The following is a 56976-nucleotide window of genomic DNA, read 5'->3' as shown; positions in this document are numbered from 1 at the left end:
CCGAAGCCCGCCGCGGGGCCGCGCTCGGGGACGGAGGTGGGGTCGGGCATGCCGGGGGCACTCTGGGCCACCTCGTGCCCGTCGCGGATCGCCACTACGGCGAAACGGCGCGGCTCCTCCTCGGAGGTCTTCAGGAGGTCGCGCATCATGGCGCGATAGCGCTCCTCGAAGATGTTCAGCGGCAGCACGAGTCCCGGGAACAGCACCGAGTTCAGGGGGAAGAGCGGAAGGCGGACGGTCACGGCGCCAAAGCCTAGTGGTCGCCGGAGTGAACACGTCCGGCGTGCCCACCCTGTGGATGTCCGGTGCGTGTGCTCCGTGCGTGGGCGGCGGTCGTCCGCAGCCGTACTTCGTGGCGCACCTCCAGGAAACGGCCCAGCGGGTCTTCCGAGAACCGGCTCCAGGGGTAGGACGTGGCGTACGGGCCGATCAGGCGCAGCTGCTCCAGGGCGTCCTCCCAGCGGCCCAGCCGTACCAGGACGTACGTCAGCTTGTTGCGGATCGCGGCCGGCCAGAGGTCGGCGGCCGGGAAGCGGGCGGAGAGCGCGATCGCGCGGTCGGCCGCCGCGACCAGCCGCTCGGGCGGCACGCCCGGACCGCAGCCGTCGTTCAGGTAGGCGAGGACGGCCCGGGCCGGAAGCGCCTGTACGAGGGAGTCGGCCGGGGCGTCCTGCGCGGCCCGGTCGGCGAAGTCGAGGCACTCACGGTGGGAGCCGTGCCAGGACGAGGCGAGGTAGCGCAGGGCCGCCACATGGCAGCCGTAGTGGAGCGGGGCCCGGCGTAGTGCGGCCTCCCACAGCTCGCCGAAGTAGGTGTGCCCGGCGCGTGAGCCGCGTGCGTGGTCCAGCGCGATCCGCCAGGGCACCGGGTCGCGGTCGTCGGCGCGTGCGGCGGCGGTGATCAGCGGGCTGACCCCGCGCAGCAGTTCGGCACGGGCCGGTGACCGCCAGGCGTGGTCCACCGCGAGCTGGGCCCGGACCAGGAGCATGTCCGGATCGTGCGGGGCTGCCGCGTGCCAGGTCTCCAGCCACTCCGGCCGCGAGCGGGCGAAGGCCGCCAGGCGCAGCGCGTACCCGTCGCGGCACTCCCACAGCGCCCTGTGGCGGGTGGTGGCGAGCAGCTCGGCGGCGGTCTCGTACGCGCCCCGCCCGGCCGCGACCAGCGCGGGTCCGAGGCGGTCGTCGGGCGCGTCGAGAAGCACCTCGTCGTCGGTGGTGAGTCCGACGGCGGGGTGTTCTACGGTCCTTGTCGTCCGGGACGCCCGGCCGAACGGGGGCAGCAGAGCCATGGTGCCGACCATTGAAAGTCGGCTGGTCACGCCCGCGCCATAGGGATCGGGCAACAGGTGGAAAGTTGTACGCCGGCAGGTCAAGAACAGGTAAAGGTCAACCTTTCAACAACTGTCCTGACCGCATCAGTTCGACTCAGCAGCCCCACTGGTCTCACGGGCCTCAGCAATGTCAGTTCCTCGCCAGTGTCAGTTCCCTGAGTTCCTTCAGTTCCTTCGATTCCTCAGTTCCGGCGCAGCATGCGCGTCGCACCCGTGGCCACCGTCGTCGCCAGGATCCAGCCCAGCAGGATCATCGCCGCCGCCAGCCACTGCCAGGCGCCGCTCAGCTGCCAGAACCCGACCTGGCCCAGGTCGATGACCGGCAGGAGCAGGTCGAGGGCGAAGAGGGGAGGGTTCCAGGTCGGGTGTTCGCCGCCCTTGATCGGCGGGTGGTCGGCGTAGGTGAAGGCCACCGAGCTCGCCGCCCACAGCACCGCCATCCACACGGCCGCGCGGCCCGGCCGATAGCCGTAGGCGACCATCCAGTCCTGCGCGTACCCCCACAGCTTGGCCGCGGGCGGCAGGGTCTCGCGGCGGCGGCGCTGCTTGGCGAGCAGCACCTCGCGCGCGTCCTCGTCCTCACCGCCGGCCCGCAGCACGGCGGCCAGCCGCTCGTACGGCTCCGGGTTGTACTCGGCCGTCGCGGCGGTCACCCACTCCAGCCGCCGTTCCAGCGGGAACGGGCCGCGCGGCACGAGGTTCTCGTACGTGAAGCCGCCCATGTGCAGCAGCCCCGGGCCCGGCCAGGCGTCCGCCCGGTCCATCAGGTTGACGACCCGCGCCCCCGACAGCACCACTCCGCCGCGCTCCGGGTGCTCGCCGAGGAAGCGCAGCTCGGGTGTCTGGATGCGGCGCAGTGACAGCTCCTGCTCGTCGGTGAAGGAGAAGCGGGCCCGCTCCAGGTCGACCGCGTCCCCGAACCGCCCGTCGTCCAGCCGCACCCCGCCCTGGCACTGGAACCGCTGGATACGCGTCCCGCGCGCGGGGGTACGGCCGCTCAGCAGCGGGCTGCCGATGCCCGCCGGAGTCAGATACAGCGTGCGCCCGACGGTCAGCTGGGGCGCGTTCAGCGCGAGCCGCGTGTACGGGTTGACGAGCCGGGCGCCCCGCAGGCTCAGCGACACGCCGATGCTGGCGCCGCGCAGACTCAGTTCGCCGTGCGACTCCAGCATCTCGGCCTGGAGGTCCTGGCCGACGTTGATGCCGTCCGCGGCGATGGAGCGGCCGCTGCGGTCGCGGTAGACGATGGCCTGGTTGAGCAGCAGGTCCGTGCCGATCTGGGCGTCGGTGAGCCGGATGCCGTTGTGGAAACGGCAGCGCGGCAGGTGCAGATCGCCCTCGGTGTGCACGCGGGCGGCCTCCAGGCGCGGCACCGCGCAGTCCACCAGCCGTACGGTCGTGAAGTGGGCCTCCGGCAGCCGGATCTCCCGGTCGAAGCGGCAGCCGCGCATCTCGACGTACGGCACCACCGTGCCGCCCGCGAGGTCCATCGTGTCGCTGATCCGTACGCCGACGAGCTTGAGCGACGACACGCGGCCCGCGAGGGCGGGCGGGCCGTCCAGCAGCAGCCAGCAGATGATCCGCGCGCGCACGGTGCGGTCGTCTCCCCAGGGATGGCCGCCGTGCGGATCGTCGACGACGGTGTCGCCGCTGCTCAGGTCGTACACGCTGCCGTTGCGGAAGGCCTGCCACATGCCGAGTTCGGCGGCGGTCAGGTCGTTCGGCAGGTCGTCCGGCAGGTCTCCGTCACGGAGGCCGGCACCTTCGGTCACGTTTCGCCCATCCCCCTCATCTACTCATGGGTTCGTACAACTGTTCATGCCCGCTGAGTGACACCACGAACGCAAGACGTGAAGGTGATCTTCCAGGCTCCCGTGAGATCCTCGGGGGGATCTGTATCAGCCATTGATACGCGCGAACGACGCCGGACGCGGGTCTGAGAGAATTGAGCCCGTGCTGCAACATTTCTCTATGGCCCGAATCGATCTGCGCGGCGACGCCCTCCCCGAGGGCCCTGCCCTGCGCGACCTGCTGCCCCGAGCCGACTTCGATGTTCAGGCCGCTCTGGAGAAGGTGCGTCCGATCTGCGAGGCCGTGCATCATCGGGGCGACGCGGCGCTGATCGACTTCGCCGAGAAGTTCGACGGGGTCAAGCTCGACCAGGTGCGGGTGCCCGCCGAGGCGCTCACGCGCGCGTTGGAGGAGCTCGACCCGGCCGTGCGCGCGGCCCTGGAGGAGTCCATCCGCCGCGCCCGTCTCGTCCACCGCGAGCAGCGCCGTACGACGCACACGACCCAGGTCGTGCCGGGCGGTTCCGTGACCGAGAAGTGGGTTCCGGTCGACCGTGTCGGGCTGTACGCGCCCGGTGGCCGGTCCGTCTACCCGTCCTCCGTGATCATGAACGTCGTCCCGGCCCAGGAGGCCGGCGTCGAGTCGATCGCACTGGCCTCTCCGGCCCAGTCCGAGTTCGGTGGCCTGCCGCACCCGACGATCCTCGCCGCGTGCGCGCTGCTGGGCGTCGACGAGGTGTACGCGGCCGGGGGCGCGACCGCCGTCGCGATGTTCGCGTACGGCACCGAGTCCTGCCCGCCCGCCAACATGGTCACCGGCCCCGGCAACATCTGGGTCGCCGCCGCCAAGCGCTACTTCACCGGCAAGATCGGCATCGACGCCGAAGCGGGCCCGACCGAGATCGCGGTCCTGGCCGACTCCACCGCCGACCCGGTGCACGTCGCCGCCGACCTGATCAGCCAGGCCGAGCACGACCCGCTGGCCGCCGCCGTCCTGGTCACCGACTCCGTGGAGCTCGCGGACGCGGTGGAGAAGGAGCTGGAGCCGCAGGTCGCGGCCACCAAGCACATCGACGACCGCATCGTGCCCGCCCTCAAGGGCAGGCAGTCCGCGATCGTCCTGGTCGACGGTGTCGAGGAGGGCCTCAGGGTGGTGGACGCGTACGGCGCCGAGCACCTGGAGATCCAGACGGCCGACGCGGCCGCCGTGGCCGACCGGGTGCGCAACGCCGGCGCCGTCTTCATCGGCCCTTGGGCGCCGGTCTCGCTCGGCGACTACGCCGCCGGCTCCAACCACGTGCTGCCCACCGGTGGCTGCGCCTGCCACTCCTCGGGCCTGTCCGTCCAGTCCTTCCTGCGCGGCATCCACATCGTCGACTACACGAAGGACGCGCTGGCCGAGGTCGCGCATCACGTGGTCACGCTGGCGGAGGCGGAGGATCTGCCGGCGCACGGCGCGGCGATCAAGGCGCGGTTCGACTGGAAGGTTCCGACGAGCAAGTGAACGACGTACGTATCGACGATCTCCCCGTACGGGACGAGCTGCGCGGCAAGTCCCCCTACGGCGCGCCCCAGTTGGACGTCCCCGTACGGCTGAACACCAACGAGAACCCCTACCCGCTGCCCGAGCCGCTGGTCGAACGCATCGCCGAGCGGGTTCGTGAGGCGGCCCGGAACCTCAACCGCTACCCGGACCGGGACGCGGTCGAGCTGCGCACCCAGCTCGCCAAGTACCTGACCGACACCTCCGGCTACGAGGTCGGCCTGGCCAACGTCTGGGCCGCCAACGGCTCCAACGAGGTCATCCAGCAGCTGCTCCAGACCTTCGGCGGACCCGGCCGTACGGCCATCGGCTTCGAGCCGTCGTACTCGATGCACGGGCTCATCTCGCGCGGCACCGGCACGGGCTGGATCTCCGGTCCGCGGTGCGAGGACTTCACGATCGACCTCGCCGCCGCCGAGGAGGCGATCGCCGAGCACCGGCCCGACGTCGTCTTCATCACCACGCCCAACAACCCCACGGGCACCGCGGTCCCGCCCGAGACGGTCCTCGCGCTGTACGAGGCCGCGCAGGCGGCCAAGCCGTCGATGGTCGTGGTCGACGAGGCGTACATCGAGTTCAGCCACGGCGACTCGCTGCTGCCGCTGCTCGAAGGCCGGCCGAATCTCGTCGTCTCCCGGACGATGTCGAAGGCCTTCGGCGCCGCCGGCCTGCGCCTCGGCTATCTCGCCGCGCACCCGGCGGTGGTGGACGCCGTCCAGCTCGTACGGCTGCCGTACCACCTGTCGGCCGTCACCCAGGCGACCGCGCTGGCCGCCCTGGAGCACACCGACACGCTTCTGAAGTACGTCGAGCAGCTGAAGGCGGAGCGGGACCGGCTGGTCACCGAGCTGCTGGCGATCGGCTACGAGGTCACCGCGTCGGACGCCAACTTCGTGCAGTTCGGGCGGTTCGACGACAGCCACGCCATCTGGCAGAAGATCCTCGACCGGGGCGTCCTGGTCCGGGACAACGGCGTGCCGGGCTGGCTGCGGGTGACCGCCGGAACCCCCGAAGAGAACGACGCGTTCCTCGACGCGGTACGTGAACTGATGAGTTTTGTGGGGGACACCCCCACACCCCCGGAGGAGCAGAGCGCATGAACCGCGTAGGACGCATAGAGCGGGTGACGAAGGAGACCTCGGTCCTCGTCGAGATCGACCTCGACGGATCCGGCAAAGTCGATGTGTCGACCGGCGTCGGCTTCTACGACCACATGCTCGACCAGCTCGGCCGCCACGGCCTGTTCGACCTCACGGTCAAGACCGAGGGCGACCTGCACATCGACTCGCACCACACCATCGAGGACACCGCCCTCGCGCTGGGCGCCGCCTTCAAGCAGGCCCTCGGCGACAAGGTGGGGATCTACCGCTTCGGCAACTGCACGGTCCCGCTGGACGAGTCCCTCGCCCAGGTCACCGTCGACCTGTCCGGCCGCCCCTACCTCGTGCACACCGAGCCCGAGAAGATGGCGCCGATGATCGGCGAGTACGACACCACGATGACCCGCCACATCCTGGAGTCCTTCGTCGCCCAGGCGCAGATCGCGCTGCACGTGCACGTGCCGTACGGGCGCAACGCCCACCACATCGTGGAGTGCCAGTTCAAGGCGCTGGCGCGGGCCCTGCGGTACGCCTCCGAGCGCGACCCGCGCGCGGCGGGCATCCTTCCCTCCACGAAGGGTGCGCTGTAACCCATGAACGGGCTGTCCACCGTCCTGATCGTCGTCGGTCTCTTCCTGATCGGCGGGATCATCTCCTTCGTCAAGCAGGGGATGCCGAAGAACCTCATCGTGCTGCTCTCCATAGGCGCCGCGATGTGTCTCGTGGCCGGTGTCCTGAGGCTGGAGGTGTGGAATTGAGCAGCGGTGTGAAGAAGGTCGTCGTCTTCGACTACGGCTTCGGCAACGTGCGCTCCGCCGAACGCGCCCTCGCGCGCGCGGGCGCCGACGTCGAGATCACCCGTGACTTCGACAAGGCCATGAACGCCGACGGCCTGCTGGTGCCCGGCGTCGGAGCCTTCGCCGCCTGCATGCAGGGCCTGAAGGAAGCCCGCGGCGACTGGATCGTCGAGCGGCGGCTGGCCGGCGGGCGCCCGGTGATGGGCATCTGCGTCGGCATGCAGATCCTGTTCGCGCGCGGCATCGAGCACGGCGTCGAGGCCGAGGGCATGGGCGAGTGGCCCGGCTCGGTCGAGCCGCTCCAGGCCGACATTGTGCCCCACATGGGCTGGAACACCGTCGACGCGCCGGCCGGCTCCGAGCTGTTCGCCGGCCTGGACGCGGACGCGCGCTTCTACTTCGTGCACTCCTACGCCGTCCACGACTGGACCCTGGAGACCGGGAACCCGCTGATGACCGCCCCGCTGGTCACCTGGTCGACGCACGGCAAGCCCTTCGTGGCCGCCGTGGAGAACGGCGCCCTGTGGGCCACCCAGTTCCACCCCGAGAAGTCCGGCGACGCCGGAGCGCAGCTGCTCACCAACTGGATCGGAACCCTGTAGAGACATGGCCAAGCTCGAACTCCTCCCCGCCGTCGACGTCCGCGACGGCCAGGCCGTCCGCCTCGTGCACGGCGAGTCCGGCACCGAGACGTCCTACGGCTCCCCGCTGGAGGCCGCCCTGGCCTGGCAGCGGTCGGGTGCCGAGTGGCTGCACCTGGTCGACCTGGACGCCGCCTTCGGTACCGGCGACAACCGCGAGCTGATCGCCGAGGTCGCGGGGGCGATGGACATCAAGGTCGAGTTGTCCGGCGGTATCCGCGACGACGCCTCCCTGGCAGCCGCGCTCGCCACCGGCTGCACGCGCGTGAACCTCGGCACGGCCGCCCTGGAGACCCCCGAGTGGGTCGCCAAGGTCATCGCCGAGCACGGCGACAAGATCGCGGTGGGCCTGGACGTACGGGGCACCACGCTCCGCGGCCGCGGCTGGACCCGCGACGGCGGTGACCTCTACGAGACGCTGGAGCGCCTCAACAACGAGGGCTGCGCCCGTTACGTCGTCACGGACATCGCCAAGGACGGCACGCTCCAGGGCCCGAACCTGGAGCTGCTGAAGAACGTCTGCGCGGCGACGGACCGCCCGGTCGTCGCCTCCGGCGGCGTCTCGTCCCTGGACGACCTGCGGGCCATCGCCGAGCTCGTCCCGCTCGGTGTCGAGGGCTCCATCGTCGGGAAGGCCCTGTACGCGAAGGCGTTCACCCTGGAAGAGGCCCTGGAGGTTGTCTCGTCATGACGTCCGATGCCGTACGGCGCGTGCAGAGCGGAAGTCCCTGGGAAGAGTCCTTCGGGTTCGCACGCGCCGTCGCGGCGGGTGATCGTGTGCTGGTGGCGGGCACTACGTCCTTCAAGGGGGACGTGCTGTACGGCGAGGGCGACCCGTACGAGCAGGCCAGCGTGGCCTTCACCAACGCGATCGAGGCGCTCGGCGAGTTCGGGCTCGGCGTCGAGTCCGTGATCCGGACCCGGATGTACCTCACCCACGCGCGCGACGTGGACGCCGTGGGCCGGGCCCACAAGGAGTTCTTCGACACGGTGCGCCCGGTCTCGACGTTGCTCGTCGTGGAGGGTTTCGTGGACTCGCGCATTCTGGTCGAAGTGGAAATAGAAGCATTCAGAAGGACGTTGGAGGAGCCGGTCTCATGACCCTGGCGGTCCGAGTCATCCCCTGCCTGGACGTGGACAACGGCCGGGTCGTCAAGGGCGTCAACTTCCAGAACCTGCGCGACGCGGGCGACCCCGTCGAGATGGCCAAGGTGTACGACGCCGAGGGCGCCGACGAGCTGACGTTCCTGGACATCACCGCGTCGTCCGGCAACCGCGAGACGACCTACGACGTCGTGCGCCGCACGGCCGAGCAGGTCTTCATCCCGCTGACGGTCGGCGGCGGCGTCCGCACGGCCGAGGACGTGGACAAGCTGCTGCGCGCGGGCGCCGACAAGGTGGGCGTCAACACCGCGGCCATCGCCCGCCCCGAGCTGATCCGCGAGATCGCCGAGCGCTTCGGGCGGCAGGTGCTCGTCCTCTCGGTCGACGCGCGGCGCACTCCCGAGGGCACCTTCGAGGTCACCACCCACGGCGGCCGCAAGGGCACGGGCATCGATGCCGTCGAGTGGGCCCACCGGGCCGCCGAGCTGGGCGCGGGCGAGATCCTGCTCAACTCGATGGACGCGGACGGCACCAAGGACGGCTACGACCTGGAGATGATCCAGGCCGTACGCAAGCACGTGACGGTCCCGGTGATCGCGTCCGGCGGCGCCGGGAAGCTCGCCGACTTCGCGCCGGCCATCGAGTCGGGAGCGGACGCGGTGCTCGCCGCGTCGGTGTTCCACTTCGGGGATCTGCGGATCGGCGAGGTGAAGGACGCGTTGCGCGGGGCGGGGCACCCCGTCCGCTGACGCTCCGCCGCGCACCGGGCTGACTCCCGGTCGAGCCCCGGCCTCCCTCGCGGTGGCCGGGGTTTTCTCATGACCAGATACGAAAGGGAAGTTGCGCAAAATATGTTGTGCAATTTTTCTTTCGCATCTACGGTGAGGGCATGACAGGCAAGGAAAGAGACCGCCGGATCACGGACCTGGGCACCCTCAAGGCGCTCGCCCATCCGCTGCGGATGAACCTTCTCCGCGGGCTGACGATCGCCCAGGTCGCCACCGCCTCACAGCTCGCCGAGCAGGTCGACGAGGCGGTCTCACTGGTCAGCTACCACCTGCGCAAGCTCGCCGAGCACGGCCTCATCGAGGAGGCCGAGCCGCAGAGCGCGGACGGTCGCGAGCGCTGGTGGCGGCCCGCCTCGGACGGCGTGAGCATCCGCGACGAGGACTTCCGTGACGCTCCCGAGAAGGCGGCCGCGCACACGGCGGCGAGCAGGCTCTTCGCCGAGCAGCGCGCGGACATGTACCGACGCTGGCTCGACGAGCGGGCCCACTGGAGCGCCGAGTGGAACCGGGTGGCCGAGTCCACGGAGTCCAACCTGCGGCTCACCGCGGACGAACTGGCCGAGTTGAACAAGGAGTTGCTCGCCCTGCTCCGCCGGTACGACGAGCAGGGCCGCGCCGCCGACGCCGCGGGAGACACCGACGGCCGCGAGAACGTCGCGGTGCACACGTACAACTTCCCCTTCCGGCCCTGAGAGGACCGACGTGCCTTCGCTGCTCACCGCCTTAGGGACCACACCGGTCTCGGCGCGCCCCGCCCACCGCGACCCCAACGTCCTGCGCTGGCTCGCCGCCTACACCTCCTCGATGATCGGCGACAGCGTCTACTACATCGCCCTGTCCTGGGCGGCCGTACAGGCCGGTTCGCCGTCCCAGGCCGGAGTGGTCATGGCGGTGAGCGCCGTGCCGCGGGCCCTGCTGATGCTGGGCGGGGGAGTGATCGCCGACCGGCTCGGGCCGCGCAAGGTCGTCATCGGCAGCGACGCCGTGCGGTGCGCGGCCGTCCTCGCGGTGGCCGGACTGCTCTTCTTCACCACCCCGGGCCTATGGCCGCTGGCCGCGCTCGCCCTGGTCTTCGGCACCGTCGACGCCGTGTTCATGCCGGCCGTGGGTGCGCTCCCCGCGCGCGTGACGACACGCGACCAGCTCGCGCGCGTGCAGGGCATGCGGGGCCTCGGGATCCGCTTCGCGAGCGTCGTCGGCGGTCCGCTCGGCGGTCTCGGGGTCGCGGTCGGGGGCGCGTCGGCCGCGTTCGGCCTCGCCGGGCTGCTCATCGCGGTGTCGCTGCCGCTGCTGGTCTCCGTGCGCATACGGGAGCTGCCCGCCGACGACAAGGCGGCCGCGCGGGGCGGCACCGCCTGGCGCGATCTGGTGGCCGGCCTCGCCTACATCCGCCGCCACCGGGTGCTCGCTCCGCTGATGCTGGCCATCGCCCTCGGTGACCTCGGCTTCGTCGGCCCGCTCAACGTCGGCCTGACGCTGCTCGCCGACGAGCGGGGCTGGGGCGCCTCCGGAATGGGCTGGGTGCTCGCCGGTTTCGGCGTCGGCGCGGGTGCCGCGTCCCTGCTGCTGACCGTGCGCGGCAGCCTGCCGCACGCCGGGCGGGTGGCAGGCTGCACGATTCTCGCCGGGTCGGTCGCGATCGGCGCCCTGGCCTTCGTGACCGGCGTGGTCGCGGCCGTCGGGGTCGCCCTGCTCATCGGACTGCTCGCCGGGCTCAGCGGCGCCATGTGCGGCGCCCTGCTGCAGACCCAGGCCGACGCCGCCTACCTGGGCCGCGTCACCGCCGTCTCCGGGCTGGTCAGCCTCGGTTTCGCGCCGCTCAGCATGCCCCTGTCCGCCACCGCCATCGGTGCCTGGGGCACCGGCCCGGTCTTCGTGGTCAGCGCGGCGGTGTGCGGGCTGGGCGGAGTGATCGCCCTGTGCGTGCCCGGTCTGCGCCGCGCCGAACTCCCGAAGTGACCTCTCAGATCCCCAGCTGCTTCCCCTCGTGCAGCTTGGTGATCGCGTCCTTGTCGCCGTCCAGCTCGACCTTGGCGGCGCTCTGGCGGCCGTAGGCGAACAGCAGCAGCTCCGACGGCTCGCCGGTCACCGTGACGACGGGCGTGCCCTTGTGGGCGACCGCGGTCTGGCCGTCGGGGCGGCGCAGAACGAGGCCCGTGGGGGCGGTGCGGCCCACCAGGCGGGCGGAGCGCTCCAGGCGGGACCACAGGGCGTCCTGGAAGACCGGGTCGAGTTCGCGCGGCGTCCAGTCCGGCTGGGCGCGGCGGACGTCCTCCGTGTGGACGTAGAACTCGATCGTGTTCGACGCCTCGTCGATCTGCTTGAGCTGGAACGGCGAGAAGCGCGGCGGGCCGGTGCGGATGAGCTGGATCAGCTCCTCGTACGGCTTGGCCGCGAACTCCTCCATCGCCTTGTCCAGGCGCGGGGCGAGCTGCTTGATCAGGATCCCGGCGGCGGCGTCGGGCCGGCGCTCGCGCACCACCACGTGCGCGGCCAGGTCACGCGTCGTCCAGCCCTCGCAGAGGGTGGGGGCGTCCGGGCCCTCGGCCTCCAAGAGGTCGGCCAGGAGAAGTCGTTCACGCTTGGCGAAGGTCGACATGCAGTCAGCCTACGACCACGTATCAGGTCCGCCCAATGGACGGTCACCCAGGGTTGTCAGTGGCGCGCGGCACAATGGCATGCATGACCACCAGTACGCCCCGTCAGCCCAGTCGGCTGGACCCCGAGATCGCCGCACGGCTCAAGCGCAGCGCGGACGGGCTCCTGCCTGCCATCGCCCAGCAGTACGACACCGGAGAGGTGCTGATGCTCGGCTGGATGGACGACGAGGCGCTGCATCGGACGCTCACCACCGGCCGCTGCACCTACTGGTCGCGCAGCCGCGGGGAGTACTGGGTCAAGGGCGACACCTCCGGCCACTTCCAGTGGGTCAGGTCCGTCGCCCTCGACTGCGACGCGGACACCGTGCTCGTCAAGGTCGACCAGGTCGGTGCGGCCTGCCACACGGGCGCGCGCACCTGCTTCGACGAGGACGTACTGCTCAAGGACGGCGCCGATTCCGGCGTACCGGCCTCGGATCAGTAAGGTCAGCCGCCATGGACCTCGAGACCTTCCGCAAGCTGGCCTCCGACCGTCGCGTCATCCCGGTCACCCGCAAGCTCCTCGCCGACGGCGACACCCCGGTCGCCCTCTACCGCAAGCTCGCCGCCGAGCGCCCGGGCACCTTCCTGCTGGAGTCCGCGGAGAACGGCCGCTCCTGGTCCCGCTACTCGTTCGTGGGCGTCCGGTCCGCCGGGACCCTCACCGAGCGAGACGGACAGGCCCACTGGCTCGGCACCCCGCCCGTCGGCGTCCCCGTCGAGGGCGACCCGCTGGCCGCCCTGCGCACCACCATCGAGGCCCTGCACACCCCGCGCGACCTCGCCCACGACCTGGGCCTGCCGCCCTTCACCGGCGGCATGGTCGGCTATCTCGGCTACGACATCGTGCGCCGCCTGGAGAAGATCGGCCCCGGCGAGCGGGACGACCTGAAGCTGCCCGAGCTGACCATGCTGCTCACCAGTGACCTCGCCGTCATGGACCACTGGGAGGGCTCCGTCCTGCTGATCGCCAACGCGATCAACCACAACGACCTCGACACGGGCGTCGACGAGGCCTACGCGGACGCGGTCGCCCGCCTCGACGCCATGCAGGCCGACCTGACGCGCCCGGTCGCCCAGCCGCCGGCCGTGCTCCCGCCCTCCGAGCTCCCGGAGTACACGGCCCTCTGGGGCGGCGAGGACTTCCAGGAGGCCGTCGAGGACGTCAAGGAGCGCATCCGGGCCGGCGAGGCCTTCCAGGTGGTCCCCTCCCAGCGCTTCGAAACGCCGTGCACGGCAAGCGCGTTGGACGTCTACCGGGTGCTCAGGGCGACCAACCCGTCGCCGTACATGTACCTCTTCCGCTTCGACGGATTCGACGTCGTCGGATCGTCCCCCGAAGCCCTGGTGAAGGTCGAGGACGGGCAGGCGATGGTCCACCCCATCGCCGGCACGCGGTGGCGCGGGGCCACCCCGCAGGAGGACCAGGCCCTCGCCGACGAACTGCTCGCCGACCCCAAGGAGCGCGCCGAGCACCTCATGCTGGTCGACCTCGGCCGCAACGACCTGGGGCGGGTCTGCGAGCCGGGTTCGGTCGAGGTCGTCGACTTCATGACCATCGAGCGGTACTCGCACGTGATGCACATCGTCTCGACGGTGACGGGCCGCGTGGCACCCGGCCGCACGGCCTTCGACGTCCTGACGGCCTGCTTCCCGGCCGGCACCCTCTCCGGTGCCCCCAAGCCCCGCGCGATGCAGATCATCGACGAACTCGAACCGTCCAGGCGGGGCTTGTACGGCGGCTGCGTCGGCTACCTCGACTTCGCGGGCGACTCTGACACCGCCATCGCGATCCGTACGGCACTGCTGCGCGGCGGCACGGCGTACGTCCAGGCCGGCGCGGGCATCGTCGCCGACTCGGACCCGGTCGCCGAGGACACCGAGTGCCGGAACAAGGCGGCGGCGGTCCTGCGGGCGGTCCACACGGCAAACCGGCTCACGTAACCGGCTCACGCAACCCCTTAGCCGAACCCCGGGTGAGTGTTCGCCCGGGGTTCGGGTGATAGTGGACTACGTGACTGCTGTTCCGCACCCCCGTTCCGAAGCCCCCGGTTCCGCCCGGGCCGGCCGTCTGAGCCTCGCCGTCGCCCTGCTGTGCGGTGCCCTCGGCGCGGCCGTCGCGCTGCTCTCGACCCGGCAGCGCTGGTCGGAGGGCACCGTGACGGTGGCCGGCGGCCCGTTCCCGCTGATCGCCAAGGGCAGTGACGTCACGGGCGTTCCCGCGGCCCTGGCCATAGTGGGGCTCGCCGCGCTCGTCGCCGTCTTCGCCGTCCGCCGGGCCGGCCGCTTCATGGTCGCCGCCCTGCTCGCGCTCTCCGGCGCCGGCACCGTCGCCGCCGCCCTGCTCGGCGCCTCCGACAGCGCCGCGCTGGACGAGAAGGCCGCGCAGGCGTCCGGCGACACCTCGGCCACCGTCCAGACCCTCACCCACACCGCCTGGCCGTACGTCGCGGCCGTCGGCGGCGTGCTGATCCTGCTCGCCGGACTGCTGGCCCTGCGCTACGGCCGGCTGTGGCCCGGCATGTCCGGCCGCTACGAGCGCGGTGGCGTCCCCCGGCCCCGCCGCAGGTCCCCGGCCGCCGACCCCGACCGCCCCGAGGAACTCTGGAAGGCCCTCGACCGCGGTGAGGACCCGACCGGCACCTGACCGGGCGGCCGCGCCGTGACCCCCGATCACCGCACGCGGGCGCGTACGGGACAATGACAGCGAGCGACCGGCTCACCCACGTACAACACGTACACAGCAAGAGGAGCAAGCAATGGCGGGCAGCAGCCACGGTCACACCCCGGCCGCCTGGACCGGTGTCACGATCGCCTTCATCGGTTTCTGCGTCTCGGGCGCCTTCATGGTGATGGCCCAGCCCGCGGGCTTCTGGGCCGGCCTGGGTGTCGTGGTCCTCGGCGGCGTCGTCGGCTGGATCATGCGCGGCATGGGCCTCGGCCAGCCCAAGGACTCGCACGTGCTCCTCGCTGAGAAGCGTGAGACGGCGGACGTCCAGGGCTGATCCCGTACGGCGGTCTCGTACGGCCTCGCGTGAGGGCGGCTCCCGGTGCACGACGTACCGGAAGCCGCCCTCACGCGCGCGTAGCCGCCCGCACGGGGCAGAATGCGAGGCGTGAACACCGACGGCCGGAGGGTGACGCGGCCTGGACCGGCGAGCGGGCTGAGGCGGCTGGCTGTCCCTGCCGGGGTCCTCGCGGCCGTCGCCGGCGCCTTCGCGTACGTCGGCGCCGTGGACCCGAACGAGCCCGGCCACTACCCCGCCTGTCCGCTCCTGCAGTACACCGGCCTCTACTGCCCCGGTTGCGGCGGACTGCGCAGTGCGCACGCCGTGGTCCACGGGGACCTCCCGGCGGCGCTCCAGGACAACGCGCTGGCCGTCGTCGGCTATGCGCTCTTCGCCGTGGTGTGGACCGTGTGGGTGGTCCGTGCGGCACGCGGACGACCGTTCAGAATCGATCTCGGGCCCGTGCAGCTGTGGGCCGCGGGTGCGTTGCTGCTGCTCTTCACGGTTGTCCGGAACCTGCCGTTCGGTGGCTGGCTTCATCCTTGATCAACTGGAGAGCGTCCAGTAGGGGAGCACCTCCCGCCCGAGCCGTGCGAAGCTGGTTGGAGGGTGGGGGACGGATCGGCGTCAACCGGATGCGAAGCCTTCGCCCTCCTCCGGATATCATCACAGTGACCATAGGTTTCGTACCGCTTTCACAGTCCACCGTCTGAAAGGGGGCCGCTCGCGTGAGTGTGCTCGACGAGATCATCGACGGAGTCCGTGCCGACCTCGCGGAGCGGCAGGCGCGCGTCAGCCTCGACGAGCTCAAGGAGCGCGCGGCCAAGGCTCCCGCGGCGAAGGACGGGGTCGCCGCACTGAAGGGCGACGGCGTCAAGGTCATCTGCGAGGTCAAGCGCTCCAGCCCCTCCAAGGGTGCGCTGGCCGCGATCGCCGACCCGGCCGGACTCGCCGCGGACTACGAGGCGGGCGGCGCGGCCGTCATCTCCGTGCTGACGGAGCAGCGCCGCTTCGGCGGCTCGCTGGCCGACCTGGAGGCTGTCCGCGCCCGTGTGGACATCCCGGTCCTGCGCAAGGACTTCATCGTCACGTCGTACCAGCTGTGGGAGGCCCGGGCGTACGGCGCCGACCTCGCGCTCCTGATCGTCGCCGCCCTCGACCAGTCGGCGCTGGAATCGCTGATCGAGCGTGCGGTCTCCATCGGCCTGACCCCGCTGGTCGAGGTGCACGACGAGGACGAGGTCGAGCGTGCCGTGGACGCGGGCGCGAAGATCATCGGCGTCAACGCGCGGAACCTGAAGACCCTGGAGGTCGACCGCGGGACGTTCGAGCGCGTCGCGCCCGAGATCCCGGCCCACCTCGTCAAGGTCGCCGAATCGGGCGTCCGCGGCCCCCACGACCTCATCGCCTACGCCAACGCAGGCGCCGACGCGGTCCTGGTCGGCGAGTCCCTGGTGACCGGCAAGGACCCGAAGTCGGCGGTCTCCGACCTGGTGGCGGCGGGCGAGCACCCGGCACTGCGCCACGGGCGCGGCTGATCACCCGCTAGGCTGACCCCGATGAATCGCACTGTGACGACCGTGGACCGGTACGCCCGCCTCGCGCGCGGCTGCCGCCCTCGCGGCTGCCGCGCGCCGGCACGCCGCGTGCACGGCCGTCGCGTGCGCTACGTCATCGGAGACGAACCTGGGCAGGTCAACGGCCGTCGATGGCAGCGCGCCCCATAGGGGCGCGGGGCTCTGTTTGATGTGCGGCTACCGCCGCGCTGGCGCGACAAGCCACATCGGGCCTGCAGCCAACGGACAAAACCCGCCCCCACGGCGATTAGTGCTGTTCACACACCACTCACCGTGAGGTTCACTCATGCCCAGCGAGTTCTTCATCCCCGACCCGGAGGGTCAAGTCCCCAGCCCCGAAGGCTACTTCGGTGCGTTCGGCGGCAAGTTCATCCCGGAGGCCCTCGTCGCCGCCGTGGACGAGGTGGCCGTCGAGTACGACAAGGCCAAGCACGACCCCGAGTTCGCCCGCGAGCTCGACGACCTGCTGGTCAACTACACCGGCCGCCCCAGCTCCCTCACCGAGGTCCCCCGCTTCGCGGAGCACGCGGGCGGCGCACGGATCTTCCTGAAGCGGGAAGACCTCAACCACACCGGCTCCCACAAGATCAACAACGTGCTCGGCCAGGCCCTGCTCACCAAGCGCATGGGCAAGACCCGAGTGATCGCGGAGACCGGCGCCGGCCAGCACGGCGTCGCGACGGCGACGGCCTGCGCGCTGTTCGGCCTCGACTGCACCATCTACATGGGCGAGATCGACACCCAGCGCCAGGCCCTCAACGTGGCCCGCATGCGCATGCTCGGCGCCGAGGTCATCGCCGTGAAGTCGGGCAGCCGCACCCTCAAGGACGCCATCAACGAGGCGTTCCGCGACTGGGTCGCCAACGTCGACCACACGCACTACCTGTTCGGTACGGTCGCCGGCCCGCACCCCTTCCCCGCCATGGTCCGCGACTTCCACCGCGTCATCGGCGTGGAGGCCCGACGCCAGCTCCTGGAGCGCGCCGGACGCCTCCCCGACGCCGCGGTCGCCTGCGTCGGCGGCGGCTCCAACGCCATCGGCCTCTTCCACGCCTTCATCCCCGACACGGACGTACGCCTCATCGGCTGCGAGCCCGCCGGGCACGGCGTGGAGACCGGTGAGCACGCGGCCACGCTGACCGCCGGCGAGCCCGGCATCCTGCACGGCTCCCGCTCCTACGTCCTCCAGGACGAGGAGGGCCAGATCACCGAGCCGTACTCGATCTCGGCGGGTCTGGACTACCCCGGCATCGGACCCGAGCACTCCTACCTCAAGGACAGCGGCCGCGGCGAGTACCGCGCGGTCACCGACGACGCTGCCATGCAGGCCCTGCGTCTGCTGTCCCGCACCGAGGGCATCATCCCGGCCATCGAGAGCGCGCACGCGCTCGCCGGGGCCCTGGAGGTCGGCAAGGAGCTGGGCAAGGACGGGCTGATCGTCGTCAACCTGTCCGGCCGCGGTGACAAGGACATGGACACGGCCGCGCGGTACTTCGGCCTGTACGACACGGACGCGGCCGTCGCCGCGGACGAGGCCGGTACCGGCGCGGAGATCGAGGGGGACGCCAAGTGAGCGGGAACATCCAGCTGTTGACGGACACCCTGCGCGCCGCCAAGGCCGAGGGCCGCTCCGCGCTCATCGCCTACCTCCCGGCCGGGTTCCCGACCGTGGACGGCGGCATCGAGGCGATCAAGGCCGCCCTGGACGGGGGCGCGGACGTCGTGGAGGTCGGTCTGCCGCACAGCGACCCCGTCCTCGACGGTCCCGTCATCCAGACCGCCGACGACATCGCCCTGCGCGGCGGAGTCAAGATCGCGGACGTCATGCGTACGGTCCGCGAGGCGCACGAGGCCACCGGCAAGCCGATCCTCGTCATGACGTACTGGAACCCCATCGACCGCTACGGCGTCGAGCGCTTCACCGCCGAGCTGGCGGAAGCGGGCGGTGCGGGCTGCATCCTGCCCGACCTGCCCGTCCAGGAGGCGTCCCTCTGGAGGGAGCACGCCGAGAAGCACGGCCTGGCGACGGTCTTCGTCGTCGCGCCCAGCAGCAAGGACGAGCGGCTCGCGCAGATCACCGCGGCGGGCAGCGGCTTCGTCTACGCCGCCTCGCTGATGGGCGTCACCGGCACCCGCGCGTCCGTGGGCGCGCAGGCGCAGGACCTGGTCGAGCGCACCCGGGCCACCGGCACCGAACTGCCCGTCTGCGTCGGCCTCGGCGTCTCCAACGCCGAGCAGGCCGCCGAGGTGGCCGGCTTCGCCGACGGCGTGATCGTCGGCTCGGCCTTCGTCAAGCGGATGCTTGACGCGCCGGACGACGCGGCCGGCGTCGAGGCCGTGCGCACCCTCGCCGGTGACCTGGCGAAGGGCGTGCGCGGACAGGCGTAGGGGACACCTTCACGAGTGAAGGATCTTCAGAAGAAGGGCCTTCCGTACGAGTCGCTCGAACGGGTGGACCTGAGGCCGGGGAGGCGCGCTGCGCCTCCCCGGTTCGTTCTGCGGGTGTGAGCGAACAGAATCCTGAGGGAAAGCGGACCGCCCGGGAGCGGCTGGCGGCCGAGCGTGACAAGCAGAAGGCCGCCGACAAGCGGCGCCGCGCGCTGATCGTGGGCGCGAGTGTCGTCTGCGTCCTGGGACTCGCGGCGGTGATCGGAGTCGTCGCGGCGAACGCCGGCAAGGACGACGGCAGCGAGTCGGCGGGGCCGGTCGTGGGGCCCTCGGGGGCGCAGGGCAAGGACGGCCTCGCGATCCCGGTGGGCGAGGAGAGCGCCAAGTCGACGCTCACGGTCTGGGAGGACTTCCGCTGCCCGGCCTGCAAGTCCTTCGAGGAAGCGTACCGATCGACGATCCATGAGCTGACGGACTCCGGCAAGCTCAGAGTCGACTACCACCTGGCGACGATCATCGACGGCGGCATGGGCGGCACCGGCTCGCGCAACGCGGCCAACGCCGCGGCCTGCGCCCAGGACGCCGGGAAGTTCACGCCGTACCACGACGTGCTCTACCAGAACCAGCCGCCCGAGCAGGACGACGCCTTCGCCGAGAACAGCAAGCTTCTGGAACTCGCGGCCAAGGTCGAGGGCCTGGACACCCCCGCCTTCCGCAAGTGCGTCGAGGACGGCACGCACAACAGCTGGGTCAACAAGTCCAACGAGGCGTTCAAGAAGAGCGGCTTCAGCGGCACGCCGACGGTCCTGCTGAACGGCAAGAACATCTACCAGGACCAGACGATGACCCCGGCCAAGCTGAAGCAGATGGTGGAGGAGGCCGCCAAGGGCTGAGCCCCGCCCGGGGCTGACTCCGGTCGCTGCCCGTTATGGACCCGTAGCCGGGCCGCCTGCCATCGCTGCCGCCCGGCAGGGTAGCGTCGACCTTGCCATGGAACTTGCCTACATTCCCAGCCCGTCGCGCGGGGTGATCCACCTCGGTCCCATTCCGCTGCGCGGCTACGCCTTCTGCATCATCATCGGTGTCTTCGTAGCCGTCTGGCTCGGCAACAAACGCTGGATCGCCCGGGGCGGGCGGACCGGCACGGTGGCCGACATCGCGGTCTGGGCCGTGCCGTTCGGCCTGGTCGGCGGGCGCCTCTACCACGTGATCACGGACTACGAGCTGTACTTCAGCGAGGGCCGTGACTGGGTGGACGCCTTCAAGATCTGGGAGGGCGGCCTCGGCATCTGGGGCGCGATCGCGCTCGGTGCGGTGGGCGCCTGGATCGGCTGCCGGCGCCGGGGCATCCCGCTGCCGGCCTACGCCGACGCCATCGCACCCGGCATCGCCCTCGCGCAGGCGATCGGGCGCTGGGGCAACTGGTTCAACCAGGAGCTGTACGGGCGTCGGACCGACGTCCCGTGGGCGCTGGAGATCACCTCCTCGACGGACGGGCGGGTGCCGGGCACCTACCACCCGACGTTCCTGTACGAGTCGCTGTGGTGCATCGGCGTCGCGCTGCTGGTGATCTGGGCCGACCGCCGCTTCAAGCTGGGGCACGGGCGCGCGTTCGCGCTGTACGTCGCGGCGTACTGCGCGGGACGCGCGTGGATCGAGTACATGCGCGTCGACGAGGCCCACCACATCCTGGGCATGCGGCTGAACGTCTGGACCGCGCTCATCGTGTTCCTGCTGGCGGTGACGTACTTCGTGGTGTCGGCGAAGAAGCGGCCGGGCCGGGAAGAGGTCGTCGAGCCAGGTGCCTCCGGCGGTGACGCCGACGGTGAGGCCGAGGCGTCCGGTGAGGACCGGGCTGCCGAGAGCGACGAACAGGCCGAGGCTGACGTGAAGGACGACGTCAAGGACGAAGCCGGGTCGACGAAGCAGACGTGAGGCATGGCCGTACGGCGATGAGGGCGCTCGGGATTCTCCGGGCGCCCTCGTCGGTGTGTGGATGGTCAGCTTCGGCGGACCAAGGACAGGGTCCGCTGGGCCGTCGCCACCACCGCCGCGTCGATGAAGCTGCCGTCCGGGAGAGCCTGGGCGCCTTGGTTGGTCGCCGCTGCCTTGATGATCGTCTCCGCTTGTTCCAGCTCCTCCTCCGTGGGGAGGTAGGCACGCTCGATCACCGGGAGCTGGCGGGGGTGGATGGCCGCCCGGCCCAGGAAGCCCAGGGCGCGGCCGTGGGCGCAGGTCGCCGCCAGGCCGTCCAGGTCACGGATGTCGGGGTGGACCGTCTGGGGCGGGGGCGGCAGGCCCGCCGCCCTGGCCGCCACGATGACACGGGAGCGGGACCAGTCGAGGCCGGCGTCGCCCCGGATACCCAGGTCGGCCCGTAGATCCGCCTCGCCGAGGGCGATGCCGCGCAGCGACGGGTGGGCGGAGGCGATCGCGTACGCCCGCTCGATGCCCAGGGCCGACTCCAGCAGGGCGTGGAGCGGTGGGGCGCCGCCCGCACTCGGCGGTGTGGTCTCCGCGAGGCGGACGATCTGGTCGGGGGACCGCACCTTGGGCAGGCGGATGCCGGACAGGCCGGGGCGTGTGGCCAGCGCCTCCAGGTCCTTCGCCGCCGCCGGGGTGTCCAGGGCGTTCACGCGGACGTGGACGGGGACGGGGTGCTCGGGTTCGGAGAGCAGGTCGGCCGTGGCCGCCCGGGCGTAGTCCTTGCGGTCCGGGGCCACCGCGTCCTCCAGGTCGACGATGACGATGTCGGCGCCGGACGTCAGGGCCTTGGCGACCACATGGGGCCGGTCGCCGGGGGCGTACAGCCAGGTCAGGGGGAAGCGCGTCACAGGGTGCCCTCCTCACGCAGGGCCGCCCGTTCGGCGGGGGGCAGGCCCAGGCCGGTGAGGATCTCGGCCGTGTCCGCGCCGTGCGGACGGCCCGCCCAGCGGATCGTGCCCGGGGTGGCGGAGAGGCGGAAGAGCACGTTCTGCATCCGCAGCGGGCCCAGCTCGGGGTCGTCGACGGTGGTGATCGTGTCGAGGGCCGCGTACTGCGGGTCGGTCATCACGTCCCGGACGTCCTGGATCGGGGCCACGGCCGCCTCCGCCTTCTCGAAGGCCGCGAGGACGTCTGCGCGGGTGTGGCGGGCGATCCAGTCGCCGACCGCCCGGTCGAGGACGTCGGCGTGGCGGGCCCGGTCGGCGCCCGTCGCGAACCACGGTTCGTCGATCAGCTCGGGGCGTCCCACCAGGTGCATCACGCGCTCGGCGATCGACTGGGCGGAGGTGGAGACGGCGACCCAGGTGCCGTCCGCGGTGCGGTAGGTGTTGCGCGGGGCGTTGTTGGCGGAGCGGTTGCCGGTGCGTTCCTGGACATAGCCGAGCTGGTCGTACCAGGTGGGCTGGGGGCCGAGGGCCAGCAGCATCGGCTCGATGAGGGCCATGTCGACGACCTGGCCCTCGCCGGTGCGCTCGCGGGCGGCCAGCGCCGTCATCACGGCGTAGGCGGTCGCGAGGCCCGCGATGGAGTCGGCGAGGCCGAAGGGCGGGAGTGTCGGGGGCGCGTCCGGCTCCCCGGTGAGCGCGGCGAAGCCGCTCATCGCCTCGGCGAGCGTGCCGAAGCCGGGGCGGTGGGCGGAGGGGCCGAACTGGCCGAAGCCGGTGACGCGGGTGAGGACCAGGCGCGGGTTGGCGGCGGAGAGCTCCGGCCAGCCGAGGTCCCATTTCTCCAGGGTGCCGGGGCGGAAGTTCTCGATGACGACGTCCGCGGTCGCGGCCAGGCGGAGCAGGGTGGCGCGACCGCCGGGCCTGGAGAGGTTCAGGGCGATGGTGCGCTTGTTCCGGCCGAGCACCTTCCACCACAGGCCCACGCCGTCCTTCGACGGGCCGTGGCCGCGGGAGGGGTCCGGTTTCTCGGGGTGCTCGACCTTGATGACCTCCGCGCCGAAGTCGCCGAGCATCGTGGCGGCGAGGGGACCGGCGAAGAGGGTGGCCAGGTCGAGGACGCGAAGCCCGGTGAGCGGGGCGGTGGCTGCTTCGGTCATGACGCGTACCGCTCCTCGATCTCCGGGCGGTACGGCATCGACACGGTGGCGCCCTCGCGCTGCACCGACAGCGCGGCCGCCGCGGCCGCCCACCTCAGCGAGTCCGGCATCGGGCGCCCCTCGCCGAGCGCCACCGCGAGGGCGCCGACGAAGGTGTCGCCGGCGCCGGTGGAGTCGACGGCGGTGACCTTCGGGGCGGGGACGGTCAGGGGTTCGGCGCCGCGGGCGGCGTAGAGGCTGCCGGCCGCGCCCAGGGTGACGACGACCGCGGGCACCAGGTCGAGCAGCCCGATGGCCGCGTCGCGGGGGTCGGTGCGGCCGGTGAGGGTGGTCACCTCGTACTCGTTGGGCACCAACAGGTCGACGGCCGCGAAGAGTTCGTCCGGCAGCGGCTGGGCGGGGGACGGCGTGAGGACCGTACGGACGCCGTGGCGGCGGGCCGCCTGGGCGCCGGCGAGGACCGCGGCCAGGGGGATCTCCAACTGGAGCAGCAGGGTGTCGGCGGAGGCGATGACGCCCTCGTCCCCGGGGCTCAGGTGGTCCAGCGTGCCGTTCGCGCCGGGGATCACGACGATCGCGTTGCCGCCCTCGTCGTCCACCACGATGTGCGCGGTGCCGGAGGGGCCCTCGGCCGTGCGGAGGTCGTCGGTGTCCACCCCGGAGTGTTCGAGGGTGGAGCGCAGGTGGGTGCCGTAGGCGTCGTTGCCGACGGCGCCGATCATCAGGACGTTGCCGCCCGCGCGGGCCGCCGCGATCGCCTGGTTGGCGCCCTTGCCGCCGGGGATCGTACGGAACTCCCGTCCCCGCACGGTCTCGCCGCGCTGCGGGGCCTTTTCGACGTATGTGACGAGGTCCATGTTCGTGCTGCCGAGCACGACGATGTCGGTCATGGGCGAGTGGCCTCCAAGGGCTCCAAGGGGGAGAGCGGGCAGGCGAGTTCGTGGGTCAGCCGCGCCAGCGCGTCGAAGCCGGTGCCGTCGAAGTCGGCGACGGAGGTGGCGAGGCGGTTCTTGAGGGGGGCCGTCCAGCGGTCGGGGAGGGCGGCGGGGGTGCCGGCGAGGAGGGCGGCGATGCTGCCCGCCGTCGCACCGTTGGAGTCGGTGTCCCAGCCTCCCGATACGGCACGGCAGACGGAGCCGGTGAAGTCGCCCTCGGCGTGGGTGAGGGCGGCGGCGATCAGGGCGGTGTTCGGGATGGCGTGGACCCAGTGGTGGGTGGACGCGTGGGTGGCGTGGAGTTCGTCGACGACCGTGTCGAAGTCGTCGCGGGTGTCGGCCAGGTGGATGGCGTGGCGGATCGCCTGGGCCAGCCGGGATCGCGGGGGGATCACCGTGAGGCCGGTGCGCAGGCAGGCGTGGATGTCGTGGGGGCCGGTCGCCGTCGCCGCCCGCGCGATGACGGCCGCCGTGAACATCGCCGCGTAGACGCCGTTGGCGGTGTGGGTGAGGGTGGCGTCTCGGTGGGCCTGTTCCGCCGCGGCGGCCGGGGCGCCGGGGTTGGTCCAGCCGTGGACGTCCGCGCGGATGAGGGCGCCGATCCACTCGCGGAAGGGGTTGCGGTGGCGGGCCGTGTGCGGGGGCTCGATGCCGAGGAGGAGGTTGCGGTGGGCGATGCGTTCGGCGGTGAAGGTACGGCCGGGCGGGAGTTCGTCCAGCCAGAGACGGGCTACGTCCGTGGTGGTGAAGGTCCTGCCGTGGCGTTGGAGCAGCAGGAGGTTGAGGAGGGGGTAGTTGAGGTCGTCGTCCTCGGGCATGCCGTCGATGTTCTCGGCGAGGGAGGTGGGGGCCGAGCGGCGGTTCCAGGGGTGGGCGGCGAGGAGGTCCGCGGGGACACCGCGAGCGGTGAAGTAGGTGGTCAGGGGCCAGTTTCCGGTGGATCCGGCCAGTTGGCGGATGCCTTCGAGGGGGAGTTTCTCCACGGGCTTGCCCAGGAGACAGCCGACGGCCCGGCCGAGCCAGGCGGCTTCGAGGCGGGTGGGTGCGGGGGGCGCTGTGGAGGTGCCGGCGTCGCTCGGCCAGTCCGGGCACAGGGACCTGATCTTCTCCAGGTCCGTCGGCTCGTCGTCCTTCAACCTGCTGGGCAGGTCCGCCAGTTCGTCCAGCAGGTCCTCGGCCAGGGTCCGCAGATACCGCGACGCCGGCCCCGTCGAGGCGCCCGCCCGCAATGGAGCCTCCGAGCCGCCCGCCGCCCTCCACCTCTCCGCGATCCTCGACGGCTCCCGGCCGTCCAGCGCTGCCTGGTGGAGCTCGTGTCCGAGCAGGTCCTCCGGCTGGACCCAGGTCAGTCGGAGCATGGTCGGCCCTCCAACGCGGTGAACGCCGCCTTGTGGGCCCGGCGGCGGTGTACGTCCAGGGCGTGGATCTCCCTCGTCACCTCGGTCAGCGTGCGGGGCGGTTCCCACAGGTCGAGGCGGCTGGCCTCCGCGACCGTCTTCGACCAGTCCTCGGGGACCGGTGAGCCCAGCGCGCCGGCCAGGGCACCGGCCATCGTCGCGATCGAGTCGCAGTCGCGGCCGTAGTTCACCGCGCCCAGCACCGCTTGGCGGTAGTCCCCGTTCGCGACCAGCAACATGCCCAGGGCTACGGGGAGTTCCTCGATGGCGTGCAGACGGGAGGGGCGGCGGGCACCGAGGGAGGGCTGCCGGTAGTCGGGGCCCACCGTGTCGTACGGGGCGACCGCGTCCCGGAGCGGGGACAGCGCCGACTCGAAGTCCGTGTAGTGGCTCGCCGTTTCGCAGACCTTCTCGATCGCCGCTCGCGTCCCGTCCTTGGCCAGGGACAGGCAGGTGGCGATGACGGAGTCCGGTGTGGCGCCGGGTGCGCACGCCGCCGCCACCGCCGCGGCGAGGACGCCCGCCGCCTCACGGCCGTACGACGACTGGTGGGCGCCCGCGACGTCCAGCGCCTCGGCGTACGCGGCCCTGGGGTCGGCCGCGTTGACCAGGCCGACCGGGGTCATGTACATCGCGGCACCGCAGTTGACGATGTTGCCGACGCCGGCTTCTCGGGGGTCCACGTGGCCGTAGTGGAGGCGGGTCACCAGCCATTTCTCCGCCAGGAAGATGCGCTGGAGAGGGAGCGCCTCCGCCTCCAGTTCCGGGATCCAGCGCGGGCTGGTCATCAGGTCCGGGACCAGGTGGTCGGCGATCGCGTACGCGTCGAGGTGGTCGCGGACCCGCGCGTAGACGCGGACCAGCGCGTGGGTCATCAACGTGTCGTCGGTGACGTGTCCGTCGCCCTTGTGGTACGGCGCGATGGGACGGGCCGTGCGCCAGGCGTCGCCGTTCCAGGGGCCGACGACGCCGTGGACGCGGCCGCCGTGGCGCTGAAGGATCTGGTCGGGGGAGTAGCCCTCCACCGGGCCGCCGAGGGCGTCGCCGACCGCCGCGCCGACCAGGGCGCCGGTGATCCGCTCATCAAGACGCGGACCACTGCTTTCTTCCGCTTTGGGTGTCATGTCCCGAATCATCCTCCTGGTCGGGCCGGTTGCGTGGCTTCCAGAAGTTCGGCGAGTTCCACCAGGTCAGTGCCGGTGAGGCGGGGAAGTACGCAGCCGGAGAGGGTGCGGCAGGCGTCGCGCCAGGTCGCGGGGATGGACGTGCCGCCACCGAGCGCGCCCGCCAGTGCGCCGGCCAGGGCCGGTGCCGAGTCCGCGACCCGGCTGAGGCACGCCGCGGCGGGCACCGCCTCGGCGATACGGCCGCCGGCGGCGACCGCGAGGGCCAGGGCGACCGGGACCGTTTCGGCGGCGGCGATGCCGTAGCTGTAGACGTGGTCGACGATTTGGTGTTCGAGGAGGGGGATCAGGGCGAAGGCGCTGTCGGCGTCCCGCGCGAGCTCCAGGGCGTGGCGGGCGTTGCGGCCGATCTCCGTCTCCTCGGGGAGCTCGGCGAGTGCCGCGGCCACGCAGGTACCGGTCTTCGCGCCGGTCAGGGCCAGTGATACGGCCGCTGCCATCGCCCTCGCGCCGTGTACGCCGTCGCCGTCCTGGGTGTAGCGGGCGTCGAACTCGGCGAGGTCGGCGGCGCGGTGGGGGTCCCCGGGGTGGGCCACGGCGAGGACACAGGCCCGTACGCACGCCGCGTCGTCGAAGTAGTGCGGGTTGTCGTGGCCGGTGGCGGGCGGGCGCAGGCCGGTGGCGAGGTTGCCGAGGCCGGCGCGGACGGAGATACGGGCGCGCAGGGGGAGGATCGCCGACTCGATCTCGGGGGCACGGTCCGCTGCCGCGGCGACTTCGCTGGCTACGGCGTTCCAGGTGAGGTCGATCGCGGCTCGGGTGCGGCGTTCTCGGCTGAGGTCGCCGAGGGTGGTGTCGTCGCCGGCGCGAAGGAGTGCCTCTGCTGCGAAGGCCGCCCATTCCGCGTCGTCGGAGGGGCCCAGGCGGAGGGGTTCGGGGGGTTGGTTGAGGGCGATGGGGACGGGGAGGGTGGTCGTCGCGTTGTGTTCGGCGAAGGTGTCGAGCTCGCGGGTGAGGCGGCGGGTCCAGTCGGGCATGCGGGCGGCCCTGTGGCGGGCGGCGGGCCAGCCGGCGGCGTCGCCTGCGGCCAGGCCGAGCAGGAGGCCCTCGATGCGGTTGCGCTCCGGGAGGTGGGGCCTGGCGGCCTCGGCTTCGCCTTCGGCCGGTTCGTTACCACCCGCACCACTCGTGCCGCTTTCGTCGTCGGGTGCGGGTGGCCCCAGCGGGGAGAATTCGCCGTCGGCGGCCGCGAGTCCGATCGGCTGCGTTGCCTGGGTCCCTTCGTCCCACGGCGTGGGCGGCGTCATCGTCGGGCCCCTTCGACCGGTGCTCCCGCGCTCCACTTCCTGTCTTCCCCCGGCACCAGCAGCTCCGCCACGTCCAGTACGTGATGCCCGGCCATCGACGGCAGACAGCTCCCCCTCGCCGGTCCGATCGCGGCCGCCCACTCGGTCGGGATCGCCGACGCCCCCTGCGTCGCCCCGGCCAGTGCCCCCGCCACCGCCGCCGTCGTGTCCGCGTCCCGGCCCATGTTCACGGCCGTGAGGACCGCCTGGACGAAGTCGCCGTCCGCCGCCGCGTACGCCCCGAAGGCCAGCGCGACCGCCTCGGGGGCGAGGTCGGTCCAGGGGTAGCCGCCGATCACGACCGCGGAGCGGACCGCGCGTTCGCCCCGGTGGGCCACCGCCACGGCGCGGCGCAGGGAGCGGGCCGTCCAGGAGTCGTCCGGGACCACCGCGAGCGCCGAGGCGACCACCGCGATCGCCGGCGCTCCCGCCATCGCCGCGGCCACGCCCGCCGCCACCGCCTGGCCGCCGTAGATGCCCTCGCCGTCGTGGCTCACCGAGCCGTCGATCGCCACCAGGCGGGCGGCCTCCGCCGGGCGGCCCGCCGCGAAGGCGCCGAAGGGGGCCGCCCGCATGGCGAGGCCGTCGCTCCAGGCGTGGCGGTGCTGGGCCGAGATGGGGGCCGCGAGGCCCCGGCGAAGGTTCTCCAGCGTGCCGCGCTCACTGAAGCCGGCACCCCGGAAGGGGCCCTCCGCCCGGTCCGCGATCCACTCGTGCCAGGCCGCCTCCACATGGGCCGGGGTGAGGGCCGAGCCGTGGCGGGCGAGGAGGAGGCCCGAGAAGATCGCGTACTCGGTGTCGTCCGTGCCGGCGGGGTTGTCGGTGACGAACCCGGTGATGCGGCCCCAGCGGGCGCGGATCTCGGAGGGCTTCATGTTCTCCGCCGGAGCGCCCAGCGCGTCGCCGACCGCCAGGCCCAGCAGTGCGCCGCGCGCCCGTTCGCGGAGTTCGGCGGCGTTCCCGGGCGCCGGGACCGAGGGGGTGCAGGCGATGGATGGCATGCGAGGCCTCTCCTCCGGGGGCTCCGCCCAGGGCGCGGAGCCCTTTGCGGATGTGTCCCACCGTCGGCGGTTGACCTGAGCCTCGGAAACCTCAGAGTCACCCGGTCGACATCTGTGCGGCCCTCTACACGAATGAGCGTTCCAGGGGAAAACCGCAGGTTAGCCCAGCCTCTCCTTGCTGGCGGTGTGAAATTTCCGGGCGTAGATTTGGTGTTGTCGAAGAATAGAACTTGTCTAAAGACAGCCTTACCTGAGTTTCTGGGGGATCTTCATGGCCATCATCGAGACCGAGGCGCCGCTCCATGAGGCGCACCGTGACAACCACACGCACCGGGATGTGAACGGCGGCTGGCTGCGCCCCGCCGTCTTCGGCGCGATGGACGGTCTGGTCTCCAACCTCGCCCTGATGACAGGTGTCGCGGGCGGGGCGGTCGGTCATCAGACCATCGTGCTGAGCGGGTTCGCCGGGCTCGCGGCCGGCGCCTTCTCCATGGCCGCCGGTGAGTACACCTCCGTCGCCTCGCAGCGCGAGCTCGTCGAGGCCGAGCTGGACGTCGAGCGGCGGGAGCTGAGAAAGCACCCGAAGGACGAGGAGGCCGAGCTCGCGGCGCTCTATGAGGCGCGAGGGGTCGAGTCGAAGCTTGCCAAGGCCGTCGCCGAGCAGCTCTCCCGTGATCCCGAGGTGGCTCTGGAGATACACGCCCGCGAGGAACTCGGCATCGACCCCGGCGACCTGCCCTCGCCGCTGGTCGCGGCCGTGTCGTCGTTCGGGTCGTTCGCGCTGGGCGCCCTGCTGCCCGTCCTGCCGTATCTGCTCGGTGCGACCTCGCTGTGGCCGGCCGTGCTGCTCGCGCTCGTCGGGCTGTTCCTGTGCGGTGCGGTCGTGGCCAAGGTGACGGCGCGGACCTGGTGGTACAGCGGGCTGCGGCAGCTCGCGCTCGGTGGGGCCGCGGCCGGTGTGACGTACGCCCTGGGCAGTTGGTTCGGAACGGCCGTAGGATAGATCGGCTGGAACTTATGCGATGGGCCGCATAAGTAGCCGTTACTCGCTGGTTTCGGATGCATGACCACCGGGCATGAGCCGTAAGCGCTGTGGGCAATGACGCCTGCGGCGCACTCGCGGGGTGGGCGACGACGCCTCCTCCGCCTCGGATCGACGGACATGGACCTGTCTCGTTCGGTCTCCACATACTTCAAGCCATGGGCGCGGAACCCTTGTCGCAGCCCATGGTGTCCGCATGATGGAACGGATTATCCCGCTTCCCGAGAACCGCCCCATCATGTAACCTGCACGAAATTTTGCACTCACGCAGAGGGCCAACGTCGTCCCTCGGCAATTTGCATATGCCAGATGACGACGACGGGAGAGCCGATGCGTACGCCGCGCCAGCCGTCCCAGCACTCCGCGAATGGCCAGAACTGGTCCTTCATGGATGCTCGCCCTGCTGCGCAGGGTATGTACGACCCCCGCAACGAGCGCGACGCCTGTGGCGTCGGCTTCGTGGCCACCCTCACCGGCGAGGCGAGCCACACGCTGGTCGAGCAGGCGCTCACCGTTCTGCGCAATCTCGAACACCGTGGTGCCACCGGCTCCGAGCCCGACTCGGGTGACGGCGCGGGCATCCTCTCCCAGGTGCCGGACGCCTTCTTCCGTGAGGTGGCCGGATTCGAACTGCCCGAGGCCGGTGCGTACGCCGTCGGTATCGCCTTCCTGCCGGAGGAGGGGACCCAGGACGTCGTCTCGCAGATCGAGACGATCGCGTCCGAGGAGGGCCTCACCGTCCTCGGCTGGCGCGAGGTGCCCGTCGCCCCCGAACTGCTCGGTGCCACCGCCCGGTCGACGATGCCCGTCTTCCGCCAGGTCTTCGTCGCGGACGGTTCCTCCAAGGACATCGCCCTCGACCGCAAGGCATTCGTGCTGCGCAAGCGCGCCGAGCGCGAGGCCGGTGTCTACTTCCCCTCGCTGTCGGCCCGCACCATCGTCTACAAGGGCATGCTGACCACCGGCCAGCTGGAGCCCTTCTTCCCGGACCTGTCCGACCGCCGCTTCGGCTCGGCCATCGCCCTGGTCCACTCGCGCTTCTCGACGAACACCTTCCCGTCGTGGCCGCTCGCCCACCCGTACCGCTTCGTCGCGCACAACGGTGAGATCAACACCGTCAAGGGCAACCGCAACTGGATGGTCGCCCGCGAGTCGCAGCTCGTCTCCGACCTGTTCGGCGGTGAGGACAAGGCCCTGGAGCGCATCTTCCCGGTGTGCACCCCGGACGCCTCCGACTCGGCGTCCTTCGACGAGGTGCTGGAGCTGCTCCACCTCGGTGGCCGTTCGCTGCCCCACTCCGTGCTGATGATGATCCCGGAGGCGTGGGAGAACCACGACTCCATGGACCCGGCCCGGCGCGCCTTCTACCAGTTCCACTCCACGATGATGGAGCCCTGGGACGGCCCGGCCTGTGTCACCTTCACCGACGGCACCCAGGTCGGCGCCGTACTCGACCGCAACGGCCTGCGCCCCGGCCGCTACTGGGTCACCGACGACGGCCTCGTCGTCCTCGGCTCCGAGGTCGGCGTCCTCGACATCGACCCCGCCAAGGTCGTCCGCAAGGGCCGCCTGCAGCCCGGCCGCATGTTCCTCGTGGACACCGCCGAGCACCGCATCATCGAGGACGACGAGATCAAGGCCCAGCTCGCGGCGGAGAAGCCGTACGCCGAGTGGCTGGAAGCCGGCGAGATCGAGCTGTCCGACCTGCCCGAGCGCGAGCACATCGTGCACACGCACGCCTCGGTCACCCGCCGCCAGCAGACCTTCGGTTACACCGAGGAGGAGCTGCGCGTCATCCTCGCGCCGATGGCCAAGGCCGGCGCCGAGCCGATCGGCTCGATGGGCACCGACTCGCCGATCGCCGCGCTGAGCGACCGTCCGCGTCTGCTCTTCGACTACTTCACCCAGCTGTTCGCGCAGGTCACCAACCCGCCGCTGGACGCCATCCGCGAGGAGCTCGTCACCTCGCTGAACTCCTCGCTGGGCCCGCAGGGCAACCTGCTCGACCCGACGGCCGCCTCCTGCCGCTCGGTCACCCTGCCCTTCCCGGTGATCGACAACGACGAGCTGGCCAAGCTCATCCACATCAACGCCGACGGCGACATGCCCGGCTTCAAGGCCGCGACCCTGTCCGGCCTGTACCGGGTGCACGGCGGCGGTGACGCCCTCGCCGCGCGGATCGAGGAGATCTGCGCCGAGGCCGACGCCGCCATCGACAACGGCGCCCGGCTGATCGTCCTGTCGGACCGCCACTCCGACGCCGAGCACGCGCCGATCCCGTCGCTGCTGCTCACCGCGGCCGTCCACCACCACCTCATCCGCACCAAGCAGCGCACCCACGTGGGCCTGCTGGTCGAGGCCGGTGACGTCCGCGAGGTCCACCACGTCGCCCTGCTGATCGGCTTCGGCGCCGCCGCGGTCAACCCGTACCTGGCGATGGAGTCCGTCGAGGACCTGGTCCGCGCGGGCACCTTCCTCTCGGACATCGAGGCCGAGCAGGCCATCCGCAACCTGATCTACGCCCTCGGCAAGGGCGTCCTGAAGGTCATGTCCAAGATGGGCATCTCGACGGTCGCCTCCTACCGAGGCGCCCAGGTCTTCGAGGCCGTCGGTCTCGACGACGCCTTCGTCGAGAAGTACTTCAACGGCACGGCCACCAAGATCGGCGGCGTCGGCATCGACGTCATCGCCAAGGAGGTCGCCGCCCGCCACGCCAAGGCGTACCCCGCCTCCGGCATCGCCCCGGCACACCGCGCCCTCGACATAGGCGGCGAGTACCAGTGGCGCCGTGAGGGCGAGCCGCACCTGTTCGACCCGGAGACGGTCTTCCGCCTCCAGCACTCCACGCGCACCGGTCGCTACGACATCTTCAAGAAGTACACCGAGCGCGTGAACGAGCAGTCCGAGCGCCTGATGACGCTGCGCGGGCTCTTCGGCTTCAAGTCGGACCGTCCCTCGATCTCCATCGACGAGGTCGAGCCGGCCAGCGAGATCGTCAAGCGTTTCTCCACCGGGGCCATGTCGTACGGCTCCATCTCAAAGGAGGCGCACGAGACCCTCGCCATCGCCATGAACCAGCTGGGCGGCAAGTCCAACACCGGTGAAGGCGGCGAGGACCCGGAGCGGCTGTACGACCCGGCGCGGCGTTCGTCCATCAAGCAGGTCGCCTCCGGCCGCTTCGGTGTGACCTCCGAGTACCTGGTCAACGCCGACGACATCCAGATCAAGATGGCCCAGGGCGCCAAGCCCGGCGAGGGCGGCCAGCTGCCCGGCCACAAGGTCTACCCGTGGGTCGCGAAGACGCGTCACTCGACGCCGGGCGTGGGCCTGATCTCCCCGCCGCCGCACCACGACATCTACTCCATCGAGGACCTGGCCCAGCTGATCCACGACCTGAAGAACGCGAACCCGCAGGCGCGGATTCACGTCAAGCTGGTCTCCGAGGTCGGCGTCGGCACGGTCGCCGCGGGCGTGTCCAAGGCGCACGCGGACGTGGTGCTCATCTCCGGTCACGACGGTGGTACGGGTGCCTCGCCGCTGACGTCGCTGAAGCACGCCGGTGGACCTTGGGAGCTGGGCCTCGCGGAGACGCAGCAGACCCTTCTCCTCAACGGCCTGCGCGACCGCATCGTCGTCCAGACCGACGGCCAGCTGAAGACCGGCCGTGACGTCGTCATCGCCGCGCTGCTCGGCGCCGAGGAGTTCGGTTTCGCGACCGCGCCGCTCGTCGTCTCCGGCTGCGTCATGATGCGCGTCTGCCACCTGGACACCTGCCCGGTCGGCATCGCCACCCAGAACCCGACGCTCCGCGACCGGTTCTCCGGCAAGGCCGAGTACGTCGTGAACTTCTTCCAGTACATCGCCGAAGAGGTCCGCGAGATCCTCGCCGAGCTGGGCTTCCGCACCATCGAGGAGGCCGTCGGCCACGCAGAGACGCTGGACGTCACGCGTGCCGTCGACCACTGGAAGGCGCAGGGCCTGGACCTGGCCCCGCTGTTCCACGTGCCCGAACTGCCCGAGGGCGCGGTGCGTCACCAGCTGATCGAGCAGGACCACGGCCTGGAGAAGGCGCTCGACAACGAGCTCATCAAGCTCGCCGCCGACGCCCTGGCCGCGGACTCCGCGACCGACGCCCAGCCGGTGCGCGCCCAGGTCAAGGTCCGCAACATCAACCGCACGGTCGGCACCATGCTCGGCCACGAGGTGACGAAGAAGTTCGGTGGCGCGGGCCTGCCCGACGACACCATCGACATCACCTTCACCGGTTCCGCGGGCCAGTCCTTCGGCGCCTTCCTCCCGCGCGGCGTCACGCTGCGCCTGGAGGGCGACGCCAACGACTACGTCGGCAAGGGCCTCTCCGGCGGCCGGGTGATCGTCCGTCCCGACCGGGGCGCCGACCACCTCGCCGAGTACTCGACCATTGCGGGCAACACCATCGCGTACGGCGCGACCGGCGGCGAGCTGTTCCTGCGCGGTCGTACGGGCGAGCGGTTCTGTGTCCGCAACTCCGGCGCGACGGTCGTCTCCGAGGGCGTGGGCGACCACGGCTGCGAGTACATGACCGGTGGCCACGCGGTGGTCCTGGGCGAGACGGGCCGTAACTTCGCGGCCGGCATGTCCGGCGGTATCGCGTACGTCATCGACCTCGACCGCGACAACGTCAACGCCGGCAACGTCAGCGCCGTCGAGGCCCTCGACGACACCGACAAGCAGTGGCTGCACGACGTGGTCCGCCGCCACCAGGAGGAGACCGGCTCCACGGTCGCCGAGAAGCTCCTGGCCGAGTGGGACACCGCGGTGGACCGCTTCAGCAAGATCATCCCCAGCACGTACAAGGCAGTGCTCGCCGCCAAGGACGCCGCCGAGCGAGCCGGTCTGTCCGAGACCGAGATCACCGAGAAGATGATGGAGGCGGCGATCAATGGCTGACCCGAAGGGCTTTCTGAACCACGGCCGCGAGGTCGCCAAGTCCCGCCCCGTCGACGTACGTCTGAAGGACTGGAACGAGGTCTACGTCCCCGGCTCCCTGCTGCCGATCATCAGCAAGCAGGCCAGCCGCTGCATGGACTGCGGCATCCCGTTCTGCCACAACGGCTGTCCGCTCGGGAACCTCATCCCCGAGTGGAACGACTACGCCTACCGCGAGGACTGGTCGGCGGCGTCGGAGCGCCTGCACGCGACGAACAACTTCCCGGAGTTCACGGGCCGTCTGTGCCCCGCTCCCTGCGAGTCGGCCTGTGTGCTCGGCATCAACCAGCCGGCCGTGACCATCAAGAACGTCGAGGTCTCGATCATCGACAAGGCGTGGGACGCGGGCACCGTCGCCCCGCAGGCCCCGGAGCGCCTGTCCGGCAAGACCGTCGCGGTCATCGGCTCGGGCCCGGCGGGCCTGGCGGCCGCCCAGCAGCTGACGCGCGCCGGCCACACGGTGGCGGTGTACGAGCGCGCGGACCGCATCGGCGGCCTGCTGCGCTACGGCATCCCCGAGTTCAAGATGGAGAAGCGGCACATCAACCGCCGTATCGAGCAGATGCGCGCGGAGGGCACCCGCTTCCGCACCGGCATCGAGATCGGCCGCGACCTCAAGGCGACCGACCTCAAGAAGCGGTACGACGCCGTCGTCATCGCCGCCGGCGCCACGACCGCCCGTGACCTCCCGGTCCCCGGCCGTGAACTCCAGGGCATCTACCAGGCCATGGAGTACCTGCCCCTGGCGAACAAGGTGCAGGAGGGCGACTTCGTGACGCCCCCCATCACCGCCGAGGGCAAGCACGTGGTCGTCATCGGCGGTGGCGACACCGGCGCCGACTGCGTGGGCACCGCCCACCGCCAGGGCGCGGCGTCCGTCACGCAGCTGGAGATCATGCCCCGCCCGGGCGACGAGCGGAACGCCGTCTCCCAGCCGTGGCCGACCTTCCCGATGCTCTACAAGGTCACGTCCGCGCACGAGGAGGGCGGCGAGCGGGTCTACTCCGTCTCCACCACCCACTTCGAGGGCGACGAGGACGGCAACGTCCAGTGGCTGCACCTCACCGAGGTCGAGTTCATCGACGGCAAGCTGACCCCGAAGCCGGGCACGGAGCGCAAGATCCCCGCCCAGCTGGTGACGCTGGCGATGGGCTTCACCGGCACCGACCGTGAGAACGGCCTGGTGGACCAGTTCGGCCTGGACCTCGACGAGCGCGGCAACATCGCCCGCGACGCCGACTTCCAGACCAACGTCCCCGGTGTCTTCGTCGCCGGTGACGCGGGCCGCGGCCAGTCGCTCATCGTCTGGGCCATCGCGGAGGGCCGCTCGGCCGCCCGCGGCTGCGACCGCTTCCTGACCGGCGCCAGCGAACTGCCGGCACCGATCCGGCCGACGGACCGCTCGCTGATGGTCTGACGGCCACCGCCGTGACCTGACGGTCACTCAAAAACGTCCCGTACAACGGCGTACGGAACACCAGATGGCGCCTGCCCCACAGTCCCCGACCGGACGACTGGGCAGGCGCCGTCGCATGCGCGCCGCTACTTCTTGCCGGGCCACACCCAGGTGACGATGACGGCGGAGGAGACGGCGAGGACACCGAGGAGCCCGAACCACCGGGCCCACTCGACGAGCCGCCAGATGACGCGGGTGCGCTGCTTCTCGTATTCGAGCAGTCGTCCCGCCTCCAGCATGATCTCCTCGCCGGGCCGCCCGTGCACGGCGAGCACCCCCAGCCACGAAGCCGCGATCAGCGCGAGGAACCCCGTGACCAGCAGGCCGATCACGAGCCAGCGCGGGGTGTGCGCGAGCTTGCTGAGATCCTCCTGGCCCTTGAGCACGAAGACCGCGGTGAGCAGGCCGGTGAGGGCGGCGAGGAAGTTGCGGTAGCCCTCGGCCTGGTGGAGGGCGGCTTGCAACTGGCGCTCGGGGGAGGACAGTTCGCGGGTGCGGCGGTCGGCGTCGCGCAGTTGCTGCGGGGTGAAGCTCATGGTGTCGGGCCGTTCGCCGGCGCCTGCGGGGGCGCGATGACGAGCAGCGCGCCACAGCCGAGCCGCTCCGCCGCGGGGCGCCCCATGTGCAGCGTCTCGCACTGGCAGGGCGTGTGATACGGCATCGGCCCCGGCTTCTTACGACGGCCGAGATAGCCTCCCTTGGAGAGCAGGGGCTGACCTGAGGTCCAGGTTCGCGTCATCGCGCAACCGCATATCGGGCAGCGCCCGGTCGCCGTCGCCTCGCCGTTGGCCTCGTCCGTCGTCCACCGGAAGGTGAGCGGGGACGGGTGAGAAGCACCCTCGTCGTAGGGGATCGCGGTCATGTGGTGGGGTCCCGTCTGTCGGGTTCGTCCGGGAGCCGGAAGTCGAACAGCCGGCTGTAGGCCCCCAGGAGCTTGCGGACCTGCGACTCGGTGAGGTCGGTCTCCTCGGCGCGGAGCACGATGTGATCGAGGTCCACCGGGCCGGTCAACGCCGGGGCCCGGCCGGTCAGTTGTGCGGTCAGGATGATGACCTCCTGCCAGCCCGGGGCGAGTCGGGCCTCCTCGGCGTTCGGCTCGGGCACGGTCACCTCCAGCCCCAGGCAGCGGAAGGGCGCGTAGCGTTCGTACACCTCGCCGAGGGTTCGCCCGAAACGGCCGGCCACGAGGACGAGTTCGAGGGGGCCGAGGGTGCCGGGGCCGAGCAGGCCGGCGTCGAAGGCGGCCATGTCGAAGTGGGTGGGGCGGAAGTCCTCCAGCTTTTCGGCATCGGGGCCGTTGAAGTCGCCCGGGGGTGCGGGAGCGCCGAGGACGGTGAAGCGGGAGAGGTGGCGGAGGGAGGGGCCCAGGGGGGCATTGGCGATGCGACAGCGCTCCAGGATCCGCTGGATACTCAGCTCCGCGCAGAAGGCATGGTCATCGCCGAGGCCTTGGTTGGCGAAGATCACGTGGTCGCCCGGCTCCAGATGAAGGCTTCCGGCCTCCGGGGTTGTCACGCTCGCGACCGCCGTGAGGGGGAGATGCCGTCGCGTCCTGCTCAGGCGGTCCAGTTCCTCGCTGACCGTTCTGCCCGTGGCGAGCGCCATGGGGATGGTGAGGCCGTGATCGTCGAGAGCGGCGGATCGACGCCCCAGAACCCTGGTGAGGGGGTGTGCGAGTTCGGCCTCGAGGGCGAGCGCCTCATGGTCCCATTCGAGATCGCCGCGCAGCAGACCACACGCCTGCAGCACTGGCAGCGCCTCGCGCAGTCCCACGTCCTGCGCGGCGGTGCGTGTCGGGGTATTCGTGGCCGCCCTCACCAGCGACCAGGGGCCAAAGGGTCTGTCCTCGTCCTCCAGGGCTTTGGAGATCCACCTGGGTGCGACGAAGTCGATGGCTTCGGAGGGCACCGCGGGCGCTTCCACACCCGTGGCGGGCGCGATGTCGTTGATGCGCTTGGCGATCTCGCCCACGGGCGTCCCCAGTCTCTGGGAGATCTCGAACAGCTGAGCCCAGGAGAGCTCGCCCTGCAACAGCGAAGCGCCGTACCTGTCGGTGAGGAGAAGCCGTTCGGAAACCTTGAGCGGCCCGTGTTCCATCGTCTCCCTGGTCGGCTCGGAGGAGAACGAGAAGCCGAAGGGGGCCAGATGCCGGACCACGCGGACGACTTCATCGATCGGAAGGGTCGTGTCCGCGTAGTTCAGCAGGTCTACGGGTGCCACGGTGCCGGGCAGCCAGTGGACTTCGATGTCCCAGGAGTCGTACGCCTCGAACTCCGCCGTCAGGCGCGAGGCTTCGGCCGAGGCACGTTCCACCGCGAGTTCCGCGGTCAGTTCCGGCGGCTGCGGAAGGTCGGAGTCGAAGGCACGCAAGCCCTCCAGCCTGCTTGACAGTTCCCCGTAGGTGAGGCCCTCGTGAGCGGAGAGCACCACCATGGGCGCGTGCAGCGCGGCATCGGACGACGCCTGCTGATCCTGGTACAAGGCGTAGAGGAGCGCGTCGGTCCGGTCGGGCCGCATGTCATCGAGGCGACGGATGTCGTCGACGGCGGGCACGGACAATCCCATGACGGCATACCGGCGCAGGGCCCGCACCGATACACGCAGTGGGAGCCGGCACTCCGCCGCGGTACTCAGGGCCGTCACCCAGCCCTTTTCACTCATCGGATCCGTCACGAACAGCAATGCGTCCAGGGGAGCGGGATCCGGGTATCCCTTCGGGCGGAACACAGGACCGCTCTGGTCGGCGAGCGCGAGCCGGTTCGTCTGCCAGTCGCGGAGCAGTGCGGTCTCGTGCTGGCGATCGGCCCCGAGCGCGAGCACTCTGAACCTCTCCCGCAGTACTCCGCGGTCGACGGGCAGACAACCCACCTCGGCGAGCGGTAACCGCTCCAGCACCAGGGTGCGATCACCCGGCCCGCTCTCCAGTACGGCCGTCGTGTCCCCGGGCAGTGCCGTCAGCACCGCCACCGCCAGTCGTGGGGCGTTCGGGGCCAGCTCCCACAGCCAGCGCAGTGGCACTTCCGGCCAGTGGACCACCCCCTCCGGCACGCCGGCCAGCAGTTCACGCATGACGAGTTCCTCGTCGTACGAGAGCATCCTGTTCCGGTCGACGCTCGGTTCGGGGGAATGCCGTTCACGGAGATTGAACACCCTGCCGTGGACCGCGGGTGCGTTCTTGACGACCACTCCGTCCAGCAGCAGCTGCCCCTTGCCCTGCACGAGCCAGGCGTCCCGGCCCGCCTGAACGGGCTCCCCGTCCCAGGGCCCGTCGGCCGTCAGCGTGTGCGGCGCCCAGGTCGCGCTCCGGACGACCTGGCCGGGATCCTCCCGGTCCAGCTCCTGGGCGGTCACCTCGAAGTCGCTCACCCACAGAATCGACCGCAGCGTCTCCACCAGGGAGGGCTGCTTCTCCTCGTGCGCCGCGAGATACAGCCGCACCCGCGTCCCACCCAGCTCCGGGGCGTCCGCCGTGTCGCTGACCCGCAGCAGCCCGGAGCCGGACTGGATGTCGGCACGCAGAGGCTGCTCCGCGCCGGGGCGGCCGTGCCGGTCCACCGGCCGCGTCCACACGACCACCTCGTCGGCCAGCATGAAGTACGAGAACACCCCGATGCCGAAACGGGAGTTCATCCCGATGTCCGCGAGCCCGGCCCGGCGCCAGTTGCGCCGCTCCTGGACGAACTCGGGGTCCTGCTCGTATCGCTTGCCCGCCCGCGCGAACATCGAGGTCAGCTTGGCCCGGCTCATACCGGTGCCGTTGTCCTCGCACTCGATGTAGGGCCGCCCGTCGGAGTCCTGGCCCTGGGTGAAGGAGATCCGCGGGGTCCAGTTGGCGCGGTAGCCGCAGTCGGCCTGGGTCGCGCCGTACTGACGGCGCATATGGCGGTAACGGCAGGCGTCGAGGGCGTTCTGGTACAGCTCGCGGATGGCCAGCATGCGGTCGCCGTACAGCTGGGTGCCCATCAGCAGCGGCCGGATCTCGTCCTCGGCGAGCCGGAAGCGCTCCAGTGGCCGTCGGTAGAGCTGGTTGCGCGGCGTCAGGTTCTCGGCCGTGACCCGGTCGGGCAGCCCTTTGAGGAGAGGTGGCAGACCCGTCGAGTTCCACTCGCGGTGGACCGTCCGGACGGTGGCGTCCGCATGTCCGACCAGCTCTTCGACCGCCGCGTGCAGAGCCGGATGGGGGCAGCTGAAACGCACGTCGAGGCCGTGGGTGGCGGCGGTGCGGCCCTCGGTCTGGGCGTAGTCGAAGTCGTACGCCAGGGCCGTGACGACGTCCTGCGGCCGCAGCGGGACGTGTGCGCCAAGGTGGTCGACGAGCACGCTGGACAGGCGCCGGGGGTCGGCGGCGAGCAGGGCCGCGGTCCACAGCAGGCGGGCGAGCCAGGGCGCGCGCCAGGTGTTGTCGCGTACCGGCTGGCGGATGTTCCAACCGTCGCCCCGGCCAGGGACGTTGACCCGGGGGCCGTTGTCGGCGCCACCCGGGTTCACCGTGACATGGCCGAGCACCTGGCGCACCTGGTCGTCGACCTCGTCCCGCGCCTCGTCCGTGCGCGGCCCCGCCGTAGGATCCTCCGCCGCCGCCACCACGGCGTCGACCGCCTTGGCGACGATCGCGTCCACCGCCGGATAGGCCCCGTCCCGCTCCCACAGCGCGTCCCAGTCGGCGATGAAGCGGTGCCGCAGCCAGTGGTCGGCGGCGCGGGCGGCGTCGTCGAGGCCACGGGCCCGTAGCGTTCCGGCGGTGCGCTGTACCTGGGAGTGGGCCCGGCACACATCCTGGGCGGCGCCGCGCACCTGTCGCCCGTGCGGGTCGCTGTCGCCGCTCTCGTCGGCGGGCGACGCGCCCAGGTGGAGAGGCTGGTGGACCCGCAGGTCCTGGAGTGCCACCGCGACCAGGCCCTCGTGGACGAACGGGCCCGCCAGCAGACAGGCCGTCTCCGCGGGGGACAGGAAGTCGCCGGGGCGCAGCCCGGCGCGGCGGACGAGGTCGTCGAGGCGGCGTACGACGCGCTCGGGATAGGCCGGGTCGTTCCAGGGGTCGTCCGCGTGGGCCCCGGCTCCCGCGCAGCTGTCCACCACGTACCGGATCAGCTCGCCCAGCTGCTGCTTCACCCGTTCGTGCACCGCGGGGCTGCCGGCGGTGTGGTCCCACAGCTCGCAGCGCCTGACCGCCTCGGTCCACCGGAGGGTGTCCTCGGAGCCGTCGCACAGGACGATCTCCCCCGTACGGTCGCGGAGGCGGGAAGGCACATACGGGGCGGGGGTCTGGAGGACCGGGGCGTTCCCGGCCTGTCGGCGCAGTGCCTGGCTCGTGTAGTCGACGACGTCCGCGAAAGTGGTCGGCGGGCTGTTCGGCTGGAGCGCCTCGGCGAGGAAGCGGGCGAACAGGCTCCCCTCCGCGGGGTCGGCGTACGCGAACTGGCCCGGCCCGCAGCCGTACAGCCACAGCGCGTCCAACTCGTACGAAGCCCACCGCTCCTGCGGGTTTTCCGGGCCGGGGTCCTCCTCGGCCCGGCAGGCGTCGACGCAGACCACGGCGGTCACGCCGGGGCGCAGCCCCCGCAGCATCGTCCCGGGCTCCGCCTCGACCAGCGTGGCGGTGAGCAGGCCCTGCGTGCCGTCCTCGCGGAGCCCGCCCGGCTGGGCGTCGTACGGGAGCAGGTAGTCGTGGTCGCCGACGGACGTGCCGTGGCACGACACGTAGACGAAGGCGGTGTCCCCGGGCTCGCACGAGGTGAAGAAGGTGTTGAGCGCGCCTTGCAGCCGGGCGAGCCCGATGTCGTCGAGGCGGGTGGTGATCTCGTAGCCGGACCGCTTGAGTGCCGAGCCGATGAGTTCGACGTCCTGTGGGGCGCAGTCGAGGCGCGGGTAGCGCTCGGCGAGGTCCGGGATGTCATGGAGATCGGGAGTGTCCGTGATGCCGATGAGCAGTGCTCGTCGACGTCCCGCGGTCGTGCGTGCGTTGCCGACGGAACCCAAGTGCAGCCTCCCCCGAACGATTCCGTGCCCCGGCACATAATCCCAGAAGTCGGGGGAGAGAACGGACGGTTACCGACGACTCAGGGGACCCGGTACGTCTCCCCGTACACCCGCCACTCCAACGGCGTCCTCAACCGAAGGTTCCCGTCCTCCAGAAACCGCCGCTGGGCCGTATCGATACGGCTGGTGTCGGTGCCCGGTCGCTTGTCCCGCATGGCCGCCCGGCGGACGTCGAGGAAGGCGTCCAGGTACGCCTTCTCGGAGCCGCCCCGGGAGGGGGAGTCCGCCTCGCGCAGGGCGCGTTCGCGCAGGACGTAGAAGCCGTCCTCGTCGATGCCCGGGCCGTGGAAGACCATCGCGTCGTAGTAGACGAACTGGCCCAGCGTGCCGAGACCGTCCAGCTTGGCGAGGCGGACCGCGGGGTCGAAGTAGGCGCGGTCGCGCTCGGTGTCCTGTGCCTCGCGGAAGGCCGCCACCTCGGCCTCCGCCTTCCAGGCGGCCGGGAAACCGGGGTCCAGGCCCTCGTGGGAGTCGGTGCCGTCGACGGCGCGCAGGGCGGGCAGGTACCGGGCGAGGCCGTTGTCCGGGTGGTCCTCGGTGTAGTTCTCGACCAGGGCGAGCAGGTCGTGGGTGCCGGTGCAGAAGCCGATGGTGCCGGCCGTGTAGCCCTGGCCGTCGTCGAGGTCCTCGATGTCGCCGTAGGTGCGGCGCCAGTCCAGCGTCGAGCTCTCCGCGGTGGACACGAGCCGCTGGGCCAGCTCCTTCTTCGCCGGGGCCGCCAGGCCCGCCGGTAGCCGCGCGATCAGCTCGTCGTCCGCCGACCGCTCCTCCTCGGCCCGGCGCTTGGCCTCCTGCCGGGACTCCTGCTGCGCGGTGGCGACGGTGGACCCGCCCGGGCTCTCGGCGGACTCCTCCGGGACGAGGAAGTAGACGGTCGCGGTGATGGCTACGGGGACCGCCGCGAAGAGCAGGATGCCGACACGTCTCACTGGGCCACGCCTCCGCCGGTCAGTTCCGAGACCTTCGCGACCGCGACCACCGCCAACAGCGCGAGTACGCCCACGCAGACCGCCACCTGGATGAGGACCCGGCGCGGGCCGCGTGGCGCATAGGCGTAGGCGAGCGTCACCGCGGCTCCCGTCAGCAGTCCGCCGAGGTGGCCCTGCCAGGAGGTGAGGCCGGCGGAGAGCAGCAGCCACAGGAGCAGGAACGCCATGAACCGGTTGACGCCCCGCATGTCGGCGCCGACGCGGCGGGCCAGGACGTAGTACGCGGCGCCGAGGCCGAAGATCGCCCCGGACGCGCCGACCGACTCCACGTTCACGTCGGTGAGCAGCAGCACGAACACCGAACCGCCCAGCGTCGACAGCAGGTAGAGCGCGATGTAGCGAACCCGGCCCAGCATGGGCTCCACGATCCGGCCGAGCTGCCAGAGCGAGAGCATGTTCATCACGACGTGCAGCAGCCCGAAGGTGCCCTCGGTCGGCGGCAGGTGGAGGAAACCGCTGGTCAGCAGCCGCTCCCACTGACCGGCGACCACCCCCTCGGCATGGAAGTCCGACGGGTACCCGGGTTCGTAGACGTAGTAGCCGCCGTCCGGGCCGATCAGCCGGGCGCCGAGCATCGCGAACCGGTCCAGGATCTCCGGGCGCACCACCTCGGCCAGGTAGGCGAGGACGTTGAGCCCGATGAGCACGGAGGTCACGAACGGCGTCGTGGCGATCCGCCCTCCGACGACCGTCCGCGCCTGCCGCACCGACCGCGCGCCCTCCTTCACGCACTCCACGCACTGGTGGCCGACGGACGCCTCGCGCATGCAGTCCGGGCAGATGTACCGGTCGCAGCGGGTGCAGCGGACGTGCGACTCCACCTTGGGGTGGCGATAGCAGGTGGTGACGGCGGACTCGGTGGACGGGCCCGACCGGGTGGCCGGGGCGGACTCGGTGGACGGGGTGGACTCGGGCTCCACAGCCGGCTCCTCGATGGGGACGGGACGAACGGTGAGCCGGTGGGGACGGCGGCGAACAAAATACGGCAGCGAACGAAATGCGGCGGCGAACAAAATAGCGAACACCTGTGGACGGAGGGAGAGGCGGGGCGGGTGTGCCGTAGCCTCTGCAACCAGCCAGGTGCACGAGGGGGAGACCATATGGCCGCGATCAGTCTCAGCAAAGTCGAGGAGACCGCGCCCGCGCTGGTCAGCCTCTACAAGAGCGCCGGTGTGTCGCTCCGCAAGCACGGGCTGGACGGGGTGCGGGCGGCGGTCTACCTGGTGGTCGACTACTCCGGCTCGATGAAGCCGTACTACAAGGACGGCAGCGTGCAGGCGCTCGCCGACCGGGTGCTCGGGCTGTCGGCGCACCTCGACGACGACGGGACCGTGCCGGTGGTGTTCTTCTCCACCGACGTCGACGCCGAGACCGAGATCGCGCTGGCCGACCACCAGGGACGGATCGAGCGGATCGTGGCCGGGCTCGGGCACATGGGCAAGACCAGCTACCACCTGGCGATGGACGCCGTCATCGACCACTACCTCGACAGCGGGTCGAGGGAACCCGCCCTGGTCGTCTTCCAGACCGACGGCGGCCCCATCAACAAGCTCGCCGCCGAACGGTACCTGTGCAAGGCGGCCCCGCTCCCGCTGTTCTGGCAGTTCATCGGCTTCGGGGACCCCACCAGCAAGCAGTTCGACTTCCTGCGCAAGCTCGACGAACTGGCGGTGCCGGCCAAGCGGGTCGTCGACAACGCCGGGTTCTTCCACGCCGGCTCGGATCCGCGGACCGTGTCCGACACCGAGCTGTACGACCGCCTGGTCGGGGAGTTCCCGAAGTGGCTCGTGGCGGCGCGGGCGCGGGGCATCGTACGGCCGTCCTGACCCACGGCCGGGGGTGTCCGCCCCGTTGGCGGGGCCCGTAGGGCCATGTCACGCTGTGTGTGATCCGACGGGGAGGCGACGACGTATGGACGGCGCACGATCGGGGAACGAAGGCGAGGCGACGCGCAGGTCCGCCCCGCCCGGGACGGGCGAGAGGATCGCCGACTGGGCCGACGGGCGGCTCGGGCTGTACGCGCTGGCCAAGGCCAACATGCGCAAGGTCTTCCCGGACCACTGGTCCTTCATGCTGGGCGAGGTCTGCCTCTACAGCTTCCTCGTCCTGATCCTCACCGGTGTCTATCTCACCCTGTTCTTCGACCCGAGCACCAACGAGGTCGTCTACAACGGCACGTACGAGCCCCTCAACGGCGTACTGATGACCAGGGCGTACGAGTCCACGATCGACATCAGCTTCGACGTGCGGGGCGGGCTGCTCATCCGGCAGATCCACCACTGGGCGGCGCTGGTCTTCGTCACCGGCATGCTGGTGCACATGATGCGGGTGTTCTTCACCGGCGCCTTCCGCAAGCCGCGTGAGATCAACTGGGTGTTCGGCTGGACCCTGTTGATGCTCGGCATCATCACCGGCCTGACCGGCTACTCCCTCCCCGACGACCTGCTGTCCGGCACCGGCCTGCGGTTCGCCCACGGCGCGATCCTGTCCATCCCGATCGTGGGAACGTACGTGGCGTTCTTCCTCTTCGGCGGGGAGTTCCCCGGCGAGGACTTCATCGCACGCCTCTACCCGATCCACATCCTGCTGCTGCCCGGGATCATGCTCGGCCTGGTGGTCGCCCACCTGATCCTGGTCTTCTACCACAAGCACACGCAGTACCCGGGCCCCGGCCGCGACCAGAAGACGGTCGTCGGGATGCCCTTCCTGCCGGTGTACATGGCCAAGGCGGGCGGCTTCTTCTTCCTCGTCTTCGGCGTGCTGACGATCATGGGCGGCATCGCCAGCATCAACCCGGTCTGGGCCTTCGGTCCCTACCGCCCGGACCTGGTGACCACGGGCGCCCAGCCCGACTGGTACCTGGGCTTCTCCGAGGGCCTGATCCGGGTGATGCCGGGATGGGAGATCAACTTCTGGGGCCACACCCTGGAACCGGGCGTCTTCATCCCCTTCTCCCTCTTCCCGCTGATCCTGCTCGCGCTCGGTGTGTATCCCTTCATCGAGGCGTGGATCACCGGCGACAAACGCGAGCACCACATCCTCGACCGGCCGCGCAACATGCCCGTGCGCACCGGCCTCGGCGCGGCGTGGCTGAGCCTGTACACGGTGCTGCTGATCGGCGGTGGCAACGACATCGTGGCCACGCATCTGCATCTGTCCATCAATGTGATCACCTGGTTCGTGCGGATCGCGGTCTTCGTCGTGCCGGTCCTCACCTACTACGTGACCAAACGCGTCTGCCTCGGGCTGCAGCGCCGGGACCGGGACAAGGTGCTGCACGGCAGGGAGACCGGCACCATCAAGCGGCTTCCGCACGGCGCGTACACCGAGGTCCACGAGCCGCTCTCACAGGCGCAGCTGTTCACCCTCACCCAGCACGAGCAGGATCCGCCGTACGAGATCGGTCCGCTCGTCGACGCGAACGGCGTCCGGCGCCGGGTCCCCCCGACGCAGCGGGTGCGGGCCCGGCTGGCGCGGGCGATGTTCGGGCCGCAGACGCGGATCGCCAAGCCGACGGTGGAGGAGTACCGCGAGATCACCAGCGGCGATCACCACTGAGGGCGGGCACGGGCACCTAGCACGTCGGCCCTGCATACGTCCGGGGCGCCCCAGGCGGTGCGCAGGGCGCGGGCCTTGGTCAGCCAGAGCGACAGGTCGTACTCCGCCGTGTAGCCGATCGCGCCGTGCAGCTGGAGCGCGGCACGGGCGGCGGCGTACGCGGCCTCGCAGGCGGTGACCTTGGCGGCGGCGACGTCGGCGGCCGCCATCGTGAGCGCGGCGCCGAAGAGGAGCGGCCGGGCGAACTCCAGGCCGATCCGCACGTCGGCCAGACGGTGCTTGACGGCCTGGAACGAGCCTATGGAGACACCGAACTGGGTGCGCTGTCCGACGTGGGCGACCGTCCTGTCGAGCAGGGCGTGACCGACACCGAGGGCTTGGGCGGCGGTGGTGAGGCGGGCGTAGGCGAGGGCGCGGGCGGTGACCGGGTCGCGGCCGAGGAGCTCGCCGCCGGATTCGAGGGGGGTGAGACGGCGGGCCGGGTCCAGGGAGGGACGGACGGAACCGTGGCCGGGGGAGAGGAGCAGACCTTGCTGAGTGAGGGCCAGGCGGGTGGTGGCCACGTCGCCGTCCAGGGCGTACGGCGCCTGCCACGCCAGCGTCGCCATGGCCTCCCCCGAGGCCAGCGCCGGCAGGAGCCGCTTTGCCGGGCCGGGGTCCGGGAGATCGGTCAGCAGGACCGCCGCCGCGACCGTCTCCACCAGCGGTCCCGGCACGGCGTGCCGCCCCAACTCGACGAAGGCGACGGCGAGTTCGACGGGCCGCGGCCCCAGCCCCTCGTACCCCTCGGGAACCGCCAGCGCGAACACCCCCGCCTCAGCGATACGGGACCACAGCGCCCGACCCCGTACATGCTCACCCCGACTCCAGTCCCGCACGGCCGAGGGCGTGTCCGCGGCTCCCAGTATGGAGTTCAGCGAGTCGGAGAAGGCGCGCTGCTCGGCATCGAGGAGGAAGCGCATCAGCGGTGTCCCTTCGGTGGCCCCGGCGATCCTTTTCGCATCGACGCGGCCTGCTCGGCGTTCGACGGGCCCCATGGCGGCGGGGTGTTCTTGCAACGGCGGGGCTTTCGGGGCCCAGCGGGTCCCCTGCGGCGCGGGCGGGGTGTTCTTGCGCCGGCACGGCGCTCCCCGTCGCAGTGGTGCGGTGCTCTCGGTGCCGGGCGGGTTTCTCGTGGCTGCGGGGCAGCCCTCTCGTGCTGGCGTGGTGCTCCCGGTGGCCCGACGGGTTCCTCGTGGTGTGGGCGGGGTGTTCTTGTGTCGGCGCGGGGTTCTCCGTGTCTGAAGGGTTCCTCCTGGCTGCGGCGGAGCCCTCTCGTACGGGCGCGGTGCTCCCGGTGCCCGACGGGTCGCCGTGGCGTCCGGGGTGTTCCTGTGTCGCGCGGGGCTCTCGGTGCCCGGCGCGTTTTCTCGTCGCTGCGGCGGAGCCCCCTCGCATCAGCGGCGTCCCTTCGGTAGGCCGAGTAGCCGCTCGGCGATGATGTCGCGCTGGATCTCGTTCGTCCCGGCGTAGATGGGGCCCGCGAGGGAGAAGACATACCGCTCCGACCAGTCGGTGTCGGCCAACTCGCCCTCGGCGCCCAGCAGGTCGAGGGCCGTCTCGTGCAGCGCGATGTCGTACTCCGACCAGAAGACCTTGTTCAGGCTGGACTCCGGGCCGATCGACTCGCCGTCGAGGAAGCGGGAGGCCGCGGCGAAGGTGAAGAGCTGATACGCCCGGGCCCCGATCAGGGCGTCGGCCACGCGGTTCTTCGCGCTCTCCGGACTGCCCTGGGCCTGCCACAGCCGGTGGAGCCGCTCGGCGCTCGCGAGGAAACGGCCCGGGGAGCGGAGCATGAGGCCGCGCTCGTTGCCCGCGGTGGACATCGCGATCCGCCATCCCTGCCCCGGCTCCCCGATCACATCCTCGTCCGGCACGAAGACCTCGTCCAGGAACAACTCGGCGAAGGCGGGCTTGCCGTCGAGACGAGCGATGGGACGGACCGTGACACCGGGGGCGCGCAGGTCGAACATCAGGTACGTCAGGCCCTGGTGGGGCTTGGGGGCGTCCTGGTCCGTGCGGAACAGGCCGAACGCCCGGTCGGCGAAGGCGGCCCGCGACGACCAGGTCTTCTGGCCGGACAGCAGCCAACCGCCCGCCACGCGCGTGGCCCTCGACCTCAGCGACGCCAGATCGGAACCGGCCTCGGGCTCCGACCACGCCTGCGCCCAGACCACTTCGCCGGTGGCCATGGGTGACAGCACGCGCGCACGTTGCTCCTCGGTGCCGTGGTCTAAGAGGGTCGGGGCGAGGAGGCTGATGCCGTTCTGGTTGACGCGGCCCGGCGCCCCCGCCGCGTAGTACTCCTCCTCGAACAGCAGCCACTGCGCAAGCGTGGCGTCCCGGCCGCCGTACTCAACCGGCCAGGTCACCACCGACCAGCGGTCGGCGGCGAGTTCGGCCTCCCATGCGCGGTGTGCCGTGAAGCCCTCCCCGGTCTCCAGGGACGGGAGCGGATCGGGCGGCACATGCGTGCGCAACCAGGCGCGGGCCTCGGCGCGAAACGCCTCGTCGGCGGCGGGGTGGGTGAGATCCATGGTCGCTTCCCTCCCTACGGGCTTCCCTGCGACTTCTTCCCTAACAAGTGTTTGGTAGGTTAGCGTGCTGCTATGACAACCGTCGAGGTGCCGACGTACGTTCCCGGGCACGGACTGCTCCGCGGGCGCACAGCCGTCATCACCGCGGCGGCCGGCGCGGGCATCGGCGGCGCGACCGCCCGCCGCTTCCTCGAAGAGGGCGCGCGCGTGCTGATCAGCGACGCGCACGCGCGGCGACTGAAAGAGTGTGAGGCGGAGCTGGCCGGGGAGTTCGGCGCGGAGTCGGTGGCCGCGCTGCCCTGCGACGTGACCGACGAGACGCGGGTGCGGGCGCTGTTCGACGCGGCTGTGTCCGAGCACGGACGGCTTGACGTCGTCGTCAACAACGCCGGTCTCGGCGGGACTTCACCCCTCGTAGACATGACCGACGAACAGTGGTCGAAGGTCCTCGACGTGACCCTGAACGGCACCTTCAGATGCACCCGGGCCGCCCTCCGCCGGATGCGCGAGACCGGCGGCGTGATCGTCAACAACGCCTCTGTCGTCGGCTGGCGCGCCCAGGCCGGACAGGCGCACTACGCCGCCGCGAAGGCGGGCGTGATGGCGCTGACCAGGTGCGCCGCTATCGAGGCGGCCGAGTACGGGGTGCGGGTCAACGCCGTCTCCCCGAGCCTCGCCGTGCATCCCCACCTCGCGAAGGTGACGACCCCCGAACTTCTGGAGGAGCTGACCGCGCGCGAGGCCTTCGGCCGGTACGCCGAGCCCTGGGAGGTGGCCAACGTGATCGTCTTCCTGGCCTCGGACTACTCCTCGTACATGACGGGAGAGATCGTCTCCGTCAGCAGCCAGCATGCCTAGGACGACAATGGACCCGTGCCGACCAAGAAGAAGCCCCAGGTGACCGCCAGCGGAAAGCCCGCGGCCGCCGCCGCTCAGGCGCGCCGCCGTGAACTCCTCGACACCGCCGCCGAGGTCTTCGCCGAGCAGGGCTACAACGCCACCACCGTACGCAAGATCGCCGACCACGCGGGCATGCTCGCGGGCAGCCTCTACTACCACTTCGACTCCAAGGAGTCGATGCTCGAAGAGATCCTGCGCTCCTTCCTCGACGAGCTGTGGGGCGGCTACGACGCCGTCCTGGAGGCCGAGCTGGACCCGCGCGAGACGCTGGAGGCGCTGGTCACCGAGTCGTTCCGGGAGATCGACCGGCACCGTGCCGCCGTCGCGATCTACCAGAAGGAGAACCGGCAGCTCGTCGCGCAGGAGCGGTTCGCGTTCCTCGCCGAGTCGCAGCTCAGGTTCGAGAAGGCGTGGCTGTCCACGCTGGAGCGCGGGGTGGCGGCCGGGGTGTTCCGGTCCGACCTCGACGTCCGGCTCACCTACCGGTTCGTGCGGGACACGGTGTGGGTCGCCGCGTCCTGGTACCGGCCCGGCGGACAGCACAGCCCGGAGGAGATCGCCCGGCAGTACCTGTCGATGGTGCTGGACGGGATCGCCGTACGTGAATAGCCGTCGAAAGCTGTCGAAGTGCCCTTATCTGTGAGGGAGTTGCCATGGCCGAGGCCTACATCGTCGAAGCGGTCCGTACGCCCGTAGGACGGCGAGGGGGAGGACTGAGCGCCGTCCACCCGGCCGACCTGGGCGCGCATGTCCTGAAGGAGCTGGTCGGGCGGGCCGGCATGGACCCGGCCGCCGTCGAGGACGTCGTCTTCGGCTGCCTGGACGCCGTCGGGCCGCAGGCCGGGGACATCGCGCGGACCTGCTGGCTGGCGGCGGGGCTGCCCGAGGAGGTGCCGGGCGTGACCGTGGACCGGCAGTGCGGCTCCTCGCAGCAGGCCGTGCACTTCGCGGCGCAGGGCGTGCTGTCCGGCACCCAGGACCTCGTGGTCGCGGGCGGCGTGCAGAACATGTCCATGATCCCCATCGCCTTCGCCACCCGTCAGGCCGCCGAACCGCTCGGCCTCACGGCGGGCCCCTTCGCGGGCAGCGAGGGCTGGCAGGCCCGGTACGGGCAGAAGCCGGTCAACCAGTTCGCCGGCGCCGAGATGATCGCCGCGAAGTGGGGGATCAGCCGGCAGGACCAGGAGGAGTTCGCGCTGCGCTCGCACCGGCGGGCGTTGCGGGCGATCGACGAGGGGCGCTTCGAGCGGGAGGTGGTGGCGTACGGCCAGGTCGGGGTCGACGAGGGGCCGCGCCGGGACACCTCCCTGGAGAAGATGGCCGGGCTGAAGCCGGTCATCGACGGCGGCACGATCACCGCCGCCTGCTCCTCCCAGGTCTCCGACGGCGCGGCGGCGATGCTGCTGGCCTCGGAGCGGGCGGTGCGCGAACACGGGCTCACTCCGCGGGCCCGGGTGCACCATCTCTCGGTGCGCGGCGAGGACCCCATCCGCATGCTCACCGCACCCATACCGGCCACCGCCCACGCCCTGAAGAAGACCGGCATGACGATCGAAGACATCGACCTGGTCGAGATCAACGAGGCGTTCGCGCCGGTCGTCCTGGCCTGGCTGAAGGAGACCGGCGCGGATCCTGACAAGGTCAACGTCAACGGGGGCGCGATCGCGCTGGGCCATCCGCTGGGCGCGACCGGAGTGAAGCTGATGACGACTCTGCTGCACGAGCTGGAGCGCATCGGGGGCCGGTTCGGGCTTCAGACGATGTGCGAGGGCGGCGGGCAGGCGAACGTGACGATCGTTGAGCGACTTTGACGGTGGCGGGACCACCCACTTCGGCGGACGGAGTCCGGCGCAGGCTCCGAAGCCCGTGAGGCCCTCTGGGGCCGAGGGGTGCGAGGGGGCCGTCGGGGATGGTGCCGATGTGTGGGGGCGGAGGCAGGCGAACGTGACGATCGTCGAGCGGGTGTAGCGGTCACCGCGCGAGGCGTGCCCGCACCTCCTCTGCCTCCTTCATGATCCGCTCCACCAGCTCCCCGCACGACGGCAGGTCGTCGATCACCCCGGCGACCTGCCCGGACGCCATCACCCCGAGATCCGTACGGCCGTCCACCATGGACGCCTTCAGCAGCATCGGCGTGTTCGCGGCGAGCAGGACCTGGCTCCAGGTCAGGTCCTTGCCGTGCCTGAGCGCGCGACCGTCCCGGAGCATGCGGAGCCAACCCGCGCCGGACAGCTTCCGGAAGCCCGCCGCCCTGCGGACCGCCTGGAAGAGAGTCCGCGCACGGCCGGACCGCTCCAGGGCGTCGACCAGTTCCGTGCGGAGCATCCGGTGCGGCAGGCCGTCGACCGCCCGGGTCACCGTCACGTCCTTGACCGTCGCCGCCAGATACCGTGCCTTCACCGCGTCCGGCACCGTCGAGTCCGAGGTGAGCAGGAACCGCGTGCCCATCGCGACCCCCGCCGCCCCGTAGGCCAGCGCCGCGACCAGCCCCCGGCCGTCGAAGAAGCCGCCCGCCGCCACGACCGGTATGTCCACGGCGTCGACCACCTGCGGCAACAGCACCGTCGTCGCCACCTCGCCCGTGTGCCCGCCGCCCTCGCCGCCCTGCACGATCACCGCGTCCGCGCCCCAGGCAGCGACCTTCTCGGCATGCCGCCGGGCGCCGATCGAGGGGACGACGATCACGCCCGCCTCCTTGAGCTCCGTGATCAGCTCGGGGGAGGGCGTGAGGGCGAAGGACGCGACGCGCACCCCCTCGTCGATCATGACGCGGACCCGGTCGCCGGCGTCCGAGGCGTCCGCGCGCAGATTCACGCCGAACGGAGCGTCCGTACGGGACTTGACCTCGCGTATCGCCGCACGCAGCCGGTCGACGGTCATCGTCGCGGAGGCCAGGATGCCCAGGGCACCCGCGTTCGCCGTCGCCGAGACCAGCCGTGGGCCGGCCACCCAGCCCATCCCCGTCTGCACGATCGGGTGGCGGACCCCGACCAGCCGGGTCAGCGGCGTCTCCATCACGCACCGACCTCCCGGGCGCGGAGGTTCGCCGGGTCGACGACCTCGCGGATGAGGCGCAGCTCGTCGGCCGTGGGTTCACGGGTCTGCGGCACGTCGCCGGGGACGACGAGGTCGAACGCGGTCGCCTCCCTGACCTGCTCCACGGTGACGCCCGGATGGAGCGACGCCAGCCGCATCGCGTGGTCGGGCGTGGCGAAGTCGAAGACGCCGAGGTCGGAGACGACACGGGGGATGCGGTGGTATCGGGCGTCGCCCGCGTGGTCGTAGCCCACCCCGCACACCATGTCGACCTTCTCTACGAACACCCGCCGCGAATGCCTCGGGACCCAGTAACTGGTCGGATTGTTGAGGGTGTTGACCGGCGCGCCCCGCACCCCCAGCAGCTGCCGCTTCGGCCGTTCCCAGTCGCCGATGCACGAGATGTTCTGGTTGCCGAAGCGGTCGATCTGGCTCGCCCCCATCATCACGTGCCGCCGACCACCGGTGACCAGGGCCAGGTGTTGCCGGTACGGCAGCCAGCCCTCGGCCGTCCCGTCCGGGCGGACGACCAGCGCCTCGCCGTCGGTCAGCAGCAGGTCCGGCGCGAAGGTGAGCCGCGCCAGCCGGGCCCCCACGGACGGGATCAGGCCCATCGGGCTCGCCAGGATCTCACCGGCGTCGCGCCAGGCCTCGGCACAGGCGATCACGCAGTACTCGGCGCGGGTGGGCGGGAGAAGGGGCGGGCGGGGGACCTCCGTCATGACCCCTCCCTGATCGCCGACTGGTACGCCTGCTCGTCCCCGCCGAGGAACCGCGCCGCGAACTGGGGCCAGGGCGTCGTCGCATACGTCTTCTGGACGGCCTCGTCCCGGCCGTAGTCGGGGGCACAGGACGTGAAGTGCGCGCCGTTCGGGGCCTCGACGACCCCCGTCACCGTGTGCCGCTTGATCAGCAGCGACTGCGGTGCGGCGTCCTTCGTCAACTCGGCCGTGTCGACGATGCGTTCGCACGAGAGGTACGCCGTGTCCGCCGCCTCGCAGAAGAGGTCGTCGAAGTAGGGGTCGGGGCCCAGATACTGCCCGTTGCCCAGCCGGTCGGCACGGTTGACGTGGACCAGGGCCGCGTCGAGCCGCAGGGCGGGCATGGCCACGAACGTCTCCCCGTCGTCGTACGGCGAAGTCACCGTCCCCAGGCCGGGGTTGACCCGCATCACGTCCGACCCGATCCCGGCCCGCACCGGCAGGAACGGCAGTCGGTTCGCGGCGGCGCGAAGTCCCCACATGAACATCGCCTCGTCGACCTCCATCAGCTCGAAGGCGCCACGTTCGCGGGCCGCGCGATAGTGCGGTTCCAGGGGGATGGAGTCCAGCGTGGCGAAGGCGGCGACGAGCCTTCGGATCCGCCCGGCGGCGGCCAGCATGCCGACGTCCGGGCCGCCGTACGAGACGACGGTGAGGTCGGTGAGGCCGGACCGGAGCAGGGCCCTGACCAGGGCCATCGGTTTGCGGCGCGAGCCCCAGCCGCCGATGCCGAGGGTCATGCCGCTGTGCAGCCGGGAGACGACCTCGTCGGCGGTCATCGTCTTGTCACTCACTACGCCCCCTCCTGCCCGTCGCCGAAGGTGTCTCGGACTCGGTCGGCGACCCCGCTGAGGTTGGCCTCGAAGGTGAAGCCCTGTTCGAAGCGGTAGCTGCGGCGTACGTCGACGGGGTCGATGCCGTTGATGGCCGCCTTGGCCAGACGCAGCAGCTGCCCGTCCTTCGCGGCGATCTCACGAGCCAACTCCAGCGCTGCGGCCCGTAGTTCCTCGCCCGGCACCACCCGCCACACCGAGCCGTGCGCGTGCAGCTCGGCCGCGCTCGCCGTGCGCGAGGTGTAGTACAACGCGCGCATCAGGTGCTGGGGCACCAGCCGGGCCAGGTGGGTGGCCGCGCCCAGCGCTCCACGGTCCAGCTCCGGCAGCCCGAAGGTGGCGTCCTCGCTCGCCACGATCGCGTCCGCGTTGCCCACCAGTCCGATGCCGCCGCCCAGGCAGAACCCGTGCACGGCCGCCACCACGGGCACCTCGCACTCGTACACCGCGGCGAAGGCGTCCGCGCAGGCGTGGTTGACGCCGATCAGCGCACGGCGCCCGTCCCGCTGTATCTCCTTGATGTCCACGCCCGCGTTGAACCCGCGCCCCTCGGCCATGAGGACGACACACCGGATCCCCGGATCCCGGCCCGCCGCCCGCACGGCGTCCGCCAGGGCGGACCAGCCGCGCACCGGCAGGGCGTTCACCGGTGGGAAGTCGACCGTGACGACGGCGATCCCATCCTTTCCGGTCCCCTTTTCCGGGGACGAGGTGGAGACACTCATGGCCGCATCAGCTACCTTTCCACCAAACGTTTGTTAGGTGAAGGGTAGCCGGGGATGGGGCTGGACGGGAAGGTCGTGGTCGTCACGGGCGGTACGCGCGGTGTCGGCGCCGGGACGGCGAGGGCCTTCGCCGAGGCCGGTGCGGACGTCGTGGTCTGTGCGCGCAGACAGCCCGAAGTGCCTTTGCCCGGGGCCGAGTTCAGGCCGCTCGACCTCCGCGATCCGGAAGGCGTACGGTCCTTCTTCGCCGCTCTGCCCCGCCTGGACGTCCTCGTCAACAACGCGGGTGGCACACCGTACCGGCGGTTGACGGACGCGGAGGCCGAGCGGCACGCGCGCGTGATCGAGCTGAACCTGGTGGCCCCGCTGACGGCGTCCCTGGCCGCGTACGAGCACCTGAAGCGTGCACGGGGGTCGGTGGTGATGATCGGCAGCGTCAGTGGCGGCCGCCCGTCGCCCGGGTCGGCCGCGTACGGGGCGGCGAAGGCCGGACTGGAGAGCCTGGCCCGCTCGATGGCGGTGGAGTGGGCGCCGGAGGTCCGGGTCAACACGCTGGTCGTCGGCATGGTCCGCACCGAGCTGGCCCACCTCCACTACGGGGGCGAGGACGGCATCGCGAACGTCTCCCGCACCGTCCCGCTCGGCCGCCTCGCCGAACCGGCCGACGTCGGCGCGGCCGCCGTCTTCCTCGCCTCCGACGCCGCCGCCTACATCAGCGGGGCGAGCCTGCTCGTGCACGGCGGGGGTGAGCGGCCCGCGTTCCTGGACGCCGCAACGGTCAACAAGGAGGCATGACATGAGCCGGATGTGTGAGGGGCGGGTCGTCGTCGTCACGGGCGGGGGCCGAGGACTGGGGCGGGCGCATGCTCTCGCGTTCGCCGCCGAGGGGGCGAAGGTCGTCGTCAACGACCTCGGCGTCGGGCTCGACGGCACACCGGCCGCCGTCGGCAGTCCCGCCCGGCAGGTGGTCGACGAGATCCGCGCGGCGGGCGGTGCGGCGGTCGCGCACGGTGGTGACGTGGCGACCGGGGCCGGGGCGGCCTCCCTGGTGGCGGCCGCGTTGGAGACGTACGGCCGTCTCGACACCCTCGTCAACAACGCCGGCTTCCTGCGGGACCGGATGCTGGTCAATCTCGACGAGGACGACTGGGACGCCGTCGTGCGCGTTCACCTCAAGGGCCACTTCCTCCCCCTGAAGCACGCGGCGGCCCACTGGCGGGCGGAGACCAAGGCGGGCCGTACGCCGAACGCCCGGATCGTCAACACGAGTAGCGGCGCGGGACTGTTGGGCTCCCTCGGCCAGGGCAACTACAGCGCCGCCAAGGCCGGCATCGTCGGTCTGACCCTGGTCGCGGCGGCCGAACTCGCCCGCTACGGCGTCCAGGTCAACGCGATCGCCCCGGCGGCCCGCACGCGCATGACGGAACGGACCTTCGCGGAGACGATGACGGCCCCGATCGCGGGATTCGACGCCATGGCTCCGGAGAACGTCTCCCCGCTGGTCGTCTGGCTGGGTTCGGCGGGGAGCGAGGGGGTGACGGGGAGGGTCTTCGAG

53 protein-coding genes (1 of these 53 only partly in view) are annotated in these 56976 nt (G+C 71.3%); 31 read left to right on the top strand and 22 right to left on the bottom strand.

Features of this window, described 5'->3' with window-relative positions; translation table 11 throughout:
* From ADK36_RS14485 to ADK36_RS14475, 3 genes are all read right to left on the bottom strand, one after another.
* Window positions 1-242, bottom strand: the 5' end (the start) of a protein-coding gene (locus ADK36_RS14485; RefSeq protein ID WP_053197807.1) for an LON peptidase substrate-binding domain-containing protein. 496 nt of this gene lie to the left of the window's left edge; 242 of the gene's 738 nt are visible here — the first part of the coding sequence; it begins with the start codon at window positions 240-242; the stop codon falls past the left edge of the window.
* 11 nt (window positions 243-253) lie between these two features.
* Window positions 254-1300: a hypothetical protein gene (locus tag ADK36_RS14480; RefSeq protein WP_048583420.1), complete on the bottom strand. Its 1047-nt coding sequence runs from the start codon at window positions 1298-1300 to the stop codon at window positions 254-256.
* 212 nt (window positions 1301-1512) lie between these two features.
* Window positions 1513-3102, bottom strand: coding sequence for an oxidoreductase (locus ADK36_RS14475; RefSeq protein ID WP_048583419.1), 1590 nt, complete (start codon window positions 3100-3102; stop codon window positions 1513-1515).
* A 199-nt stretch (window positions 3103-3301) separates the two neighbouring features.
* Here ADK36_RS14475 and hisD point away from each other — a divergent pair, with 199 nt between their 5' ends.
* From hisD to ADK36_RS14425, 10 genes are all read left to right on the top strand, one after another.
* Entirely contained in the window at window positions 3302-4624 is a 1323-nt protein-coding gene (hisD, locus tag ADK36_RS14470; protein ID WP_053197804.1) for a histidinol dehydrogenase, read from the top strand.
* Window positions 4621-5763, top strand: coding sequence for a histidinol-phosphate transaminase (locus ADK36_RS14465; protein WP_048583417.1), 1143 nt, complete (start codon window positions 4621-4623; stop codon window positions 5761-5763). The genes hisD and ADK36_RS14465 overlap by 4 nt, the downstream gene beginning before the upstream one ends.
* Window positions 5760-6353: an imidazoleglycerol-phosphate dehydratase HisB gene (hisB, locus tag ADK36_RS14460; RefSeq protein ID WP_030951295.1), complete on the top strand. Its 594-nt coding sequence runs from the start codon at window positions 5760-5762 to the stop codon at window positions 6351-6353. Before ADK36_RS14465 ends, hisB begins: the two co-directional genes overlap by 4 nt.
* A gap of 3 nt (window positions 6354-6356) precedes the next feature.
* Window positions 6357-6521: a hypothetical protein gene (locus ADK36_RS49490; RefSeq protein WP_030049220.1), complete on the top strand. Its 165-nt coding sequence runs from the start codon at window positions 6357-6359 to the stop codon at window positions 6519-6521.
* The gene (gene hisH, locus ADK36_RS14450) at window positions 6512-7162 is read left to right on the top strand and encodes an imidazole glycerol phosphate synthase subunit HisH (RefSeq protein ID WP_048583415.1); all 651 of its coding nucleotides are present in this window, start codon (window positions 6512-6514) and stop codon (window positions 7160-7162) included. The genes ADK36_RS49490 and hisH overlap by 10 nt, the downstream gene beginning before the upstream one ends.
* A 4-nt stretch (window positions 7163-7166) precedes the next feature.
* Entirely contained in the window at window positions 7167-7892 is a 726-nt protein-coding gene (gene priA, locus ADK36_RS14445) for a bifunctional 1-(5-phosphoribosyl)-5-((5-phosphoribosylamino)methylideneamino)imidazole-4-carboxamide isomerase/phosphoribosylanthranilate isomerase PriA (RefSeq protein WP_048583414.1), read from the top strand.
* On the top strand, window positions 7889-8302 hold the full coding sequence (locus tag ADK36_RS14440; RefSeq protein WP_048583413.1) for a RidA family protein: 414 nt from the start codon (window positions 7889-7891) through the stop codon (window positions 8300-8302). The genes priA and ADK36_RS14440 overlap by 4 nt, the downstream gene beginning before the upstream one ends.
* Entirely contained in the window at window positions 8299-9054 is a 756-nt protein-coding gene (hisF, locus tag ADK36_RS14435) for an imidazole glycerol phosphate synthase subunit HisF (protein WP_048583412.1), read from the top strand. Before ADK36_RS14440 ends, hisF begins: the two co-directional genes overlap by 4 nt.
* 140 nt (window positions 9055-9194) lie before the next feature.
* Window positions 9195-9785: an ArsR/SmtB family transcription factor gene (locus tag ADK36_RS14430; RefSeq protein WP_053197802.1), complete on the top strand. Its 591-nt coding sequence runs from the start codon at window positions 9195-9197 to the stop codon at window positions 9783-9785.
* A 10-nt stretch (window positions 9786-9795) separates the two neighbouring features.
* Window positions 9796-11052, top strand: coding sequence for an MFS transporter (locus tag ADK36_RS14425; RefSeq protein WP_048583410.1), 1257 nt, complete (start codon window positions 9796-9798; stop codon window positions 11050-11052).
* Between the two features lie 4 nt (window positions 11053-11056).
* Here the strand turns inward: ADK36_RS14425 and ADK36_RS14420 are convergent, their stop codons facing one another.
* Complete coding sequence (locus ADK36_RS14420) at window positions 11057-11692, bottom strand: TIGR03085 family metal-binding protein (RefSeq protein WP_048583409.1); 636 nt, start codon at window positions 11690-11692, stop codon at window positions 11057-11059.
* An 83-nt stretch (window positions 11693-11775) separates the two neighbouring features.
* On the opposite strand from ADK36_RS14420, the gene hisI reads away from it, so the two are divergent.
* The 11 genes from hisI (at window position 11776) to lgt (ending at window position 20640) form a co-directional block, all read left to right on the top strand.
* Window positions 11776-12177, top strand: a complete 402-nt coding sequence (hisI, locus tag ADK36_RS14415) for a phosphoribosyl-AMP cyclohydrolase (protein WP_078916402.1) — start codon at window positions 11776-11778, stop codon at window positions 12175-12177.
* A gap of 11 nt (window positions 12178-12188) precedes the next feature.
* On the top strand, window positions 12189-13676 hold the full coding sequence (locus ADK36_RS14410) for an anthranilate synthase component I (RefSeq protein WP_048583407.1): 1488 nt from the start codon (window positions 12189-12191) through the stop codon (window positions 13674-13676).
* A 61-nt stretch (window positions 13677-13737) separates the two neighbouring features.
* Entirely contained in the window at window positions 13738-14379 is a 642-nt protein-coding gene (locus ADK36_RS14405) for a TIGR02234 family membrane protein (RefSeq protein ID WP_048583406.1), read from the top strand.
* Window positions 14380-14491: 112 nt separating this feature from the next.
* A complete protein-coding gene (locus ADK36_RS14400; protein ID WP_048583405.1) occupies window positions 14492-14737 on the top strand; it encodes an HGxxPAAW family protein in 246 nt (81 codons plus the stop codon).
* A 102-nt stretch (window positions 14738-14839) separates the two neighbouring features.
* Entirely contained in the window at window positions 14840-15286 is a 447-nt protein-coding gene (locus ADK36_RS14395) for a DUF2752 domain-containing protein (RefSeq protein WP_053197800.1), read from the top strand.
* Window positions 15287-15468: 182 nt separating this feature from the next.
* A complete protein-coding gene (gene trpC, locus ADK36_RS14390) occupies window positions 15469-16278 on the top strand; it encodes an indole-3-glycerol phosphate synthase TrpC (RefSeq protein ID WP_030049207.1) in 810 nt (269 codons plus the stop codon).
* A gap of 21 nt (window positions 16279-16299) precedes the next feature.
* The gene (trpM, locus tag ADK36_RS51435) at window positions 16300-16467 is read left to right on the top strand and encodes a tryptophan biosynthesis modulator TrpM (protein ID WP_369122750.1); all 168 of its coding nucleotides are present in this window, start codon (window positions 16300-16302) and stop codon (window positions 16465-16467) included.
* A 136-nt stretch (window positions 16468-16603) separates the two neighbouring features.
* Window positions 16604-17890, top strand: a complete 1287-nt coding sequence (trpB, locus tag ADK36_RS14385; protein WP_048583403.1) for a tryptophan synthase subunit beta — start codon at window positions 16604-16606, stop codon at window positions 17888-17890.
* Window positions 17887-18705: a tryptophan synthase subunit alpha gene (gene trpA, locus ADK36_RS14380; RefSeq protein WP_048583402.1), complete on the top strand. Its 819-nt coding sequence runs from the start codon at window positions 17887-17889 to the stop codon at window positions 18703-18705. Before trpB ends, trpA begins: the two co-directional genes overlap by 4 nt.
* Before the next feature lie 116 nt (window positions 18706-18821).
* Complete coding sequence (locus ADK36_RS14375; RefSeq protein ID WP_053197798.1) at window positions 18822-19598, top strand: DsbA family protein; 777 nt, start codon at window positions 18822-18824, stop codon at window positions 19596-19598.
* A 97-nt stretch (window positions 19599-19695) separates the two neighbouring features.
* Window positions 19696-20640 carry a prolipoprotein diacylglyceryl transferase gene (gene lgt, locus ADK36_RS14370; RefSeq protein ID WP_078916394.1) on the top strand — a complete coding sequence of 315 codons (945 nt, stop codon included), beginning with the start codon at window positions 19696-19698 and terminating at the stop codon, window positions 20638-20640.
* Window positions 20641-20705: 65 nt separating this feature from the next.
* Here the strand turns inward: lgt and ADK36_RS14365 are convergent, their stop codons facing one another.
* From ADK36_RS14365 to ADK36_RS46205, 7 genes are read right to left on the bottom strand one after another with little or no spacing between them, the layout of a single operon-like run.
* Window positions 20706-21539 carry an HpcH/HpaI aldolase/citrate lyase family protein gene (locus tag ADK36_RS14365; protein ID WP_048583399.1) on the bottom strand — a complete coding sequence of 278 codons (834 nt, stop codon included), beginning with the start codon at window positions 21537-21539 and terminating at the stop codon, window positions 20706-20708.
* The gene (locus tag ADK36_RS14360) at window positions 21536-22735 is read right to left on the bottom strand and encodes a CaiB/BaiF CoA transferase family protein (RefSeq protein WP_048583398.1); all 1200 of its coding nucleotides are present in this window, start codon (window positions 22733-22735) and stop codon (window positions 21536-21538) included. The genes ADK36_RS14365 and ADK36_RS14360 overlap by 4 nt, the downstream gene beginning before the upstream one ends.
* On the bottom strand, window positions 22732-23625 hold the full coding sequence (gene rbsK / locus ADK36_RS14355; RefSeq protein ID WP_048583397.1) for a ribokinase: 894 nt from the start codon (window positions 23623-23625) through the stop codon (window positions 22732-22734). Before rbsK ends, ADK36_RS14360 begins: the two co-directional genes overlap by 4 nt.
* Window positions 23622-25028, bottom strand: coding sequence for an ADP-ribosylglycohydrolase family protein (locus ADK36_RS14350; RefSeq protein WP_053197796.1), 1407 nt, complete (start codon window positions 25026-25028; stop codon window positions 23622-23624). The genes rbsK and ADK36_RS14350 overlap by 4 nt, the downstream gene beginning before the upstream one ends.
* Entirely contained in the window at window positions 25016-26191 is a 1176-nt protein-coding gene (locus ADK36_RS14345) for an ADP-ribosylglycohydrolase family protein (RefSeq protein ID WP_053197794.1), read from the bottom strand. The genes ADK36_RS14350 and ADK36_RS14345 overlap by 13 nt, the downstream gene beginning before the upstream one ends.
* 8 nt (window positions 26192-26199) lie before the next feature.
* Window positions 26200-27606, bottom strand: a complete 1407-nt coding sequence (locus ADK36_RS14340; protein WP_425315467.1) for an ADP-ribosylglycohydrolase family protein — start codon at window positions 27604-27606, stop codon at window positions 26200-26202.
* On the bottom strand, window positions 27495-28538 hold the full coding sequence (locus tag ADK36_RS46205) for an ADP-ribosylglycohydrolase family protein (RefSeq protein ID WP_048586595.1): 1044 nt from the start codon (window positions 28536-28538) through the stop codon (window positions 27495-27497). Before ADK36_RS46205 ends, ADK36_RS14340 begins: the two co-directional genes overlap by 112 nt.
* Window positions 28539-28809: 271 nt before the next feature.
* On the opposite strand from ADK36_RS46205, the gene ADK36_RS14335 reads away from it, so the two are divergent.
* From ADK36_RS14335 to ADK36_RS14325, 3 genes are all read left to right on the top strand, one after another.
* Window positions 28810-29541 carry a VIT1/CCC1 transporter family protein gene (locus ADK36_RS14335; protein ID WP_048586596.1) on the top strand — a complete coding sequence of 244 codons (732 nt, stop codon included), beginning with the start codon at window positions 28810-28812 and terminating at the stop codon, window positions 29539-29541.
* A 369-nt stretch (window positions 29542-29910) separates the two neighbouring features.
* Window positions 29911-34509, top strand: a complete 4599-nt coding sequence (gltB, locus tag ADK36_RS14330; RefSeq protein ID WP_078916713.1) for a glutamate synthase large subunit — start codon at window positions 29911-29913, stop codon at window positions 34507-34509.
* On the top strand, window positions 34502-35965 hold the full coding sequence (locus tag ADK36_RS14325) for a glutamate synthase subunit beta (protein WP_048586598.1): 1464 nt from the start codon (window positions 34502-34504) through the stop codon (window positions 35963-35965). The genes gltB and ADK36_RS14325 overlap by 8 nt, the downstream gene beginning before the upstream one ends.
* Window positions 35966-36090: 125 nt before the next feature.
* Here the strand turns inward: ADK36_RS14325 and ADK36_RS14320 are convergent, their stop codons facing one another.
* The 5 genes from ADK36_RS14320 to ADK36_RS14305 all read right to left on the bottom strand — a co-directional run bounded on the left by ADK36_RS14320 (window position 36091) and on the right by ADK36_RS14305 (window position 43952).
* Window positions 36091-36540, bottom strand: coding sequence for a hypothetical protein (locus ADK36_RS14320; RefSeq protein WP_048586599.1), 450 nt, complete (start codon window positions 36538-36540; stop codon window positions 36091-36093).
* Window positions 36537-36866 (bottom strand): hypothetical protein, encoded by a 330-nt coding sequence (locus ADK36_RS48850; RefSeq protein ID WP_159029321.1) that lies wholly within the window; start codon window positions 36864-36866, stop codon window positions 36537-36539. Before ADK36_RS48850 ends, ADK36_RS14320 begins: the two co-directional genes overlap by 4 nt.
* Window positions 36863-41983 (bottom strand): HD domain-containing protein, encoded by a 5121-nt coding sequence (locus ADK36_RS14315; RefSeq protein ID WP_048586600.1) that lies wholly within the window; start codon window positions 41981-41983, stop codon window positions 36863-36865. The genes ADK36_RS48850 and ADK36_RS14315 overlap by 4 nt, the downstream gene beginning before the upstream one ends.
* An 80-nt stretch (window positions 41984-42063) precedes the next feature.
* Window positions 42064-42972 (bottom strand): chitosanase, encoded by a 909-nt coding sequence (locus ADK36_RS14310; RefSeq protein WP_053197790.1) that lies wholly within the window; start codon window positions 42970-42972, stop codon window positions 42064-42066.
* Window positions 42969-43952, bottom strand: coding sequence for a rhomboid family intramembrane serine protease (locus ADK36_RS14305; RefSeq protein ID WP_425315362.1), 984 nt, complete (start codon window positions 43950-43952; stop codon window positions 42969-42971). The genes ADK36_RS14310 and ADK36_RS14305 overlap by 4 nt, the downstream gene beginning before the upstream one ends.
* 180 nt (window positions 43953-44132) lie before the next feature.
* Here ADK36_RS14305 and ADK36_RS14300 point away from each other — a divergent pair, with 180 nt between their 5' ends.
* Window positions 44133-44858 carry a vWA domain-containing protein gene (locus ADK36_RS14300; protein WP_048586602.1) on the top strand — a complete coding sequence of 242 codons (726 nt, stop codon included), beginning with the start codon at window positions 44133-44135 and terminating at the stop codon, window positions 44856-44858.
* An 85-nt stretch (window positions 44859-44943) separates the two neighbouring features.
* The gene (locus tag ADK36_RS14295) at window positions 44944-46590 is read left to right on the top strand and encodes a cytochrome b (protein WP_048586603.1); all 1647 of its coding nucleotides are present in this window, start codon (window positions 44944-44946) and stop codon (window positions 46588-46590) included.
* Here ADK36_RS14295 and ADK36_RS14290 read toward each other — a convergent pair.
* Both ADK36_RS14290 and ADK36_RS14285 read right to left on the bottom strand, forming a co-directional pair.
* Window positions 46581-47552, bottom strand: coding sequence for an acyl-CoA dehydrogenase family protein (locus ADK36_RS14290; RefSeq protein WP_053197788.1), 972 nt, complete (start codon window positions 47550-47552; stop codon window positions 46581-46583). The two genes, ADK36_RS14295 and ADK36_RS14290, sit on opposite strands and share 10 nt — an antisense overlap.
* Before the next feature lie 474 nt (window positions 47553-48026).
* Entirely contained in the window at window positions 48027-49166 is a 1140-nt protein-coding gene (locus tag ADK36_RS14285) for an acyl-CoA dehydrogenase family protein (RefSeq protein WP_048586605.1), read from the bottom strand.
* Between the two features lie 72 nt (window positions 49167-49238).
* Between ADK36_RS14285 and ADK36_RS14280 the strand changes: the two genes are divergently transcribed.
* Genes ADK36_RS14280 through ADK36_RS14270 form a run of 3 tightly spaced genes read left to right on the top strand, consistent with a single transcriptional unit; the run spans window position 49239 to window position 51877 of the window.
* Complete coding sequence (locus tag ADK36_RS14280) at window positions 49239-50024, top strand: SDR family oxidoreductase (RefSeq protein WP_053197786.1); 786 nt, start codon at window positions 49239-49241, stop codon at window positions 50022-50024.
* Between the two features lie 15 nt (window positions 50025-50039).
* Window positions 50040-50675 carry a TetR/AcrR family transcriptional regulator gene (locus ADK36_RS14275; protein ID WP_048586607.1) on the top strand — a complete coding sequence of 212 codons (636 nt, stop codon included), beginning with the start codon at window positions 50040-50042 and terminating at the stop codon, window positions 50673-50675.
* A gap of 44 nt (window positions 50676-50719) precedes the next feature.
* The gene (locus tag ADK36_RS14270) at window positions 50720-51877 is read left to right on the top strand and encodes an acetyl-CoA C-acetyltransferase (protein WP_048586608.1); all 1158 of its coding nucleotides are present in this window, start codon (window positions 50720-50722) and stop codon (window positions 51875-51877) included.
* A 160-nt stretch (window positions 51878-52037) separates the two neighbouring features.
* Here ADK36_RS14270 and ADK36_RS14265 read toward each other — a convergent pair whose 3' ends face one another.
* Genes ADK36_RS14265 through ADK36_RS14250 form a run of 4 tightly spaced genes read right to left on the bottom strand, consistent with a single transcriptional unit; the run spans window position 52038 to window position 55421 of the window.
* The gene (locus ADK36_RS14265) at window positions 52038-53081 is read right to left on the bottom strand and encodes an NAD(P)H-dependent flavin oxidoreductase (RefSeq protein ID WP_048586609.1); all 1044 of its coding nucleotides are present in this window, start codon (window positions 53079-53081) and stop codon (window positions 52038-52040) included.
* On the bottom strand, window positions 53081-53824 hold the full coding sequence (locus ADK36_RS14260; protein WP_048586610.1) for a CoA-transferase subunit beta: 744 nt from the start codon (window positions 53822-53824) through the stop codon (window positions 53081-53083). The genes ADK36_RS14265 and ADK36_RS14260 overlap by 1 nt, the downstream gene beginning before the upstream one ends.
* Window positions 53821-54657 carry a CoA transferase subunit A gene (locus tag ADK36_RS14255; protein WP_053197784.1) on the bottom strand — a complete coding sequence of 279 codons (837 nt, stop codon included), beginning with the start codon at window positions 54655-54657 and terminating at the stop codon, window positions 53821-53823. The genes ADK36_RS14260 and ADK36_RS14255 overlap by 4 nt, the downstream gene beginning before the upstream one ends.
* Window positions 54657-55421 carry an enoyl-CoA hydratase family protein gene (locus tag ADK36_RS14250; RefSeq protein WP_053197782.1) on the bottom strand — a complete coding sequence of 255 codons (765 nt, stop codon included), beginning with the start codon at window positions 55419-55421 and terminating at the stop codon, window positions 54657-54659. Before ADK36_RS14250 ends, ADK36_RS14255 begins: the two co-directional genes overlap by 1 nt.
* Before the next feature lie 54 nt (window positions 55422-55475).
* Between ADK36_RS14250 and ADK36_RS14245 the strand changes: the two genes are divergently transcribed.
* Both ADK36_RS14245 and ADK36_RS14240 read left to right on the top strand, forming a co-directional pair.
* Window positions 55476-56216, top strand: a complete 741-nt coding sequence (locus ADK36_RS14245; protein ID WP_048586613.1) for an SDR family oxidoreductase — start codon at window positions 55476-55478, stop codon at window positions 56214-56216.
* A 1-nt stretch (window position 56217) separates the two neighbouring features.
* The coding region (locus ADK36_RS14240; RefSeq protein ID WP_053197781.1) for an SDR family oxidoreductase at window positions 56218-56976 on the top strand (759 nt) is incomplete at its 3' end.

The sequence above is a fragment of the Streptomyces viridochromogenes genome, from assembly GCF_001270495.1.
Taxonomy (GTDB): domain Bacteria; phylum Actinomycetota; class Actinomycetes; order Streptomycetales; family Streptomycetaceae; genus Streptomyces; species Streptomyces viridochromogenes_A.
Note: the sequence above shows the minus strand (reverse complement) of the source record. Positions and strands in the feature narration are given on the sequence as shown.

Coding starts and splice junctions, on each gene's coding strand:
- hisF (WP_048583412.1), top strand. CDS start 8,299: ATGACCCTGGCGGTCCGAGTCATCCCCTGCCTGGACGTGGACAACGGC.
- ADK36_RS14245 (WP_048586613.1), top strand. CDS start 55,476: ATGGGGCTGGACGGGAAGGTCGTGGTCGTCACGGGCGGTACGCGCGGT.
- trpB (WP_048583403.1), top strand. CDS start 16,604: ATGCCCAGCGAGTTCTTCATCCCCGACCCGGAGGGTCAAGTCCCCAGC.
- ADK36_RS49490 (WP_030049220.1), top strand. CDS start 6,357: ATGAACGGGCTGTCCACCGTCCTGATCGTCGTCGGTCTCTTCCTGATC.
- hisI (WP_078916402.1), top strand. CDS start 11,776: ATGACCACCAGTACGCCCCGTCAGCCCAGTCGGCTGGACCCCGAGATC.
- rbsK (WP_048583397.1), bottom strand. CDS start 23,625: ATGACCGACATCGTCGTGCTCGGCAGCACGAACATGGACCTCGTCACA.
- ADK36_RS14320 (WP_048586599.1), bottom strand. CDS start 36,540: ATGAGCTTCACCCCGCAGCAACTGCGCGACGCCGACCGCCGCACCCGC.
- ADK36_RS14250 (WP_053197782.1), bottom strand. CDS start 55,421: ATGAGTGTCTCCACCTCGTCCCCGGAAAAGGGGACCGGAAAGGATGGG.
- ADK36_RS14440 (WP_048583413.1), top strand. CDS start 7,889: ATGACGTCCGATGCCGTACGGCGCGTGCAGAGCGGAAGTCCCTGGGAA.
- ADK36_RS14430 (WP_053197802.1), top strand. CDS start 9,195: ATGACAGGCAAGGAAAGAGACCGCCGGATCACGGACCTGGGCACCCTC.
- ADK36_RS14360 (WP_048583398.1), bottom strand. CDS start 22,735: ATGACCGAAGCAGCCACCGCCCCGCTCACCGGGCTTCGCGTCCTCGAC.
- ADK36_RS14270 (WP_048586608.1), top strand. CDS start 50,720: ATGGCCGAGGCCTACATCGTCGAAGCGGTCCGTACGCCCGTAGGACGG.
- ADK36_RS48850 (WP_159029321.1), bottom strand. CDS start 36,866: ATGACCGCGATCCCCTACGACGAGGGTGCTTCTCACCCGTCCCCGCTC.
- ADK36_RS14285 (WP_048586605.1), bottom strand. CDS start 49,166: ATGGATCTCACCCACCCCGCCGCCGACGAGGCGTTTCGCGCCGAGGCC.
- hisB (WP_030951295.1), top strand. CDS start 5,760: ATGAACCGCGTAGGACGCATAGAGCGGGTGACGAAGGAGACCTCGGTC.
- hisD (WP_053197804.1), top strand. CDS start 3,302: ATGGCCCGAATCGATCTGCGCGGCGACGCCCTCCCCGAGGGCCCTGCC.
- trpM (WP_369122750.1), top strand. CDS start 16,300: ATGAATCGCACTGTGACGACCGTGGACCGGTACGCCCGCCTCGCGCGC.
- ADK36_RS14410 (WP_048583407.1), top strand. CDS start 12,189: ATGGACCTCGAGACCTTCCGCAAGCTGGCCTCCGACCGTCGCGTCATC.
- ADK36_RS14395 (WP_053197800.1), top strand. CDS start 14,840: ATGCGAGGCGTGAACACCGACGGCCGGAGGGTGACGCGGCCTGGACCG.
- lgt (WP_078916394.1), top strand. CDS start 19,696: ATGGAACTTGCCTACATTCCCAGCCCGTCGCGCGGGGTGATCCACCTC.
- gltB (WP_078916713.1), top strand. CDS start 29,911: ATGCGTACGCCGCGCCAGCCGTCCCAGCACTCCGCGAATGGCCAGAAC.
- ADK36_RS14265 (WP_048586609.1), bottom strand. CDS start 53,081: ATGGAGACGCCGCTGACCCGGCTGGTCGGGGTCCGCCACCCGATCGTG.
- ADK36_RS14480 (WP_048583420.1), bottom strand. CDS start 1,300: ATGGTCGGCACCATGGCTCTGCTGCCCCCGTTCGGCCGGGCGTCCCGG.
- ADK36_RS14295 (WP_048586603.1), top strand. CDS start 44,944: ATGGACGGCGCACGATCGGGGAACGAAGGCGAGGCGACGCGCAGGTCC.
- ADK36_RS14350 (WP_053197796.1), bottom strand. CDS start 25,028: ATGCTCCGACTGACCTGGGTCCAGCCGGAGGACCTGCTCGGACACGAG.
- priA (WP_048583414.1), top strand. CDS start 7,167: ATGGCCAAGCTCGAACTCCTCCCCGCCGTCGACGTCCGCGACGGCCAG.
- ADK36_RS14400 (WP_048583405.1), top strand. CDS start 14,492: ATGGCGGGCAGCAGCCACGGTCACACCCCGGCCGCCTGGACCGGTGTC.
- ADK36_RS14260 (WP_048586610.1), bottom strand. CDS start 53,824: ATGACGGAGGTCCCCCGCCCGCCCCTTCTCCCGCCCACCCGCGCCGAG.
- ADK36_RS46205 (WP_048586595.1), bottom strand. CDS start 28,538: ATGCCATCCATCGCCTGCACCCCCTCGGTCCCGGCGCCCGGGAACGCC.
- ADK36_RS14335 (WP_048586596.1), top strand. CDS start 28,810: ATGGCCATCATCGAGACCGAGGCGCCGCTCCATGAGGCGCACCGTGAC.
- ADK36_RS14300 (WP_048586602.1), top strand. CDS start 44,133: ATGGCCGCGATCAGTCTCAGCAAAGTCGAGGAGACCGCGCCCGCGCTG.
- ADK36_RS14345 (WP_053197794.1), bottom strand. CDS start 26,191: ATGACACCCAAAGCGGAAGAAAGCAGTGGTCCGCGTCTTGATGAGCGG.
- ADK36_RS14280 (WP_053197786.1), top strand. CDS start 49,239: ATGACAACCGTCGAGGTGCCGACGTACGTTCCCGGGCACGGACTGCTC.
- ADK36_RS14290 (WP_053197788.1), bottom strand. CDS start 47,552: ATGCGCTTCCTCCTCGATGCCGAGCAGCGCGCCTTCTCCGACTCGCTG.
- ADK36_RS14420 (WP_048583409.1), bottom strand. CDS start 11,692: ATGTCGACCTTCGCCAAGCGTGAACGACTTCTCCTGGCCGACCTCTTG.
- ADK36_RS14325 (WP_048586598.1), top strand. CDS start 34,502: ATGGCTGACCCGAAGGGCTTTCTGAACCACGGCCGCGAGGTCGCCAAG.